Genomic DNA, 56718 nt, shown 5'->3' on the forward strand with positions numbered 1-56718 from the left:
TCTCGGCATGACGTTCCAGAGCTATGCGCTCTTTCCACACATGACCGTCGCCGGAAATGTCGCTTATCCCTTGAAACTGCGGAAACTTCCGAAGGCGGAAATCGCGGAGAGGGTGGAACGGGCTCTCGACACGGTACAGCTCGGCGGCTATGGCGACCGGGGCATCGATCAGTTGTCCGGCGGTCAGAAGCAGCGTGTTGCGCTGGCCCGCTCCATTGTGTTCGAGCCGCGCATTCTCCTGATGGACGAGCCGCTTTCCGCGCTCGACAAGAAACTGCGCGACCAGATGCAGATCGAACTGCGCCACCTGCACGAGAAACTCGGCATGACGACGGTCTACGTGACCCATGACCAGCGCGAGGCGCTGACCATGTCCGACAGGATCGCGGTGGTGAACAAGGGCCGTATCATGCAACTCGCCACGCCGCGCGAGCTTTACGAACGTCCGGCCAACCGCTTCGTCGCGGATTTCATCGGCGATTCCACGTTTCTTCCCGTCGAGAAAACCGGCGTGGGAATCTCCTATAACGGCATGGCATTGACGTTCAGCGAGGCTCCGCCGGATACGGAAAAGCTGATCCTGATGATCCGGCCAGAGCGTATCGTCCTGTCTCCCGAAGGTCCGCGCGAGGGCGTCAATAATTTTTCCGCCACGGCCGTCGAAGTTGTCTACCAGGGCGACAGCTTTCTTCTCCATGCCCGCCTGGACGATGGAACGCAGATCGCCTTGCGCGGCGGGGTGCGCGGGGCAAGCCTGTCGGCTCTCCCCAATGTGGGCGACACGGTCACACTGACCCTGGCGCCGGAAGACACGGTTCTGATCGACGGAAGCGAGGTCTGAGATGCAGGCGATCCGGGCAAACGAGACGGGACTGCGCGTAGACGAGAAACTTGAGAGGCTGAAGCTTTACGGTCTGAGTTCTCCCGCGCTTCTGCTGATCCTTGTCATTCTGGTCATTCCGGTCGGTTGGCTGTTTTACGTGTCCTTTATTGGCGGTGACGGTCAGTTTTCCCTTGAAAACTATCAGCGGATGATCAAGCGCAGTTCCTACATGCGGATCTTCCGCACGACTTTCGAAGTCAGCGTCGTCACGACGGCCCTTTGCATCGTCATCGGCTATCCGCTGGCCTACTTCCTGTCCCAGTTGCCCGCGCGGCTGGCGAACCTGTGCATGATCACGGTGCTGCTGCCGTTCTGGACGTCCCTGCTGGTGCGCACATACGCCTGGCTGGTGCTGTTGCAGAAAAAGGGTCTCGTCAACGACTGGGCGATCGCGCTCGGGCTGTGGGACGAACCCATCAAGATGGTCCACAACATGACCGGCACGCTGATCGGCATGGTCCACATCATGCTGCCGTTCCTGATCCTTCCCGTCTACGGCTCGATGAAGGCGATCGACCGGGATTACATGAAGGCGGCGTCCAATCTGGGAGCCAGTCCGAAAAGAGCCTTTTGGGATGTCTTCTTTCCCCTGACCCTGCCGGGTCTTTTCGCCGGCACGCTGATGGTCTTCATCCTGTGTCTGGGCTTTTTCGTCACGCCGGCGGTTCTGGGTGGCGGCAAGGTGATCATGGTGTCGATGAAGATCGTTTCCAACATCGAGCTCTTCGTCAGCTGGGGGGCGGCGAGTGCGCTCGGCGTGGTTCTGCTCGCCATGACGTTCGCGATCCTCTGGGTAGCATCCCGCTTCCTGAAACTGGATCAGATCGCCGGGGGAGGTCACTGATGTTCAATTGGCTGAACCAGCCCGCGACCGAAACGCAGATTACGCACGGCCAGCGCCTGTGGCTCTATATCGTGGCCGTCGTCATCATGCTGCTGCTGGTGGCGCCGACGCTGATCGTGGTGCCGATGTCGTTTTCCGACAGCCAGTATCTGGAGTTCCCGCCGAAAGTCTGGTCCCTGCGCTGGTACGAGCATTATTTCGGCTCGTCGGAATGGATGCTGGCGACCTGGACGTCGCTCAAAGCCGCCTTTCTGACCATGCTGGTCGCGACCCCGGTCGGTGTCCTGGCGGCCTATGGTCTGCATGCGTCCAACGTACGGTTCGTCCGGGTCACCTTTCTGTTCCTGATCACGCCGATGATGGTGCCGCTGGTTCTCGTCGCCATCGGCGTGTTCTATGTGTATGTCCAGCTCGGTATCCTGTACACGGTCGGCGGACTGGTTCTGGCGCATTCGATCCTGGCTCTGCCGCTGGTGGTGATCGTCATCGGCTCGGCGCTGAAAAGCTACGACATGAGCCAGGAAAACGCAGCGCGCAGCCTCGGGGCTCCACGGTGGAAGGCCTTTTTGACGATCACCCTGCCGCAGATCCGCTTCGCGGTGGTGACCGCAGCCCTGCTGGCATTTCTCACCTCCTTCGACGAGGTCGTGGTCGCCATGTTCATCTCGGGCGGCGACAATCCGACCCTGACCCGCAACATGTTCAACGCGCTGCGCGACCAGATCGATCCGACGATCGCCTCGATCTCGACGATCATGATCTGCGTCACCACGTTCATGATGATCCTTGCGCAGCTGTTCGGCCAGCAGAAGAAAGCGCAGGACTGAGTTCAAACCGACCGCCGGGCGTGCGTCGCCCGGCCTGTTTCCTTCCAGATTTTCCGCCGGAGCCATTCATGATCGATCTGCTCACCTTCGCGAACCTTGCCGCGCAGCCGCTCGGTGCCTTCGCCCCGAAGCCCACGACCCTGACCGAGGGACAGGAGGAGGCTTCAAGCCTCCTTTGGACGTCCGCCGACGGTCACACGAAAATCGGTGTCTGGGAATGCACGCCCGGCCATTTCACCGCAGACCGGACCAAGGCGGGCGAATACTGCCACATCCTGTCCGGACGCGCCTCCGTGACCAATGCCGACGGCAGCGGCACCCGCGAGATCGGACCCGGCGATCTTCTGGTGCTTCCGCAGGGCTGGACCGGCGAATGGGTGATCCACGAACACATGCGCAAGCTGTTCGTGATCGACGCCGCGCCGGAGAGTTGAGCGCGGAGGTTGCCTCATGCGAAAATTAGAGAATTTGCCGGCCCGGTTTTGCGCAGCAAAAACCGGGAAACAGTATCTCCGGTGAAGCTTTTTTGGCAGGCGCTTGCGTTTACCGGGTCCCTGTCTCCGCAGGGTCGACAAGAAACGGCAATGGACTCATCCGCATAAGTCCCGACCCTAAAACCGGTCCGGCCGATATGGCGTAAGGTTGGTGTTCGGCAGCCTGTCCGATGCCAGATCCGCGACCATCCGGCCGAGCTTGGGGCCGATGGTCAGACCGACATGCTGGCCCCCGTAGGCATGCAGGACATTCGGGGCTTTCGCGGATTCCCCGACGACCGGCAGGCTGTCCGGTGTGGTCGGCCGGCGCCCCATCCAGCTTTCCACCTTGTCGAAGTCAAGCGTGGGGTAAACCCGCCGAACGGCCTTCTCGATGAGGTTGGGCGGTGCTTTGGCAGGCGGGCCCGAGATGCCGGCGAATTCAACAACGCCCGCGCCGCGCAGCGCATCCCGCATCGGCGTGAGGACGATCTTGGCATCCGTCACCATATAGGGCTGCGGGGCTGTGAATTCCGGCTTGCCGATTGAGACATGATAGCCGCGCTCGGCTTCCAGCTTCATCTTGATGCCGAGCCTCTTCGCAATCGGGCCGGACCAGACGCCCGCCGTCAGAACGATCTTGTCCGCCTCAAGAACATCTCCACCTTCCAGAGTCACGAAGGGCGCGCTTCCGGGGGTGATGTCGGCAACACGTGCCTGACGGAAAATCCCGCCCAGGCTCAGGTGGTGGGCAAAGAGATCCGCCGCATAGTCTCCGGGAGACGACAGCCACTTGCAGTCGTCGAAGACGGTTGCGAATTGATAGGCCGGGCCAAGGTTCGGGTCCCGTTCCAGAAGCTGTTCGCGCGTCATCGGGACCGGCTCCAGCCCGTAACGCCGGCGGGTCTCGATGGTCAGCGTGTCTGACTCGTAGTCCTGTCGCTGCTTGTAGAGGGTGACGAGGTCGCCGCTTTGAATATGGCGTTCCGCCGGCGTTCCCGCCGCAAGCGCCAGATGCTGCTCATTAGTGTCGAAGGTGACTTGAGACAGTCCCTGAGAGATCTCCGCGATCCGTTCCTGCGTCAGATTGCGGATAAAGGGAACCAGCCACGGCAGAAGGCGGGGAAGGTAGGACCATCGCATGTAAAGCGGCGAGTCCGGGTCGAGAAGCATCGCCGGAGCCTTGCGGACCAGGGACGGAGCGGCGACCGGCATGACGGAGGTCCGGGCGAGCAATCCGGCGTTGCCGTAGGAGGACTGCTCCGGCGAGCCGGGATGAACCGGATCGATCAGGGTCGTGGCCCAGCCTTCCCGGCGCAACCACTCGGCCGCTGCAAGCCCGGTGATGCCCGCGCCGACAATCAAGACTGACTTTTGCATATTCGAAGCGCCCTGGTTCCTGAATCGTCTAAGTCATTAAAGGCCATAGCGTCCCGGCGACGGCAGGTCCATTCTGCCGGAACAATAAATGCCAAAGCCGGAAACGATGTGCTCGGGGCAGGTGTAATGGTATGAGAACGATTTGAAAATGGATATGCAGACCAGACCAATCTTTGCCTAGCTTGGCCGAGACCCAGGATCGCGAACGCTGAACCTCGGTACGATGCCCGCTCGATATCCAGGATGCCCCATGTCGGAATTTGACTTTATTGTCGTCGGTGCCGGATCGGCCGGTTGCGCGGTGGCCAACCGGTTGACGGAAAACGGAAAATACAGCGTGCTTCTGCTCGAAGCGGGTGGCAGCGACCGCAATTTCTGGATCTGGATGCCGATCGGTTACGGCAAGACCTTCTTCCGGAAAAGCGTCAACTGGATGTATTCCACCGAGCCGGTCACGGCCTTGAACAACCGCACCTCCTACTGGCCGCGCGGCAAGGTGCTGGGCGGGTCCAGTTCCATCAACGCCATGGTCTATGTCCGGGGACAAAGAGAAGACTTCGACGGTTGGGAACAGATGGGCAATCCCGGCTGGGGCTGGGAGAAAGTGCTGCCCTATTTCAAGAAAATGGAAACGAACGACCGCGGCGCGGATGCCTTTCGCGGTGGCGATGGCCCGGTTCATGTGAAGACGACCGACGGTGACCGTCACCCGCTCTGCGAGACGTTTTTCGAGGCGGGCGGGCAGTTGCAGTTTCCCTATAACGCGGACTTCAACGGAGCGAGCCAGGAAGGCGTCGGCGCCTACCAGATGACGGTCAAGGACGGGTTGCGCATGTCGGCGGCGCGGGCCTATCTCGCTCCGGCACGGGGGCGTATGAACCTGAAGATCGAAAGCCATGCTCATGCGACGGCGATCCTGTTCGACGGCAAGCGTGCGACGGGCGTGGCGTACCGTCAGGGCGGTGTCGACAGGAAGGCGGTTGCGCGCAGGGAAGTCATTTTGTGCGCCGGGGCGATCAATTCGCCGCAACTGCTTCAGCTCTCGGGTGTCGGGCCCGGCGGCCTGTTGCGCGGCAAGGGAATAGAGACCGTTCATGATCTGGACGGAGTCGGGCGCAACCTCCAGGACCATCTCTGCGTCGACTATCTGTACCGTTCGAAAGCGTCGACCTTGAACGAGCAGCTCAATCCCTGGTACGGCAAGCTTTGGCAGGGGATGAAGTATCTCGCCACACGGCGCGGGCCACTGTCGCTCGGTCTCAACCAGGCCGGCGGTTTCGTAAAATCCCGGCCCGATCTGAAGAGCCCGAACATCCAGCTGTTCTTCTCGCCGGTGAGCTACACCAAGGCTCCCGAAGGCGAACGGCCCTTGATGAATCCGGACCCGTTTCCCGGGTTTCTGCTTTCCGGGCAGCCGACGAAACCGTCGAGCCGGGGGCATCTTCAGATCCGCTCGTCCGACCCCTTCGAGGCGCCCGAGATCCATCCGAATTATCTTGCCACCGACCACGATATCCAGGAACTGCTCGAGGCGGCGAAGATCTTGCGTCAGCTCGCGCAGGCTCCGGCGCTTGCCGATATTATCGAAGCTGAGATCGAACCCGGCCTCCACATTCAGACCGACGAAGAGTTCATCGCCGATCTCCGGGAACGGGCCATCACCGTGTTTCATCCGGCGGGTACCTGCCGCATGGGGCCGGACGCGCAAACCGATGTGGTCGATGCCCGGCTGCGGGTTCACGGTATCGAAGGGCTTCGGGTCGCCGACGTCTCCATCTTCCCGACGCTGACCTCCGGCAACACCAACGCACCCGCCATCATGGTGGGCGAAAAGGCGGCCGATCTCGTTCTCGAGGATCTTGCCGACTGAAAACCCTTTGGGGTTCCCCAATCGTCGCCTGGTGTTGCGTGTCACTTTAAAATGGCTCAAAAACGCCCAGGTTCGAAGGAAATCCGCGGATTGTTCCGGAGGATGGGAATTGGGAAATCGTCATGACTTTTCTTATCGGTTTTGTTGTTTTTGCCACTGTCTTGCGGCTGGGGTCGCTTGCCGTTTCGATCCGTAACGAAAAACGCCTGCGCCGTGAGGGGGCGGTCGAATATGGCGCCGGGACGTCCCGGGTTCTTGCCTCGACCCATGTCGGCTTTTATCTCGCCGCTATCGCGGAAAGCGTCTGGCGCGCTGCTCCTTTTTCCTGGGTCAATGCGACGGGGCTGGTTGTCTACACCCTGTCCATGGTCATGCTTTTCTGGGTTATCCTGACGCTCGGTCGGTTCTGGACGGTCAAGATCTTTATTGCCGGCGATCATCGGTTGAACAGCAATTGGGTCTTCCGGACGGTGCGGCACCCGAACTACTTTCTCAACATCATCCCGGAACTGGTCGGCTTCGCCCTGGCGCTTCAGGCCTATATGACCCTGATCGTCGGTCTTCCCATCTACGCGGTCATTCTCCACCGCCGCATTCAGGAGGAAGAGCAGGCCATGCGGGATCGATTCCCGGAGTATTGAGCTGTCACCGCCCCCTGGACGGGGGCGAGGCCGGATCCGCAGCCGGTTTCATGTTCGGATCGCTCACAGGCCTTTTTCTTCCAGAAACCGGTTTACCGTATCCAGACAGACCTTCAGGGCGGGTTCATAGTCGACCAGGATGTGGTTGCGGCTTTCAAGCGGAACGAATTGCGCGTCGGGAATGCCGGCCGCCAGCGCGCGGCCCAGTTCGAGGGGGATGCGCTGGTCATATTTGGCATGAAGAACGATCGTCGGTGCCTTGACCTTTGCCAGCCGGTCACGCACGTCGATATAGCCGAAAGCATCCTGGAAGCGCGCCGCGTTGCGCGGCGAGGTGGTCTGGCGCTGGAACTCGTCGAACCATTCAAGATCCTCGGCGCTCGCGTCCGGAAGGAAGGTCTGCGAGAAAATATGACGGTAGGCCGGGTTGTCGGTGCCCCAGCCGAGTTCGGTCAGGGTCAGGACCGCCTCGCGTCGGGCCTGCTCTTCCGGCGTAGCGAGATGACGCCATCCGGCTGCATAGCCGCTGATCAGAACGAGCGCGCTCACTCTCTCTGGGTGGCGGACGGCATATTCGATCGAGACGGCGCAGCCTTGCGAAATGCCAAGAAGCGGGAAACGCTCGAGCTTGAGCTTGTCGGCGACGGCCTCGAGATCCTCGACGAAGGCGTCGAAGCTCAGGTCGGAAACGTCCCAGTCGGACAGGCCGCAGCCGCGTTCGTCGTAGCGGATGAATGTGCGGTTACGCGCCATGGTGGCGAAGCTCTGACCCCATATCGGGCTCGCCCAGTCGAACTCAAGGTGATTGAGCCAGTTGGCCGCCTTCAGGAGCGGCGGTCCGGAACCGATGGTCGCATAGGCGATCTTGGTGCCGTCGGCGACTTCGCAAAAGCCGATTTTCTGCGCGCGCAACGCGTCGGCGGAAACGAGGCCCGCGGTTTCGACACGGCGGCCCTGTTTCGCTCCGCTCTTGCCGGAAGACCGTTGAGCGGGGAATCCTTTTTGAGAATGAAGAGCGGTCTGTGACGATTTCTGCTCCGGTTCCCTGTCCTGATACTCGGCCGCTCCCTCCGGATCGGCATGGGACCACAGGGCCAACCACTTCCTTGCCGACATGGGATCCATGTCCTTGTGGGTGGCGAGCCGTCTGAGGACCTCGACATGAGCCCGTTCCGCATCGACGCGTTCGGCGATCAGCCAGGTGGCGAAGGCGTCGTCTCCCGCGTTGTCGAGCCCGCCGAGCAATTGGCCGTCGAGTTTCCCGGCCATGGCTTCAAGCTCCGGGATGCTCAATCGGTCGGCTCCCTCCCGCAGGCTGGTATGGATGTCGCGAATGTCGACACAGGCGTTTTGAATGTTGAAATGGACGCGTTCGCGGTCCGCGATAATCCGTGTGTTGTCCGGTGCGTCTACAACCCGCCGCAGCTTGCTCAGAGCCCAGCGTAACGCGGCCTTCGGGTCGTCGGGAACGTTCCAGAACAGTTCGCACAACCGCTCGCGCCTGTGCGGGCGGCCGGTCGCCACGAGGAATGCAAGAAGAGCACGGGCTTTTTTCGAAGCGGGTAAAGACCTTTCCTGTCCCTGTGTCACGACGCGAAGCTCGCCCAACAGGAATACCTCAAGCTCTTCGCCCATCAACGGCCCTCTCTGTCAAAAAAACAACGATAGGAATTACGATTATCATTGCTTTTACAACGGTGACAACAACGGTCGTGTGGCCAAGGCGCGTGCCGGTAGGCGAGTGGTTCGAAACGGACGTTGCGGTAGGTCCGGTTGCCGATCGTTTGACCGGACAGGAAATCAAGCACTGTTCCGTGGCAGGCGGTGTTCCGCTTGTCCTGTGCTGCGCTCCTGGAGAGGGGGTGCCTTGAGATTTGGCTCAGGTTCAGAGCCAGCAGGCAGAAACGGCAGTTTACTCCGATTCCGCGATGTCTTCGAGCTTTTCGCGGTCACGGATAATGAGCCAGCCGTCCTTCAGGTCGACGACCTCGGCGCGTTGCCATTTGCGCAGGCATCGGTTGACGTTCTCACGAGTGACCCCGATCAGGCTGGCGATTTCCGACTGCGACATGGACAATTTGCCGAGCGGTTTCTCGGGGCTTCCGGGCGCGGTGGTCGTAACGCGGAGAAGCGCCTTGGCGAGGCGGGAGGGCAGATCGTAAAACGCGATTTCCATCATCCGTTCGTCAGACCGGCGTACCCTCTTGCAGAGCAACTCGATGAGACGGATCGAGAGGCTCGGGTCGCGGTGCAGGACCTCAAGCAGGGATCGTCGCTCGAGCACGACCATGGTGCAGTTCGTCAGGGCCTTGACGTTCGCGGATCTTTCTCCGCCGTCCAGCAGCGCGATCTCGCCGAAAACATCTCCGGCGCTCAGTTCGGATAGGGTGACGTCGCGCGCGGAAGGGGTTTGCATGCTCACGCGCACGGTGCCTTCCGCGATGGCCATCATGCTGAGGCCGGGGCTTCCCATGTCAAAGACGGTCTGGCCCGCCTTGTACCGTTTGATGTGGGCGAAGGACGCCAGATCGACCTTGCTTTTTTCGTCCAGTGCTTCGAAAATCATGCTCCGGCTCAGGAGCTTTTCCTTGGCGATGCTGTCTTGATCATCCATTGTTCGCACTTTCAACTATCAAACCCCTGTCATTACCACGGTGGTAACAACGATTGAGATTTAAGCGTCACATCATAGACCATTTGGTCAGAAAACGATTTCCAGAAAGTCTGCCGAGGAAGTAATGCCCCAACGAATATCCGTAATCTTCGCCATACTGTCCTGCTTAGCCGTGATGGCCCCGTTGTCAAGTCCCGCTCAGCAAGCCGGCGGCTGTGTCAGGACGGAAGCGTCGGATCCGGCGCGGGTCATCTTCAAATGCGCAAACGGACTGGTACTCGAGGCCGAGGCAGCGGCGGTCCTGCAAATCCAGGACGTGGACGGGCAGACCCGGCCGGACAGCGTGGACCTGACGGGACGCGCGCTCCTGATCGAAGTGGCGCCGGGGAGCGGCCCGTTCCAGATCCTCACACCGCACGCGATCGCCGCGGTTCGCGGAACCGTTTTCATCGTCGATGTGGGCAAGGAGGTCACCTCGGTCTTCGTTGAACGTGGGGAGGTCGAGGTCACCAGACGTGGCGGTTCGTCGGGAGTAACCCTGACGGCCGGCGAGGGGGTCGACGTTTCGGAGAATACGCCGATGGTCACCACGCAGTGGGGCCAGCAGAGGGTTGACGAGCTGTTGGCACGATTCGGACGATGAAACCCCACTTGCCTGTCTGGATGTTCGTTGGAGCATTCGTGATTGGCGGTATCTGGGCCGGCTGGCTCGGACAGCGTCATTTGGCAGGCACGGGGAGCTGGTTCGATCGGGTCGAGACCGTTCTGCTCGATTGGCGCATTCATGTCACCGGCACGCGCGCGTCGCCGGATAACGTCGTTGTGATCGCGATTGACGATGCAACGATTTCCGCGTCCGGGACACAGCCCATCGGGCGCAGGCGACTTGCGCTCTTGATCGAAAGGATCAAGGCTGCCGGTGCGCGCGGACTGGCTGTCGACATCCTGCTGGTCAGCGCATCCGATCCCGAGGCCGATGCGGTTCTGGCCGAGGCGCTCGGTTCGCTTCCGACGGTCATCGCCGGAGCGGCGCAATTCGCGCAGGCGACACATTCAGACGCCTTGATCCCGGTGGCCGACGGGCAGCTCATGCCATTGGACGTCTTTTCGAAAGCTGCCTCCGTCGGTCTTGTGAACGTGGCGACCGACAATGGGGGCACGCCGCGTCACATTCCACTTCTGTTTCAGGTGCAAGGCAGCCTGGCACCGTCTTTCGCGCTCAGTGCCGCAGGCGTTTATCTCGGAGCCATGCCTTCTCTGACCGCCGAGGGAATACGGCTCGGGGAGCGCGTGCAACCGCTCGATCTCGGATGGCATATGCCGCTGAATTATTACGGTCCGCGCGGAACGGTCAGAACCATCAGTGCCCAGGACCTTTTCGACGGTGTCGCGGATCCGGCCGAGATCAATGGCCGGCTGGCCGTTCTCGGGGTGACCGCGACCGGAGTCGGCGACCGGTTCGCGACCCCCTTCGACCAGATTCTGCCTGGCGTTGAGGTTCAGGCGACGGCAATGGCTAATCTTCTGGACGGGTCTTGCCTGATTCGGAATTCCGCCGTCAGGTCGATAGATGCTGTCGCAGCTCTTTTGATCACCTGTCTCGGCGTTCTGGCGGTGGTGGTGTTGCCGCTGGCCGCCGCCTCCCTGACCTTCATCGGCCTTCTGACAGGATGGCTCGCGGCGATCACCGTTCTGTTCGGAAACGGCTACTGGTTCAATGGCGCGTTGCCGATCGTGGCCAGCGTTCCTCCCGTCGTGGCGCTGGTGATCTTGAGACAGGTGGCGGATCGCTACCGGACCCGGCGCCTGACGGTGGCGCAGGAAGCGCTCAGCCGGTTCCAGGCACCGGCGATCGCCAGACGCATCGCGGAGGACCCGTCCTTCCTGCTCGCGCCGAAGGAGCAGGACGTGGCCATACTGTTTATCGACCTGTCGGGTTACACCGGCCTGAGCGAGCGGCTCGGGCCCGCCCGCACCCGGGACGTGCTCAAGGCTTTCCATACGCTGGTGGTCAACGAGACCGGCAAGAACAACGGTCTCGTTCTGGATTTCATGGGCGACGGCGCAATGCTCGGTTTCGGTATTCCGGATGCCGGCTCAACGGACGCGGCCGATGCCTGTCAATGTGCTTTCGACCTTGCGCGCAGTGTCGGAGCCTGGATTTCCGACAGCGGCCTGGAGGGCGAAATCAGCGGCGTGCGGGTCGGGGGGCACTACGGGCAGGTTGTCCTGTCCAGGCTGGGGCACGAGAACCAGCAGCAGATCGCCGCGACAGGCGACTGCGTAAACGTGGCCAGCCGTCTTCAGGATGTTGCGAAGGGCCTGGAAGCATCGGTTGCCCTGTCGACCGATCTTACGGATGCCGCCAACGCCTCCGCGGACGAGCCATTTTCCGCGCACCGTGTGGAAACAGCGGCCATCCGCGGCCGCCAGAAGCATCTGAGGGTCGGATTGTGGACCCGGCAGGAAATCTTGAAGCCAATGCGGGTGGATGATCTGCCGGAACCGGCCGATCGACCGTCAGACTGAGCGCGGGCTCCGGTCCGCTTTCAGAGTATCTTGTAGAGCGTGGCGTCGCGCCGGATCATGTGATGAAACAGAACGGCTGCGATATGCACGGCGAACAGGGCGAACAGAATCCAGGCGCTCCATTCATGAATGGCCGATAGAGTTCCCGCGATTTCAGGCGATTTTCCGATCGGGCTCCAAACCGTGACGGCGCCGAACCACTTCAGCGGGAAACCGTGCGCGTTGGTGGCCAGAAACCCGCTGACGGGCATCACGATGAGAAACAGATAAAGAAGACCGTGAACGGATTCCGCCGCGATTTTTTCCATCGCGCTTCCTTCCGCCGGCGGCTTGCGGGCGATCAGCTTGTTGCCGACACGGACAAGCATCAGCCATAGGACCAGGAAACCGAAGCCCTCGTGCAGCATGTAGAAGTCCATCTTGGCATCGTTGTTGACGTAGTGGATGAGGAAACCGAGCGGCCAGGTTGCCAGGACCAGAACCGCCACGAGCCAATGCAGCAGACGGGTCGTCACGGCGTAGCGTTCGGACGGGGCCAGGGGGGTGCCTGCCGCCGAAGTTTGTGTCTGCAGGGTTTCCGACATTTCTCTCTCCGTAAGGTCTTGTACAAGGCGTCGGGGTCAAACACCGCAACGTCCGCCCGCCTCCCGCGCGCGCCTCGGCAGGATGGCTGGACCATGCCAGAAAACCTACGTCAAAGACACGATCTCCGCTACCGTTTGAAGCATGCGCAAACCAGTCTTGTGGTCGCTGCCGCCCCGTTTTGTCTAAGGCGGAAAGACGCGCTGGACCTGTGACGGACGGCACTGCGTCGATGGCAGACCCACATTTGGGGAAAGGCGTCAGGCGACCTGCTGGCCCCGGGGTTCGAGCCGTCCGCTCAGGATCCGGTCGGTGATCGCAGCGGACAACCAGATGCCGGTCAGTGTGATCCAGGCGGTGAGTGCGAAAATGGAAGCGCCTGTCACGCCTGCCCCTACCGCGCAGCCGCCGGCGAGCATGCCGCCGAACCCCATCAGCGTCGCGCCGGTCAGGTAGCGGGCCATGGATTTGCCCCCTTCGAAGCCCTGCAGTTCGAGCTGGCGTGTCAGGAATGCCGCCAGAAAGGAACCGAGAAAAACCCCCGGAACCAGGCCGATGTCGAAATCCAGGACATCGCCGGGAGGAGAGAGAACCAGCATGAGCGTGTCGGCGGAGGGGCCGGTGAAGGTCACGCCTTCGATCTGGACCGGATCAAAGGCCTGAAGGGCCATGGCTGACGTGAACCACCAGGCGAGGGGAATGGCAAGCCCGGCTCCGGCTGCCGCGATCAATTGCCAGGCAGGCACCTTTACCCGCCAGGCAATGACCAGACCGGCGATGAGCCAGAGACAGCCGAAGGCGATCGTCATCCCGGACGTCAGCCCCAGATGCGCCGTGATGTCGTTTCCACCCACGTCGCCGGTTGTCCAGAGCGCGGCGATCCATTCGCGGAACGGTTTCAGGATCCCGCGCAAACTTGCTTGCGCGACCACGGCGAACACAAGCCCGGACAAGAGGGCCCGCAGATTTCCGGTGGCGGAGAGGACGAGGAGCCGGCTGGCGCACCCGCGCGCGAGCACCATGCCGGTGCCGAACATCAGGCCGCCGAGAAGGGCGCCCGAAAGACTTTGCGGAGACGCGAGCTGGCGGGCCTCGTTGGCCTGAACCTCACCGATAGAGATCAGGACCTGGGTCCCGATCAAGGCGGCGGAAAACGACAGCAGCCAGACCGGCAGGCGATCGCCGGGCGTTCCCCGGGAGAACTCGATGCTCGCGGCGCGCAGACAAAAGCGGCTTTGCTGAGCGAAGGCGCCGAACAGGGCTCCAACCAGAAGCCCGCCCAGGGCCAGCAACCAGGGTTCGGAAATCCGGTCCAGCAAATAGGTCAAGTCCATGGCGCTTCCTCTCCCACCGCGCAAACTTCCGCCAATCCGCGGATGGTCCGGGTGTATTTCGAATTGCGCATTGACCAATCTCAAGGAAACATAGATAAATTCAAAACTATGCATGTGTGGAGGAGAGCATGTCTCAATCAAACTCGTTCAATCTGACAAGACGGCAGGTTTTATCGGCCGGCGTCGCGTTGACAGCCACAGGCCTGGCCGGTGTGCCAGGCCGAGCCGTCGCGGAGGCCAGCCTGGCGGTTGGTGATCATGAGTTGACCGTCTTTTCCGACGGCCACTTGTCCTTGCCGATGAACTTTGTCCTGCCGAACCAGAGCGAGCAGGAAATTTCGGAGCTTCTGACGCCCCATGGTCTGGCTACCGACGCCTTGCGACCGGACTGCAATGTCACGCTCCTGAGAAGCGGTGACCGCCTCGTCCTGTTCGATGTCGGTGCCGGGGCGAATTTTCAACCGACCGCGGGAGAGCTGCCGGGCAAGCTAGACGAAGCGGGGATCGACCCGTCGGACATCACCGACGTCGTCCTGACCCATGGTCACCCGGACCACCTTTGGGGAATCCTGGACGATTTCGACGATCCATTTTATCCGGAAGCCACCATTTGGGTGCCTCAGGCGGAATGGGATTTCTGGCGTGCGGACGACACCCTGGCGAAAACGCCGGAAGCGCGCAAGAGCTTCGTCGTGGGGGCGCAGGCCCGGTTCGAGGCCATTGAGGATCAGGTGTCGATGATCAAACCGGACCAGGAAATTTTTCCGGGTGTCGAGGCGGTCGATACGTCCGGCCATACGCCGGGCCACATGTCCTACGCGATCCACGGGGGAGCCGAGAGTGTTTTCATCATCGGCGACGCCATCACCAACTCAATTATCTCATTCGAGAAACCGGAGTGGATTTCCGGCACGGATACAGACGGTGAGAAGGGCGTCAAGACGCGCCTGCGTCTCCTTGACAGACTGGCGCAGGACAAGTCACGGGTGATCGGGTTTCACTTTCCCAATCCGGGCGAGGGCCGCGTCGAGAAAACCGGAGACGGTTACACATATGTTGCCGGTTGATCGAGGGAAACTTTTTTAAGGTACTGTCCCGGCCCTGAGCCGGGACGAAAGTTTCCCGACAAACACTTTCCCAGACCACAGTTTACTGAATAACTCTTTATTCGGCCGCGGAGGGATGCTGGTTGCGGCGGAAGGCGGCCAGTGCCGAGCCTTCGACCAGCCAGGCGAGGCCAACCCTGGCGCCCAGGGCCATGGAAATCATCACGACGGGGGCGGAAATGGCCAGGGTCGAGAAGGCCGTGATCCCCTGACCCACCGTGCAGCCCATGGAAATGACGCCGCCAATTCCCATCAACGTGCCGCCGAGAATGTGGCGTCCGAGTTCGCGGGCGTCGTCGCAGGCTTCCCAGCGTATGTCGCGTTTCCAGACGGCGGCGGCGACCGCGCCGAACAGGGTTCCGACGATCAGTCCGACACCGTAATCGGGCCATGTGCCGGTGTAGGTGATGAGCTGCATGATGGTGTCGCCCACAGGCACGACGAAGGAACCGGCCTCGATCTGGACCGGGTGGAATGACCGCGCGGCCATGAAGCTCGTCGCCCACCAGCCGAAAGGGATCACGCTGCCGATGACCATGGCCGCGCCGATCCTGGCATATTGCCGGCGGAAGGCCGGGGACTTGAACACCCAGAAGAGACCGGCCAGAAGGATCAGGATCGCGACGGCTCCCTGAAGTCTCATGCCGAAGATCGTGGAGACGATATCGCCCATGGACTGGCTGCCGCTGCCGGCGAAGGACACCGCCAGGTCGTCGACGAGCGGAACGCGAAGGATACCGACAATGCCGCGTTGCGTGGCGAGGGCGGACAGGCCGATGACGGTGAGAACCACCAGCGCCCGCAGACTGCCGCCACCCAGGCGCAGAACGGCGCCAAAGCCGCATGTTCCCACAAACGCCATGCCGATGCCGAACATGAACCCGCCCGCGATGGCGCCTGTCCAGGCGAAATCGGGCGACAGGTAGAAAGATGCCTTCAGATCGGCAAGACCGAGGCCGGACAGAAGCTGGCTGCCGGCAAGCGCGACGAGTGAGGCAAGAACCCAGAGTCTCAGGGTTCGGCTGTCTCCGGCATACCAATGGCGCTCCAGCGCCGACAGCGTGCAAAAATGGGTTGAGCGGGCAACGAAGCCCAGAACGCTTCCCGCCAAAATGCCGAGCAGCGGTGTCAGAAGCACCGGGTCAAGGACGATCATATGCGTTTACCGTTTCCCCCCAACACCCCGATGGTCTCCCCAAGATCCTCCCGAAGACCTTTATGAGGGCATCCTGAGCGTTTCCTCACGACTGTTTCAGGCCGCGGACCCGCGGATCAGAGCGCGAAAGACCTGAAACTGCGAATGTCCGCAGGGCCGGATTCCGGTTCTGCAAAACCTTCAGCGTGTTTCGGAAACCGTAGCAGGCCGCGCACAAAGCGGCAATCAAAGACGATGCTGCAGCGCACGCTTGCAGGCGGCCCGCTCAGCCTTCGTCAGGTTGTGGCCGGCCGGACGTCCTTGCAGAACAGCGTGTACAGGCTCTCGATGATCGAGCTGATTTCGTCGTCCAGGAGGCTGTAGTAGATCATGCGCCCGTCCCGGCGCGACTGGACCAGGCCTTCAAGGCGAAGCCGCGCCAGTTGCTGCGAGACGGCGGCCTGCGGCATGGTCAGGATGTCTTCCAGTTCGGAAACGGACTTTTCGCCTTCGGACAGCAGACACAGGATGACAAGGCGCACTTCATGAGACAGCGCCTTGAGCAGATCGCTGGCCTTTCTCGCCTGATCCATGAGCAGGTCGAGTTCCTCCGCATCCATATTTTTATCGAAGGCCGGCAGAATCATTTGAAACGCGCTTTCCTTGCTGGCGGTGCTGCTGCGATGCACAATCGAAGACTACACAGATACTTGCCTTAAGTCATTACAGATATCAACAGCGAGCTTAGTTGGTGTTTTCCGGCAGTTTCTGAAGCATTCCCGTAAGTAGTGGCCAGAAAAAATGCTCGCCGGGATAACCTCGCAGCCGGTCGATTTCCTGGCCCTCGGAAACGAGAACGAACGTCGGTGTCATTCGTTCCCTGGCAATGCCGTTGAGATCGGCGGGCCACGGCTCGGTGATGTCCACCCGCCGCAAGGGTGCCAGCCGGCCTTCTTCGGTCTTCGGATACGCGACGCCGATTTCCTCGTTCCAGCGCTTGCACCAGACACAGCCGGGTTGCTCCAGCATGAGCAGCTCAGCAGCCTTCGGAGCCTCGGTCCAAAAGAGGCCCGGAACGACGGTCATTGCGACCAGGAAGAAGCGGTAGGGTTTGACCATTTTGAAATCCATGCATTTCTGTGATTGCAATATATAGGATTATTTGAATATTTTAAAGCTGTCTCAATCGGGTGTCCCTGGGAGGAGTTGAATGCTCGATGTATCGCTCTGGGCGGCGTTTCTGGCCGGCCTGCTGTCATTCGTGTCGCCGTGTGTGTTGCCCATCGTACCGCCTTACCTGTGCTATCTCGCGGGTGTCAGTTTCGACGAGCTGAAAGGGGAGACCGCGACGGCGGCGACGGAACGGCGGGTCATCTTCGCGGCAATCGCCTTTGTTCTCGGCTTCTCCGCCGTGTTTGTCGCGCTCGGCGCGACCGCCAGCGTGATCGGCCAGTCGGTTGCTCGCTATTACGACATTCTTTCCTATGTGGCCGGAGCGATCATCATCGTCATGGGGCTGCATTTTCTCGGGCTGTTCCGGATCGGGCTTCTATTCCGGGAAGCCCGGGTTCATGTGGAAAGCAAACCCGCGGGATTGCTCGGCGCCTTTCTCATGGGGCTTGCCTTCGCCTTCGGCTGGACCCCATGCGTCGGGCCGGTGCTCGCGGCGATCCTGTTTGTCGCCGGATCCTCCGACACGACCTGGCAAGGCGCCGGTCTGCTTGCGGTCTATGCGCTCGGCATCGGCATTCCGTTCATTCTGGCGGCCGCCTTTGCCAGCCGGTTCCTAAAGTTTGCCGGGCGCTTCCGCAAACATATGGGCGCGGTGGAAAAGGTCATGGGAGGTTTGCTCGTTCTGACAGGCGTTCTTTTCATCACCGGCCAGATGTCCGCGATCGCCTTTTGGCTGTTGGAAACGTTCCCCGTGTTCTCGCAAATCGGCTGAAACGCCCGGGGAAAATAGAGGGAGGATATCGGAATGCGACTCTGGAAACGACTGGCTTTCGCTCTTTGCCTTGTCATGCTTCCGCATGCACAGGCTCTCGCGGCCACGGTGGGCGACGACGGTCTGCACAAGCAGCCCTGGTTCACGGTGACCTTCAAGGATATCGCCGAAGACATCGAGACGGCGGCGGCCGAAGGCAAGCGGCTGGCGATCGTCTTCGAACAGCGCGGCTGTATCTACTGCCGGCAGATGCATGAAAAAATTCTCTCCGATCCGGAGGTCACGGATTACATCAAGGAGAATTTCATGGTCGTTCAGTACAACATGTTCGGCGACGAGGAGGTCATCGATCTGGACGGCGAGGAGCTGAGCGAAAAGACGGCGGCGCGCAAATGGGGATTTGTCTTCACCCCCACGATCGTCTTTCTGCCGGAGGAGGTGCCGGAGAGCGGAACGGTCTCGGAAACGGCCGTCGCGATCATGCCGGGGGCTTTCGGAAAATGGACTTTCCTGAATATGTTTCGCTGGGTTCACGAAAAAGGTTATGATGGCGACGAACATTTTCAGAAGTATCATGCCCGTATAATCAATGAGTTACGGGAACAGGGACGGCTCGGTGCCGAGTAGCCGAGCGGCTTTGCACGATAAAATGCAAGATCGGCAAAAAGGCCTATTGCATAACATATGCAAAAAATCATATCTTTTAATGTGAGGAGGACAGGCGGAGGCGGTTTCGCATCCGTCGCGAAACGGACATTCGACGAAAGCGAGCCGTTTCACACTGAGGAGGAAAGCCGACATCATGAGTAAGGGCGCGACTAGAAAAGGCTTGCCGGCACTGCTGGCCGGCGCGGCGGTGATGGCCGCATCCGTGGCGAGTGCGGGCACCGTTGCCCCGGACAGTGTGCCGATCGTCGATATGGAGCTGCCCCAGTCCCTGACCGGGGTCGCGGGTGATCCCGTCGCCGGCCGCGAGACCTTCGCCGACCGGAAAAAGGGCAATTGCCTGGCTTGCCATGCCAATGCCGACCTGAACGACCAGCTGTTTCACGGGGAGGTCGGTCCGGTTCTCGACGGCGCGGCAGACCGCTGGGAGGAGGCCCAACTCAGGGCGATCATTGTCAATTCCAAGGACGTCTTCGGCGAACAGACCATCATGCCCGGATTCTACACCATGAAAGTCGGGATCAACGTTGCCGAGGATCATGCCGGAAAAACCATCCTGAGCGCACAGGAGGTGGAAGACATCGTCGCCTACCTCATGACGCTCAAAGAAGATTGATCTCGCGACTCAAGGAGCAAGAGATGACCATCACCAGACGCCAATTGTTCGGCCTGACGGCAGGCGCCGCCACCGTTCTGGCATTCAACCCGAAAATGTCCTTCGCGGCGGCCGATGAAACAGACGCTGCGATCAAGGCCTTCACCGGCGGCGCGGAGCCTGCCGCAGGCACCGTTTCCCTGGATACCCCGGAAATCGCCGAGAACGGCAACACGGTTCCGGTGGGTGTCTCGGTCGACAGTCCGATGACCGCCGACAGCTTTGTCGAGTCCGTGCTCATCCTGGCGGACGGCAATCCGAGCCCGGCCGTCGCGACGTTTCATTTCACCGCCATGAGCGGTGTGGCGGAAGCCAAGACCCGCATTCGCCTCGCCAAGACCCAGAATGTGATCGCGGTCGCGAAAATGAATGACGGTTCCACCTATATCGACCGCAAGGAAGTCAAGGTCACCATCGGTGGCTGCGGCGGCTAAGCGAGGAAAGGATCAACAGATATGGCATCTCCAAAACCACGCGTGAAAGTGCCGAAAAAGGCATCTCAAGGCGAAGTGATCACCATCAAGACGCTGATCAGCCATCCGATGGAGTCCGGGCAGCGCAAGGACAAGAAGTCCGGCGAACTCATTCCGCGGCAGATCATCAACAAGTTCACCTGCGAGTTCAACGGGCAGGTGGTCTTCAGCTGCGACATGGATCCCGCCGTTTCGGCGAACCCCTACGTCGAGTTCAGCGCCAAGGTGAATGAGCCCGGTACGTTCAAGTTCACCTGGGTGGACGACGATGGCAGCGTCTACGAGACGGAGAAAAAGATCGCTGTTGAATAGGCCGCGGTGTCAAGCCGCACAAATCGGGAGGAGACGATTTGGCTAAGACGGAAAGTAAGCTCGCCACCCTGCTAGCAGTGGCGGTGGTGAGTGCAAGCACTGCGGCACTTGCTGGGGGACCGGCGGACGACAAGCTTGTGATCGACGACGAAATCGAGATCAAGACTCGTGTGGCGGCTCCGGAGGGGCATCCGCTCGATGAACTGATTTCAGGCTGGCACTATCGCACGGACGAAACCCGTGCGCTGGAGGCCGACAGTTTCCAGAATCCCGGTATGCTTTATGTGGAGCGCGGAGAAGAAATCTGGAACACGGTCGATGGAGCGGCGGGCAAGTCCTGTGCGTCCTGTCACGAGGACAGCGAGAGTTTCCTGAAAGGACTTGGCGCAAGCTATCCTAAATGGGACGCGGATGCCGAACGGCCGATCAACATTGAGCTTCAGATCAACAAGTGCCGCGAAGAGAACATGGAGGCAAAGCCCTACAAGTTCGACGCGGCGGATCAGAAAGCCCTGACGACCTACATCAAGCACCAGTCGCTCGGAATGCCGGTCGAAGTCGATCTGACCCAGGGCGACATGGAGTCCTGGTGGGACAAGGGGGAGGAGCTCTACTATACGCGGACCGGCCAGTTGAACCTGTCCTGCGCTACCTGCCACGAAGACTATAACGGCAACTACATTCGTGCGGACCACCTGAGCCAAGGCAATGTCAACGGATTTCCAACCTACCGGCTGAAGCAGTCGGCGATGGTGTCTCTGCACAATCGCTTCCGCGGCTGCATCCGCGATACACGGGCGGCTTTCCCGCCCGCATTCTCGGACGACCTTATGGCGCTGGAAGTCTATGTGACCTGGCGCGGGTCCGGCCTGGGCGTCGAAACCCCGGCGGTTCGCCAATAGGCTGACTGCTTAACTTCCGGCGCGGTGGCAGCCGCCGCGCCGGACCTTTGCCGCACGGGCGGCGCGACTGAAATTCAACACCGCCTCCGGGAGGGTGCGGGTGCGCGAGGTGTCTTGCGCGCCAACGGGATCGATTTGCTAACGGCCGGCCGGTTTCAGGCCCTGCGGCCAGGATTTGGAGTGACGAGGGAATGTTCTCAAGACGCGAGTTCCTGATGGCGGCAACGGCGACCAGCGCCTTGCTCGGGTCCGGCATGGCCGGCTCCTGGTCCCGGCTGATGGCGCAGCAGGCGCTCAGCGAGGACCAATTGCTGGAGATGGCACCCAAGGGTCAGCTCACTCTGGTCCATATCACCGACATTCACGCCCAGCTGAAGCCGATCTATTTCCGGGAGCCGTCGATCAACCTGGGCATCGGCGACGTGAAAGGCAAGCCACCGCATGTGACCGGCGCGGTTTTCCTCAAGCTTTACAATATCGAAGCGGGTTCTCCGGACGCCTATGCCTTGACCTCCGAGGACTACGTGGCGCTTGCCAAGACCTACGGCAAGATGGGCGGCATGGACCGGGTTGCCACCATCGTCAAGCGCATCCGGGCCGACCGTGGCGCGGACAACGTCCTTCTTCTGGACGGCGGCGACACATGGCAGGGAAGTTATACCGCCAACCAGACCCTCGGGCAGGACATGGTCACGATCATGAACGCCCTCCAACCCGATGCCATGACCGGCCACTGGGAATTCACCTACGGCACCGACCGGGTTCAGGAACTCATTGAAGGCCTGCCTTTCGCGTTTCTCGGATCGAACATCTACGACAACGAATGGGATGAGCCGGCCTTCGAGAGCTGGAAGATGTTCGAGCGCGGCGGCGCCAAGGTGGCCGTGATCGGTCAGGCCTTTCCCTATACACCGATCGCCAACCCGCGCTGGATGATCCCCGGCTGGTCCTTCGGTATCCGCGAGGAGGATATCGCAGCCCATGTCGAGGAAGCGCGAAGCGAGGGCGCGGAGCTGGTCGTGCTCCTGTCCCACAACGGGTTCGACGTGGACCGCAAACTTGCTTCGCGCGTCGACGGAATCGACGTCATCCTGACCGGCCATACCCACGACGCGCTGCCTGAACCGGTGATCGTCAACGACACGCTGGTGATCGCTTCCGGCTCGAACGGCAAGTTCGTGTCGCGCCTCGACCTCGATATTCAGGACGGGAAGCTGGCGGGTTACAGTTATCGTCTCATCCCGGTGTTCTCGGACGTGATCACGCCGGACGCCGAGATGGCTGCCCTGATCGACGACGTTCGGGCGCCTTACGAAAGCGATCTGTCCCGCGTTCTCGGCAAGACCGAGGATCTCCTCTACCGGCGCGGGAACTTCAACGGCACGTTCGACGATCTGATCTGTCAGGCGCTGATCGAAGAGCGCGATGCCCAGATCGCGTTGTCGCCGGGGTTCAGGTGGGGCACGACGCTGCTGCCTGGACAGGAGATCACCTTCGAGGACCTGCACAATGCCTGCGCGATGACCTATCCGGCGGCCTACCGCTCGACGATGAGCGGGAAGATGCTCAAGGATATCATGGAAGATGTCGGCGACAACCTGTTCAACAAGGATCCCTACTACCAGCAGGGCGGCGACATGGTTCGCGTCGGCGGCATGGGCTACACCATCGATCCGAACAAGGAGATCGGCGAACGTATCTCCGATATGACGCTTCTGGCGACCGGCGAGACCATCGATCCCGCCAAGGACTATGTCGTCGCCGGCTGGGCTTCGGTCAACGAAGACACCGAGGGTCCGGCCATCTGGGACGTCGTTGAAAACCACATCACCAAAAACCCTGTCGTCAAGCTGCCGGACAACCAGTCCGTGAAGCTTGCCGGTTAAGTGAAATCGAGCAAGAGGACCAGTCATGAGTGACAAGACCGTTTCTCAATCGCCGAACCTGTCGCGCCGGTCGCTTCTGAAAGCCGGACTTGCCACGGGCGTGGCCGCAGGCGCGGTGGGAACAGCCCGCGCGGGCGGAGATCCGCTGATAACCGAAATCCAGGACTGGAACCGGTATCTCGGCGAAGGCGTCCAGGCGCGCCCCTATGGGATGCCTTCGGAATACGAGGCCCATGTCGTGCGCCGCGATGTGGAATGGCTCACCGCCTCCACGGAGAGTTCCATCAACTTCACGCCGCTGCACGAACTCGACGGCATCATCACGCCGAACGGCATCTGTTTCGAGCGTCATCATGGCGGCATCGCGGAAATAAATCCGGCCGACCACCGCCTGATGATCAACGGTCTCGTCGACACGCCGCTGGTCTTCACGATGGAGGACCTGAAGCGGTTTCCGCGCGAGAACCGGGTCTATTTCCTGGAATGCGCGGCGAACTCCGGCATGGAGTGGCGCGGCTCCCAGCTCAACGGCTGCCAGTATACCCACGGCATGGTTCATTGCGTCGTCTACACCGGCGTGCCCCTGAAGCTGCTCCTCGAAGAAGCCGGCATAAAGACCAACGCCAAGTGGGTGATGCCGGAAGGCGCGGATGCGTCCGCCATGACCCGCTCGATCCCGATGGAAAAGGCGCTCGACGACTGCCTTGTCGCCTTCAAGATGAACGGCGAGGCGCTGCGCCCGGAACAGGGCTATCCGTTGCGGATGGTCGTTCCCGGCTGGGAAGGCAACATGTGGGTCAAGTGGCTGCGCCGGATCGAAGTCGGCGACGAGCCGTGGCATCAGCGCGAGGAAACCTCCAAGTACACCGACCTCCTGGAGAACGGCAAGGCTCGCCGGTTCACCTGGGTCATGGACCCCAAATCGGTGATCACCAACCCGAGCCCGCAGGCGCCGATCAGCCACGGCAAGGGGCCGCTGGTGATCTCAGGCGTCGCCTGGTCCGGCAATGGCCGCATCACCCGGGTGGATGTGTCCCTCGACGGTGGGCGCAACTGGAAGACCGCCCGCATCGACGGTCCGAGCCTGCCCAAGGCCATGCACCGTTTCTATCTCGACATCGATTGGGATGGTTCGGATCTGCTGCTGCAGTCCCGCGCGATGGACGAGCACGGTTACTACCAGCCGACCAAGAACGAATTGAGGGTCTCTCGCGGCGAAAACTCGATCTACCACAACAACGGCATCCAGACCTGGCATGTCAAAGCAGACGGGACGGTGGAAAATGTCGAAGTTTCTTAAAGCTCTCAGCCTGGGCGTTTCCATCGCGGCGCTGCCGGTCGTGGCCGGTGCCGCATTCGCCGGCGATGCCGCGCAGGGCGAAAAGGTCTTCAAGAAATGCCGGGCCTGCCACGCGGTCGGCGAAGGGGCCAAGCACAAGGTCGGTCCGGAGTTGAACGACGTGTTCGGCCGAACCGCCGGCTCCATAGACGGCTTCAAATACTCCAAGGCGATGATTGCGGCCGGCAACGAGGGGCTTGTGTGGGACGAGACCACCATGGCCACCTACCTCGAAAAGCCGAAGGCGATGATCAAGGGTACGAAGATGGCTTTCGCCGGCCTGAAGAAGGACGACGATGTGGCGAATGTCATCGCCTATCTGGCGACCTTCTCCAGCGCCGCTGCGGCCAAGGAAGAAGAGCAGAGCTCCGCGGCGCCTGCCGCCGATGCGGAAACGCAAACGGCCAGCGCGGACCAGCCGGCGGCTCCCGTCTCGGCGACGCGCGACGGTGGTGTTTTCGGGCTGGGCCGGGAAGCGCTGCCTGAGGAAATCGCCGCCTGGGACATCGACATTCGTCCCGACGGGGCCGGTCTGCCGGTCGGCTCCGGCACGGTGGCCGACGGAGAGGTTCTTTACACCGACAACTGCGCGGTCTGTCACGGCGACTTCGGCGAAGGTGTCGGACGCTGGCCGGTTCTCGCGGGCGGGCACGACACGCTCGCCGACGAGCGTCCGGAAAAGACCATCGGCTCTTACTGGCCGTATCTGTCGACCGTTTACGACTACGTCCGCCGGGCGATGCCGTATGGAAATGCGCGCTCGTTGTCCGATGACGATGTCTATGCCTTGACGGCCTATCTGCTTTACCTGAACGATATCGTCGATGACGAGGATTTCGAGCTGTCGAATGAAAACTTCACCGACATTCGTCTGCCCAACGAAGAGAACTTCTTCTTCGACGACAGGGATGAGGAGCCTCACTACGCTCAGAAAGGCGAGCCCTGCATGAGCGATTGCAAGGCGGATGCGGTCAAGATCACGCAGCGGGCGCGCATCCTTGACGTGACGCCTGGATCGGTCGACGACGACCAGGCCGCGGCGGGAGGCGGCGTGGACTGACGCAACGGGTTTGGGAGGACCCGACATGACAATGGCCGAAACAATCAGGCTTGCCTTGCGGCTTCTCGAAGCCGGGGGGAAGGTCTGGCCGAAAGCGGGTCTTTCCACTCTTGCCTTTCTCTTCCTGGCCGCTTCAACTGCGGCGCAGGAAGGAGACCCCGAAAAGGGGGCGAAGCTTTTCAAAGCCTGCAAATCCTGTCACGAGATCGGTGCCGAAGCCAGGAACGGTGTCGGTCCGCATCTCGACGGTCTTTTCGGTCGGCAGGCAGGGATCCTCGACGGTTTCAAGTATTCCAGCGCGATGAAGAAACAGGGCGAGGAGGGGCTCGTCTGGAACGAGTTCACGCTCGATCAGTATCTGAAGAAACCGCGCGCCTATGTGCCGGGTACGCGCATGTCCTACCGGGGCATGTCCAGGGATGCCGAGCGCACCCATATCATCGCCTATCTCAAGACCCTTTCCAGCGAAGCGCCGGCGGAAAATCCCACGGCCGCGAAACCGCACCGTCCGGAAATGGGCGCCGCCGCGATGGACTTGACCGGCGATCCGGATTACGGCGAGTATCTGTCCAGCGAATGCGTCACCTGCCATCAGATCACGGGCCGGGCGGACGGCATTCCCTCCATTGTCGGCTGGCCCAAGGAGCCGTTCATCCGGGCCCTCTTCGAATACAAGACAAACGTGCGCAGTCATCAGGTCATGCAGAACATGACGATCAATCTCGGCAACGAGGAAATCGCAGCGCTTGCGGCTTATTTCGGATCCCTCGATCCACAATAAAGGTTTGGAGCATCTGCCGCCCGCTGCTCAACTGGGAGGAAGAAAATGCCAAGAATCTCACGCCGGACATTCGGAGGGCTGATGGGCGCGGGCGCTGCGTCGCTCGCCCTGCCTTATTACGCCCGGGCCCAGGGCAAGCCGAGGGCCGTGGTCATCGGCGGCGGGGCCGGCGGGGCGACCGCCGCGCGCTACATGGCCAAGGACGCCGGGGAGGATCTCAACGTCACCCTGATCGAGGCCAACCCGAAATACACGACCTGCTTTTTCTCCAACCTCTATCTGGGCGGTTACCGCGACTTCGAGTCCATAACGCACGGCTATGACAAGCTTGCCTCCAATTACGGCATCACCGTCGTCAACGGCCGGGCCGAGGCCGTGGACCGGGACGCCAGGGAGGTGACGCTGGCGGACGGATCGAAGGTGCCGTACGACCGGCTGATCGTCGCGCCCGGGATCGACCTTATCTACGACAGCGTGCCCGGTTACTCGGAAGAGGCATCCGAAATCATGCCGCATGCCTGGAAGGCCGGTCCGCAGACGCAGTTGCTAAAGGCCAAGCTGGACGCGATCGAAAACGGCCAGCAGATCGTCATGGTGGCGCCGCCCAATCCCTACCGCTGCCCGCCGGGACCCTACGAACGGGTTTCCATGATGGCGCATGTTCTCAAGCAGAAGGGGTTCAACGACAGCAAGATCGTGATCATCGACCCCAAGCCGAAATTCTCCAAGCAGGCCCTCTTCCAGGAAGGCTGGGACAAACACTATCCGGGCATGATCGAATGGTACGGACCGGACGTTCACGGCGGTATCGCGAGCGTCGACCCTCAGACTGGGGAGGTCGAGACCGATCTCGACACGTTCAAGGGGGCGCTCGTCAACGTGATCCCGGCTCAAAAGGCCGGCGGGATCGCGGCGCAGGCCGGGCTTGCCAACGACAGCGGTTTCTGTGCCATCGATCCGAAGTCCATGCGCTCGCAGGCGGACGACAACATCTTCGTGATCGGCGATGCCTCGATTGCGGGCGACATGCCGAAATCCGGCTTCTCGGCGAACAGTCAGGCCAAGGTGGCCGCCATGGCCATTCGGGGAGACCTGCTCGGATCGAAAGTCTTTCCGGCCAAATACTCCAATACCTGCTGGAGCCTGATCGAGACCAACGACGGTGTGAAGGTCGGCGCGCAATATGCTCCGTCCGCAGAAAAGATCGCCTCGACCTCAAGCTTCATCAGCCAGACCGGCGAGGACGACGCCGTGCGCCAGGCGACCTACGAGGAATCGGTCGGCTGGTACAAGGGGATCACAACCGACATCTTCGGAGCCTGACACCGGCTTCGTTTGGAGGTTCAGCGTTCCGGTGCCCCGGCGGCCTGTAAGGAGGGGTCGGCGGGGTGCCGGGCACCTGTGTGGCGAAATCTCTGAACACCTGACGTGAGATCAGATCCCGGCAGGGGCCAATTCGCCGTCGATGACGCAGCGGAACAGGTCCGTGCTGTCGCGGGGCGTGTAGCCGGCGATATGGCGGATGAGGTTGCGCAGCGTCTCGGCCGCGCCCTTTTTGTCGCTTGCGAGATCCTGCATGTGCCAGCGGACCACGCGCCAGAAACTGGCCGAGAATGTGTCCCGCAGGATCGGGTCCGGGATCACTTCGGCCAGCAGAGCGTGCATCCTGTTCCTGAGATCGTAATGAAGATCGCGGTCCTCGTCCTCCAGCATGGAGGCCATGCCGGCCAGCGCCAGAATGTCGGAATGCTGGGCGATGGTCAGGGGCGGCAGCTGGTGGAGCAGTACCGCCTGCAGGATGCCGCGATGGGTCACAAGATCGCGGTTGCGATTGTCTTCCGCCATGGCGACGACGACCGTGCCGACGCCGCTTTTCGTTTCCACCAGCCTTTCGTAGGCCAGGCGCTGCAGGATCTGGCGGATCGGGGTCCGCGACATGCCGTATTGCGCCGTCAGGGTCGTTTCGTGAAGGATGAGATCCTCACCGGGCGGAGCCATGCAGATGGTGCGCCGCAAGGCGTCGAGCGTTCTGGTGTGTTTGGTGTCGAATTGAGAGGCCTGGGTCATGTGTTTCTGGTACGGTTCGATTTCTTGCGGAACGGCTTTACGGAGGTGATATATACCTGTATACAGGTGTAATTCGTTGTCTCAGTATACATATCCCCGATGATTCCACCAAGTGCGCCGCCTCCCCAAACCACAAAGCTCCGCGCCTTGGATCTGGCGGTCGCGGCCGGTCTGACGGCTTTGCTCCTCCTTGCCGTGGTCAACATCTTTCTGAACATGTCCGCGGCCGGGATCGCTCCCGGATACGGCTTTCTGGTTCAGGAGGCGGGCTTCGACGTCAGCGAGTCCCTGATCCCTTACCAGCCGGACGACACTTACGGCAGGGTCATCCTGACCGGGTTGGTCAATACCATCTTTCTGGCCGGCGTCTGTCTGGTTCTGTCCACCGCAATCGGAGTTGCTGTCGGGTTGACGAGCGTCGGACCGAGCCCGCTCGGGCGCGTCCTTGCGCTCGGCTATGTCGAACTCTTCCGCAACCTGCCAAAGCTTCTGGTCCTGCTCGTGCTTTATGTGGTTGCGGTGAACGGTTTACCGCACGTCCGTCAGGCGGTTTCCCTGGGGCCGGTCTTCCTGTCGAACCGGTCGGTCAATTTCCCTGTTCCCGAGCTGGATGCGACGGCCTTGATCCCGATGGCGGTGCTCTGCGCGGGACTTTTGTTTTGCGTCTTGAGGTCCCGCAGCCGATGGCGAAAAGGTATCGTTGCGGACTGGAAAGAGCGATGCCTGCAGTTTGCCGTTGTCCTGGGGCTGCCGGTTCTTTGCATTCCGGTCTTTGCCGTTCACGTCGGGGTTTCCGTGCCGGAGCTGAAGGGCTTCGATTTCAAAGGCGGTGGACGGATTTCGCTCCAGTTCGCGATCATCGCGCTGACCCTGGGGCTTTATCACGGCGCCCAGATCGCCGAAGTGGTGCGCGGCGGTCTTCAGGCCATTCCCGCAGGGCAGACAGAGGCCGCGAGGGCGCTGGGTCTGAAACGCTGGCAGGTCATCCGTCTCGTGATCCTGCCCCAGGTGGTCCGGATCGTCATCCCGCCGATGAACAATCAATATGTCAACCTGATCAAGAACACATCCATCGCCATCGCCGTTGGCTATTCCGACCTGATGTCGGTGACGGGCACCATCATCAACCAGACGTTCAAGCCTTTCGAGATGATGCTCATCACCATGGGGCTCTACCTCGGCCTGTGTACTTTCCTGACAACCGTGCTCAACCGGTTTCACCGCCGGCTGACGGAACGCGAGACGAGGTGACAGATGACGGGTGGAGCAATGAACCGGCTCGTTCCGTTCTTCCGGGAAGCGTTCGCAACACCCCTTGCCGGAGTCCTGTCTCTCCTGGCCTGCGCCTTGACCGGAGTGCTGGCCATGGGCGCTTTCAAGTGGCTGGTTCTCACCGCCGTCTGGCCCTGGCAGGCGGCCGGGGCCTGCAAGGATCTGGCGGGGTTTTGCTGGCCCTTCCTGATTGAAAAGACCCGTTTCATCCTGTTCGGCACCTATCCTTACGCGCTTCACTATCGTCCCGCGCTCGTTTGCCTGATCCTGTGTGTCTTTGCGGTGGTCACGTGCCGCCATCTGGTGGCCGCGGCTCCGCTCCTGAGCGCAAGGCAGCTGGCGGCGAGCTGGATCGCGGTTATCGTGGCTTCCTTCGTGCTGATGGGCGGTGGGATATTCGGACTGGAGCCGGTCGATCCGGTCCGATGGAACGGCCTGCCGATCCTTCTCATCCTGTCGATCGTCGCCGTGGCGCTGGCCTTTCCGCTCGGGGTCTTTTTGTCGCTCGCCCGTGTCCAGAGCTCCTATCCCCTGCTGGCGCGCTTCGCGGCCGCCTATGTCGAAATCGCGCGCGGCGTGCCGATGCTGACGGTGTTGTTTGTCGGCATTTTCGTTCTGCCGCTGATGCTGCCTGAAGGTGTCGGTATTTCGCCCGTTCTGGCAACACTCGTGGCGCTGGTGTTCTTCCATGCGGCCTATTTCGCCGAAGATGTGCGCGGCGGGCTGCTTGGCTTGCCCAAAGGGCAGGACGAAGCAGCCAAATCCCTCGGCATGACCTACTGGCAGTCCACCCGGCTGGTGGTGTTGCCGCAGGCGTTGCGCCGCAGCCTGCCGTCGCTGGTGAACAGCATCATCGGCGCCTACAAGGATACGTCTCTTGTGGTGGTTGTCGGTATCCACGATCTGACCGCGACCGCGCGCATGTCCTTCGGCGATCCGGCCTGGCGCGACAACGCGGTGGAGGCCTATGCGCTGGTCGCGATCTGGTTCTTCGTCTCCTGCGCGTTTCTGTCCGGGATCGGGCGCACACTTCACAGAAACACCGTTTCCTGAGGTTTTCCCTGGCCGCAAGTAAAGCCGCCATGCGGGAAACGGTCCCTCCGGGTGTCGATTGAAAATTTCAGGCTGGACAAGCGTCAAGAATTTGTAACAATATACTTGTATACAGGTATTGAGGTGAGCGAAAGACACCTTTGAAGCAAAGGAAAGTTCCCAATGAAAAACCTTTTGATATCGACCGCATTCCTCGTGGGCGCATTCGCGGCCGCGCCGGCGCTTGCCGGCGACGTCCTGGACGACATCCTCTCCAAGGACCAGCTCATCTGCCTGGTCAACCCGAACTCGCCGGGTTTTTCGGTGCCGGACAGCGAAGGGATCTACCAGGGGTTCAACACGGACTTCTGCCGCATGGCTGCCGCCGCCATTCTGGGTGACGCAGGCAAGGCCGACATCCGCGGGATCGGATTTTCGGATTCCATGAAAACCCTGGTCGCCGACGGGGCGCATATGGCGTCGCGCTCGATCACCGCGACCGGCACCCGCGATGCCGATCCGGGCCTCGCCTTCGTCGCCACGACCTTTTATGACGGTCAGGGCTTCATGGTGCCGAAATCCCTCGGTGTTACCAGCGCGGCCGACCTGAACGGTGCCACGGTCTGCGCCGAAGACGGCTCGACGACACTCCTTAACATCGCGGACTGGTTCGGAGACCGGGGTATCGAGTACCGGGTCGAAAACATCGCGGACAAGACCGCGCGGCTCGAAGCATTCTTCTCCGGTAAATGTGACGTCTATGCCTCTGACGTGACCGCGCTCCTGAGTGACCGTCTCCTGTCGGAAAAGCCAGAAGCCTACACGATCCTTCCCGAAGTGATTTCGGCAGAGCCCCTGACGCTCGTCACTCAGCCGGATCAGGCACTGGAAGCGGCTGTCTTCTGGGCGTTTCAGGTGATGATCAATGCCGACCAGTTCGGGGTCACCTCGAAGAACGTCGACAGCATCGTCGCGGATCTGGAAAATCAGCCCAAGGCGGTCCGCCGCCTGTTCGCCGAAGACAGCGCCACCGCCGAAATGGCCGACAAGCTGGGCCTGCCCAAGGATTGGGCCTATCGGGTTATCGCGCAGGTCGGCAGCTACTCGGAAGTTTTCGAGCGCCATCTCGGCAAGGAAACACCGTTCGGCATCGAGTTGAAGGAAACCGCCAACGCCCTGACTCGCGACGGCGGCCAGATGTACGCCTATCCGATCCGCTAAACCGGCCTTGGCGGAGGGGAGCTCAAAGAGCTTCCCTCCGCACGGCAAATGCCTTTCCGCAAGAAAAAGATATAAAAAGCATGAGTGACCCTCTTTCGGAGAAATACCCTCCCGACCTTCGCGACCGTCTCATGGAAATCGAAACCAGCGTCAGAAGCGATATTCCCTGTCCCGGAGCGGGGCGCATTGTCACGCTCGGTTTTCCGGGGCTGGCCTTCGACGTCCGGGGCGCCACCTTTGTCGACAAGGAGCGGATGGATGCGACGCTGGCGGACCGGGCGCTTGAGCCCTGCCGCCTCCTGATCGTTCTACTGGAGGAAGAAGAAGTTCCCGAGGAGGCCTGGAGCCTCTTGAAGGAAGCCGCGAACCGGAAATCCATTCGGATCGAGCATCTGCCGATCAGGGATTATGAGGCACCTGACGATGCGTTTCAGGAGAAGTGGCAGTCTGTCGAACCCGAAATCCGCGCGCTTCTCGCGGCGGGCGGCACGGTCGCGCTGTCCTGCCACTATGGGGCGGGCCGGTCCGGTACGGTCGCCGCAGGTCTGCTGATGGATCATGGCCTCGATGCCGATGCGGCGATAAAAACCGTTCGGGCGCATTTCCCGGAGTCCATCGAAAGCGACAAGCAACTGGAGTGGCTGAAGCGGAAGGCCGGGTAAGAGACGCGGTCGACCGGGTTTCCCCGTACCTTCAGACTGCCGCGTCCACTTCTTCCAGGACGACCTTGTAGCCCCAGAGCCGTTCGACGTGTCCGATGGTCGCGTCCCGGCCGGCCGCGTCCAGGGGCACGCGATCACGGCGAACGGCCTTCAGATGCAGGCATCGGTCGCCCAGAAGATCCGCGTCGACGACCTGGATATCCGGTTCCATCGTCGAGAGATCGTGGTTCCGCGCCAGAACCTCGCGCAGCTTTCTGTAACCGCGCGCGTCGTGGATACCGGTCACGGTGCAATAGGGTTCCCGGGCCTCGTCAGACAGCGCGAACATCCGGAAACGGCGCATCACCGAGGGCGACAGGAACTGCTGGATGAAGCTTTCGTCCCGGTAATTCGCCCAGGCATGCTTCAGCACGCCGCGCCAGTCGCCACAGCCTGCGATGTCGGGGAACCACTCCCTGTCTTCTTCCTGCGGGGCCTCACAGATCCGGCGGATGTCCTGCATCATCGCGAAGCCGAGCGCGTAAGGGTTGATGCCGCCGAACCTCGGGTCGTCGAAATCCGGCTGGGTCAGCACATTCGTATGGCTATGCAGGATTTCCAGCATCGCGCCGTCGCTGATCCGCCCGTCCTCGTAGAGCTTGTTCAAAATGTAGTAATGGACGAAACAGGCGCAGCCCTCGTTCATGACCCTGGTCTGTTTCTGCGGATAGAAATACTGGGCGACGTTTCGGACGATCCTGAGGATCTCGCGCTGCCAGGACCGGAGAACCGGACTGAATTGTTCCAGGAAAAACAGCAGGTTTTCTTCCGGAAGCTGCATCCGGCGCTTGCGTTCCTGTAGCGCGGCGTCCGTCTCCTCAGTCCCCTCCCGGCGGTGGGGCAGGGTGTTCCAGAGATAGTAGACATTCTGTTCCGCAGCCGCGAGCCGTTCCAGGCGCTGGTCTTCGGCTTCCTTCAAGGACAACTGGCGCGGCCGGCGGTGGCGGAAGACGCCGACAGACATCAGGGAATGAGCGGCATCCAGAATGGCTTCGACTTCCTCCGTGCCGTGTTTTTCCTCGCAGCCGGCGATGAAATGGCGCGCGTAATCGAGATAGTCGAGAATACCGTCCGCGTCGGTCCACTGCCTGAACAGGTGGTTGGACTTGAAGAAGTGGTTGTGACCGAAGGCCGCGTGAGCCATCACCAGCGCCTGAAGCGGCATGGTGTTTTCTTCCAGGCAATAGCTGATGCAGGGGTTGGAGTTGATGACGATCTCGTAGGCGAGCCCGCGGGCCCCTTTCCGGTAGAGCCGCTCGTGGCCGAGGAAATGCTTGCCGAAGGACCAGTGATGATACATCAGCGGCATGCCGATGGAGGAATAGGCGTCAAGCATCTGTTCGGAGGAAATGATTTCGACCTGGTTGGGATAACAGTCGAGTGCCAGGTCCGTGCGGGCAACCTCCTCGATGGCGTCATAGGTCCGGTGCAGCGTGTCGAAATCCCAGTCGGTCTGGTCGAACAGGAGCGTGCCTTGGGAACGGGCGGCAGGATCAGCCATTGGTCAGTCCCTCGTGATCGCGGGCGAAAAGCTCCCGGAAAACCGGATAGATGTCGCCGGCCTTCGAGACGCGCTTGAGCGCGAAATTGGGCCAGACTTCCGCGACCTTGCGGTAGGTCTCCCAGAGTTCCATGCCGGTCGCCTCGCTGTTGATCAGCATGGCTTCGTCCTCGCCGACGATCTCCACATAGGCGAAATACTGGCACACCGGCATAAGCGCCTCGTGCAGGATCGCGGCGCATCTGGCGCTGTCGCCGTTGAAGTTCTCGCCGTCGGAGGCCTGGGCAGCATAGATGTTCCATTCCGAAGGCGGATAGCGTTCGGCGATGACTTCCTTCATCTTGACGAGCGCCGTGCTGACGACCGTGCCGCCGGTCTGGGGCGAATAGAAGAATGTCTCCTCGTCCACCTCGGAAGCGTCATGGGTATGGCGGATGAAGACGATGTCGGTCTTCTCGTAACGGCGTTCCAGAAACATGTGCAGGAGCATGAAGAAGCGCTTGGCGAGGTCCTTCTCGCGCTCTCCCATGGAGGCGGAAACGTCCATCAGGCAGAACATCACTGCATTGGCGTTCGGATCCGGCTGCTGCTGGAAATAGTTGTAGCGCACGTCCAGCGGATCGATATAGGCGATGACCTTGCGCCGCCGGGCGGCGTCCTCGTATTTCGCCCTGAGCGCGATCAATTCCCGGCGCTGGTCGTCGCTCGGGGAGGCGACCTGTTCCAGGACGAGGATCCTTTTCAGGATTTCTTGCGCTTCCTTGTCCGTGGGCCGTTTCAGCCCGATCCGCCGGCCGAGCGCGTTGCGCATGGTGCGGGCCACGTTGATATTGGCCGGCGACCCGGTCGTGGAATAGCCGGCGCGCTGCGGATGGGTCCGGGTGATCTCCTTCAGGCTTTGCTTGATGAGGTCCGGCAGTTCCAGATCCTCGAAAAAGAAGTCGAGAAACTCCTCCCGCGACAGGGCGAACAGGAAACCGTCCTCACCGTCGCCGTCGGGCGAGCCCTGCCGGCCGGCGCCTGCCGAACCGCCGCGCGGCGGTTTGCGGATCTTGTCGCCCGCGTGAAAGGCCTTGTTGCCGGTCAGAACCCGTTCCTGGCGGCCGCCTTCCGAGGCATTGCGGAAGGACGGTTCGGCGACGCCGCCGGTGGGGACGGAGACGTTCTTGGCGCGGCCGACATCGGCGATACCGCGCTCGCGCACAGCTTCCTCGACCGCCTGCTTGATCTGCGAGCGCACCCGTTTGAGGAACCGGCGTCGGTTGGACAGGCTCTTGTCTTTGGGGTTCAGCCGGCGGTCGACGAAATGGGCCATGTTTAACCGTTCTCCAACCGCGCTACCCCGCCTTGTTGACGCGCATGTACCATTCCACCAGCCTGCGGACCTGGCGTTCGGTATAGCCGTGGCCGGTCATGCGCTCGACGAACTCGTGATGCTTGGCGTCGGTCTCCTTGTCCCGCTTGGCGCCGAAACTGATCACCGGCAGCAGTTCCTCGACCTTGCCGAACATGCGCTTCTCGATCACCTGGCGCAGTTTCTCGTAGCGGCGCCAGTCCGGGTTCCGGCCGTTGTTTTCCGCCCGGGCGCGCAAAACGAATTTCACCACCTCGTTGCGGAAGTCCTTGGGGTTGGAGACGCCCGCCGGCTTCTCGATCTTTTCCAGTTCCTTCTCCAGGACGTCCCGGTCGAAGAGCTGGCCGGTATCGGGATCCTTGTAGTCCTGTTCCTCGATCCATGCGTCCGCATAGGCGATATAGCGGTCGAAGAGGTTCTGGCCGTAGTCGGTGTAGGATTCCAGATAGGCCTTCTGGATCTCGTTGCCGATGAACTCGGCATAGTGGGGCGCCAGTTCGCTCTTCAGGAAATCAAGATAGCGGAACTCGGTTTCCTTGTCGTACTGCTCACGCTTCACCGCCTGTTCCAGCACATACATGAGATGGACGGGGTCGGCGGAGACTTCCTCCGTGTCGTGGTTGAAGGTTTCCGACAGGACCTTGAAGGCGAAGCGGGTCGAAATACCGGTCATGCCCTCGTCCGCGCCGGCGGCGTCGCGATATTCCTGAAGCGACTTCGCCTTCGGGTCGGCGTCCTTCAGCATTTCGCCGTCATAGACCCGGAGCTTGGAATAGAGCGTCGAGTTCTCGTGCTCGTGCAGGCGGGTCAACACGCTGAACCGTGCCAGAAGCGGCAGGGTTTCGGGTGCGCAGGGCGCGTCCGCCAGCGCGCTCTGGCTGAGAAGCTTCTCGTAGATTTCCGTTTCCGCCGAGCAGCGAAGGCAATAGGGGACCTTGACGACGCTGATCCGGTCCAGAAAGGCCTCGTTGTTCTTGTTGGTCTTGAACTGGTGCCATTCCGACTCGTTGGAATGGGCCAGGATCAGCCCCTGGAAGGGCAGCGCGCCGATGTTTTCCGTGCCGACGTAAGACCCTTCCTGGGTGGCGGTCAGCAGCGGGTGCAGCACCTTGATCGGCGCCTTGAACATCTCGACGAATTCCATCAGCCCCTGCGTGGTGCGGTTGAGCGCGCCGGAATAGCTGTAGGCGTCCGGGTCGTTCTGGCTGAATTCCTCAAGCTTGCGGATGTCCAGCTTGCCCACGAGCGCGGAGACGTCCTGGTTGTTCTCGTCGCCCGGTTCGGTCTTGGTGACGCCGATCTGGTGGAGGCGGGAGGGGTAGAGCTTGACGATGGAGAATTTGGAAATGTCGCCGCCGAATTCCTCAAGACGCTTGGCCGCCCAGGGCGACATCAGGCCGGTCAGGAGGCGGCGGGGAACGTTGTACTTGTCCTGAAGCAGGTCGCCCATCCGGTCTGGGTCGAAAAGGCCGAGTGGGGATTCGTAAACGGGACTGATCTGTTCGCCTGCCTTGAGCACATAGATCGGTTCCTGTTCCATCAGTTTTTTCAGGATTTCGGCGATGGAGGACTTGCCGCCGCCGACGGGGCCGAGCAGATAGAGGATCTGCTTGCGTTCCTCCAGTCCCTGGCTGGCGTGGCGGAAGAAGCCGACGATGCGCTCGATCGTCGCTTCCATTCCGAACAGGTTCTTGAACGGTTCGTAGCGCTTGATCGTCCGGTTCATGAATATCCGGCCGAGACGCTGATCCTGGCTCGTGTCGATGACCTCGGGCTCTCCGATGGCGGCCATCATCCGTTCAGCCGCCGTCGCGCGCATCAACGGGTCATCCCTGCACCCGAGCAGATAGTCCTGGATCGAGAGTTCTTCGAGGTTCTTGGCTTTATAATCCTCGGCGAAGCGTGTGTAGATCTCCATGCTTTCAACTTCCATTGTTGAGCGACCCCGCGGAATCGACCCCTCAAGAGTACATGGTGTCGTCAGGCGCCATGGCAATTCAAACTTTTCGATTCCGCCTAATTTTCCTTTTTCCAGAGAAATCGGGGGCCGAAACAAAAAACGGTTCGACGCAAGTTGTTGAAACTGCCGGTGTCTTTGCAAGGCTTCGCCGTTTGTGGCAAAGCGCCCAGGGTCCGCGGCCGCTTCGGAAAAAACCGATAGCCGGCTCAATTGGGCCGACCGGACGTCGAAAAGCCAAAACCGGTTTTTGGCTTTTGTTGCGGAGGGCCCGGTTCCACGAACTGTGCTGGGAGAAGTCTCCCATCGCCGGTTCGCCGATTCAACAGGAGAATGAAAAAATCGATTTCAGGCGCTGTTTCAGGTTTGGCGCAGCTGGTCGAGAAGCGACACCTTGGCACCCAGAATATGGTCCCTGATCAGGGTGTGGGCCAGGTCCGCGTCGCCTTTTTCGCAAGCCTTGAGAATGACGGTGTGTTCCCTGTCCGCCTGTTGCTTGCCGTTCGACATGACAAGTTGAGCCCGGATCAGGCGCTCTACCCGGTCAAGGGCGTTGCCGGCAACTTCCTTGAAGTAGTTCAGGTTGCTGGCGCTGTAGAGCGTTTCGTGAAGGTCCCGATTGAGGTCGCCCCAGGTCATCGGATCGGTGGACGCTGAAAACGCCTCGCATTTTTCCCGCGCCTTATCGAGGATTTCCTCGGTCATGTTTGGCACGGCGCTGCGGATAATTTCCGGCTCGAGCAGGGCGCGCAGGTCGAAGATTTCCTCGACTTCCGCTGTCGACAGTCCCGCGACAACAGCTCCCTTGTAGCGCTGCGTCTTGATCAGGCCCTGTTCCTCCAGCCGTGACAGGGCTTCGCGCACCGGGATGCGGCTGGTGTTGAAAAGGCGCGCGATCTCGTCCTGGCGAAGCGGTTCCCCCTCTTCGATCTGACCTTCGATTATGGCCTTTCGCAACGCGTCGAACACGATCGCGGACGCCGATGCGGTCGCGGCAATGTCCATCGGTTTCAGCTTCATGACGTTCTCGCTCCTCGCCCCGCCTTTCTAGGGGAATGCTCCCATGCGGTGAAGAGGGAAATTATACGATTTATTTTATATTGAATATTGGATCCAATTTGAATATTGATGAGATAAGTGAAATCGATTGCCGGATCTTTGACGGTGATGGCAATGTCATTGTCTTGCCGGGCGACCGCCCGCGATGGACGGTCGGGCCTGGTTCTGCAGGAGTTTCTCATGTCTTCGAATGTTTTTTCCGGTTGCATGCCCGCCCTGATGACGCCATGTACGGCGGCCCGGACGCCCGATTACGATGCGCTGGTGAGGAAGGGGCAGGAGTTGATTGCGGCCGGCATGTCGGCGGTCGTCTATTGCGGTTCCATGGGGGACTGGCCGCTCCTGAGCGACGAGGAACGCATGGAAGGCGTCGAGCGCCTGGTCAAGGCGGGTGTGCCGGTGGTCGTCGGCACCGGAGCGGTCAACACCAGGTCCGCCGTCGCGCATGCGACCCATGCCGCCAAGGTCGGCGCTCACGGCCTGATGGTCATCCCGCGCGTGCTGTCGCGCGGCATCTCGGGCACCGCGCAACGCCATCACTTCAGCGCGATCCTGTCGGCGGCGCCAAGCCTGCCCGCGGTGATCTACAACAGCCCCTACTATGGCTTTTCCACCAAGGCGGACCTGTTCTTCGAGCTGCACAAGGAACATTCCAACCTGATCGGCTTCAAGGAGTTCGGCGGGCCGGACGATCTGCGCTATGCGGCGGAAAACATCACGTCGCAGGATGACGCGGTCACCCTGATGGTCGGTGTCGACACCGCCGTTTATCACGGGTTCGTCAATTGCGGTGCGACGGGCGCCATCACCGGCATCGGCAACGCTCTGCCGAGCGAAGTGCTCCATCTCGTCTCGCTGTGCAAAAAGGCGGCGGACGGCGACGTCGAAGCGCGCCTGCGGGCAAAGGAACTGGAAGAGGCACTCCAGGTTCTGTCGAGCTTCGACGAAGGCCCCGACCTGGTGCTTTACTACAAGCATCTGATGGTGCTGAACGGCGAAGAGGAATACCGTCTCCATTTCAACGAGACCGATGCCCTGACCGATGCGCAACGAAACTATGCCGAAGCTCAATACACACTCTTCAAGTCCTGGTACGCGGACTGGTCGGCTCAAGGAGGCGTGATTGCCGAATGCGCGTGATCGACAGCCATACGGCGGGTGAACCGACCCGCGTCGTGATCGAGGGCGGACCCGATCTCGGGACAGGTTCGCTTGCGGAGCGCGCCCGCCGGCTGGAAGCGGAACACATGGATTTCTGCGCCTCCGTCGTGCTCGAGCCGCGCGGTCACGAGGCGATCATCGGCGCTCTTCTGGTGCCGCCGGTCGACCCCGCCTGTGTGACCGGGGTGATCTATTTCAACAATCTGCAGAACCTCGGCATGTGCGGCCACGCGACCATCGGTCTCGCGGTGACACTGGCGCATATGGGGACCATCGAGCCAGGCCGTCACAAGTTCGAAACGCCGGTCGGAGTGGTCGAGGTCGATCTTCTCGACGCCAACACGGTGTCCGTGGTCAATATCGAGGCCTATCGGCTGCACAAGGATGTGACGGTTGAGGTCGCCGGCCACGGTCCGGTCACCGGGGATGTCGCCTGGGGCGGCAACTGGTTCTTTCTGGTGAAGGACTGTCCGCTCGATCTGGTCCCGGAAAACATCCGGCCGCTGACCGACCTGACGCTCAGGATCCGGAAGGCTCTTGAGGAGGCGGGCGTGACGGGAGTGGACAATGCCTGGATCGACCATATCGAGCTCTTCGGTCCGCCCAAGGATCCCGCTGCCCAAAGCCGGAACTTCGTGCTGTGCCCGGGTGAAGCCTATGACCGCTCGCCCTGCGGAACGGGATGTTCGGCGAAACTCGCCTGCCTTGCGGCGGATGGCGCACTTGCGCCGGGGGAGGAGTGGGTGCAGGAAAGCGTGATCGGCAGCACCTACCGGATCGGATACCGTCCGGGCGTGTCGGGTGGCGTTATTCCGACGATTACCGGACAGGCCTTTGTCACGTCCGAGGCGACCCTGATTTTCGACCCGGCCGACCCGTACCGTTTCGGCATACGCGGCTGACTGTTTTCGGGTGGACCAAAATCCTCTTCTTGGTCACTCCGGACGTAGCGCAGGCGAAGATCCGGGGCCGGGGAGCCAAATGTGTTTGTGGAAAAAGTAAATGTGGTGCAAAGCTTTGTGGCTCTCCGATCCCGGCTCGCGCTCCGCTTGGCCGGGATGACGGCAGAGAAAAATTCCTTGTCTTTCGATTGAGAACGGGTTTCTCCGGTTCTTTTTCTCCACCGCGGACCGTCTGTCCGGTTATGCAATCGAGTGTGCGTCATGGCTGAGAATCTCCACGACATTATTGTGATCGGCGGCGGTGTCGTCGGCGTCAGTGCCGCGTTGGCCCTGCAGGGCCGGGGGCACGAGGTGCTCGTTCTGGACCGGCCGGACGAGACGCTGAAGGCCTCGCAGATGAATGCCGGTGCCTTCGCCTTCTGCAATGTCGAGCCGCTGGCAACCCCCGGCATCATGCGCAAGGCGCCGAAATGGCTGGTCGATCCTCTCGGGCCTTTGTCGGTGCCGCCGGCCTATGCCCTGAATATCCTGCCCTGGATGCTGCGTTTCTGGCGCGCGAGCTGGCCGGACCGTTATCGCAACGCCGTCAACGCGCAGGCCGCGATGATGAAGCACTGCCAGGAGGCTTTGCGCCGTCAGGTGGGCGCGACATCCGGCGAACCCTTTCTGCAACCGGAAGGCCAGTTGCAGCTTTACGAAGGCGAGCGCGAATACCGCGCGAGCCTCGCGGAATGGGACTTGAGGAAAGAACTCGGCATCCCATTCGAGCTGCTGGAAAGCCCGGAGGCGATTGCCGCTTTTCAGCCGGGGCTCGATTCGCGCTTTACCCACGCCGGTTTCACGCCCGACTGGACGAACACGGTCGATCCCAAGCGCTGGCACGCGCATCTGAGCGAAACCTTTCTGGCGCGCGGCGGGCGGATCGAGCGGGCCGAAGTTACCGCGCTTACGCCGCAAGACCAGGCGGTCCGGGTCAAGACCGCCTCCGAACCCTATTCCGCCCGTAAGGTCGTCGTCAGCGCGGGCGCGTGGTCGCATCACGTGTCACGCAGTCTGGGCGAGCCGTTTCCCCTTGAAACCGAGCGCGGCTACAACACGACCCTGCCGCCGGGAGCCTTCGACCTGAAAACCCATCTGACCTTTTCCGGACATGGTTTCGTGGTCTCCAGGATCAACGACGGCATCCGTGTCGGCGGGGCTGTCGAATTGGGAGGGCTCAAGCTGGCGCCGAATTACCGACGTGCCAATGTCCTGCTTCAAAAGGCGAAGACCTTCCTGCCGGACCTGAAGACGGAGGGCGGCAGCCAGTGGATGGGCTACCGGCCGACCCTGCCGGACAGTCTTCCGGTGATCGACAGGTCGCCGAGGGACAGGCGCGTGATCTATGCGTTCGGGCACGGCCATCTGGGAATGACGCAATCGGCCGGCACCGGTGAACTTGTGGCCGCCCTTGTTCATGACGAGCAGCCGGCAATCGACCTCGGCGCCTTTTCGGCGCGTCGCTTCTGAAGGAGACCGGGATGAGGATTTCCGCAATCAATGTCTTCCAGGTGGATCTGCCGCTGAAGGAAGGACGCTACAGCTGGTCCAACGGCAATTTCGTCGAGGTGTTCGACAGCACGGTCGTCGAGATCGTCACCGACGAGGGCCTGAAGGGCTACGCGGAATGCTGTCCGCTCGGTTCCGCCTATCTGCCCTCCTACGCGCTCGGAGTTCGAAGCGGCCTTGAGGAACTGGCGCCGCATCTCATCGGCAAGGACCCACTGAACTTAAGTGAAATCAACCGGACGATGGATGCGGCCCTGCGCGGACACCCTTACGCCAAGGCGCCGGTGGACATCGCCTGCTGGGATCTTCTCGGCAAGGCGACCGGACAGCCGGTCTACACGCTTCTGGGCGGCGCGGCGCAGGACGATGTCGTGCTTTACCGGGCGATCAGTCAGGAAGCGCCGGAGATCATGGCTCGAAAGATCGAAGGTTATGCCGCGGAAGGCTACACCAAGTTCCAGCTGAAAGTGGGTGGGGATGCGAACGAGGACATCGACCGCATTCACGCCACAAGGGCCGTTTTAAAGCGCTCCGATCTCCTGGTGGCCGATGCCAATACCGGCTGGACCAAGCACGAGGCGGTGCGGGTCGCTGGCGCGGTGTCCGCGCTCGACGTCTATATCGAACAGCCCTGCATGACCTTTGAGGAATGCCTGTCGATCCGGCGCCGCACGGCGCTCCCCTTCGTGCTGGACGAGGTGATCGACGGGGCCGGAACGCTGGTGCGCGGGATCGCGGAAGACGCGATGGACTGCATCAACCTGAAGATCTCCAAGGTCGGCGGGCTGACAAAGGCGAAGCTGATGCGGGATCTTTGTATCTCCCACGGTCTTCCGATGACCATCGAGGATACCTGGGGCGGCGATATCGTGACGGCGGCGATTGCCCATCTTGCCCGCTCGACCCCGGCCGAGTTCACGTTCTCCGCGACCGACTTCAACAGCTACGGCACGGTGGATATCGCCGAAGGCGCACCGAAGCGGGTCGATGGGCGGATGACGGCGACAGACCTGCCGGGGCTCGGCATCACGCCGATTTTCGACGCGCTGGGCGAGCCTGTCGCCCGTTACGGGTGAGGCCACGCGATGCGCAGCAGCAAGACGGTTCATGTGATTTCGTGCCACGCGGAAGGTGAGGTCGGCGACGTCATCGTCGGCGGCGTGGCGCCTCCGCCGGGAGACACCTTGTGGGAGCAGCGCAGTTTCATCGCCAGGGACGAGACCTTGCGCAATTTCGTTCTGAACGAGCCGAGGGGCGGGGTGTTCAGACATGTCAATCTGCTGGTGCCGCCGAAACATCCCGAGGCCGATGCGGCTTTCATCATCATGGAGCCGGAGGACACGCCGCCCATGTCCGGTTCGAACTCCATCTGTGTCTCGACCGTGCTGCTGGACGGCGGCATTTTGCCAATGCAGGAGCCGGTCACGGAACTGACGCTGGAAGCGCCCGGCGGGCTGGTCCGGGTCCGCGCGGACTGCCGAAACGGCAAGGCGGAGCGTATCCACGTTCAAAATGTCCCGAGCTTCGCCGACAGGCTGGATGCGGCGCTCGAGGTCGAGGGCCTTGGAACGCTGAGCGTCGATACCGCTTATGGCGGCGACAGTTTCGTGGTGGTCGATGCGCAGGCGCTGGGCTTCGCCATCAAGGAGAGCGAGGCTGCGGACATCGCGCGCCTCGGCGTCCGCATCACGAATGCCGCCAACGAGCAGCTCGGTTTCTCGCATCCCGAAAACCCGGACTGGGACCATATCTCCTTCTGCGCCTTTTGCGGGCCCTTGTCGAAAACCGAAACCGGCCTTTCCGGGCGCTCGGCGGTGGCGATCCGTCCGGGCAAGGTCGACCGCTCGCCGACGGGCACGGCGGTCTCGGCGCGCATGGCCTTGATGGCCGCGCGGGGGCAGATGGCGGTGGGAGACACCTTCGAGGCGACATCGATTATCGGCTCCCGTTTTACCGGAAAAATCCTCTCTGAGGCAGGCGTCGGCTACAAGCGGGCAATCGTGCCGGAGATCAGTGGCCAGGCATGGGTCACGGGCATTCACCAGCACATGCTGGACCCGGAGGATCCGTGGCCCGGCGGATACAGGCTCAGCGACACCTGGGGTGCCTGAGGAAGTCTCCCGGGTGTCCCTTAAGAAAGAGCCGTAAGCACACCGTCGGACCGGAGTTGATCGTATGCCGACTGAACCGCGTCGCTGAAGGCCGGGGTCCGGGGCAGGTCGTCGCCAAAGATCGCTTCAAGCGACAACATCTCCCGGACAAAATCCGCCCCGTCGGCTCCTTGCGCAATTTGCGCGATTGTCCCTGAAAGCGGATCGTTCACAGGCAACGTTCCGCCCTGTTCCGAGGTTCCGCGGCAATAGAGCAGCCAGCCGGCAACCGCGAAAGCCGACAGGGGCCAATCGCGTCCCGCCTTCAGGTGCTGGCGGATCGGGGCAAGCAGTCTTTGCGGAAGCTTCTGGCTGCCGTCGGACGCGATCTGCGTGGTTTTGTGGTGCAGGGCGGTGTTGGAAAACCGTTCGATCAGGGTGTCGGCATATTTGATAGCGTCCACGCCTTCGGGCAAGTCCAGCGTCGGCGCCTGTTCGCTGAGCATCAGGTTCCTAGCCGCTTGAACAAGCACGGGTTCCTTCATGCAATCGGCAATCGTCTGAAAGCCGGCAAGTGCGCCGAGATAGGCAAGGAAGGAATGCGTTCCGTTCAAAAGGCGCAGTTTCATTTCCTCGTAGGGAGCGACATCGGCGACGAATTCGGCGCCGGCGAGATCCCAGTCGGGTCTTTCGCCGGCAAACCGGTCTTCGATCACCCACTGGCGAAACGGCTCGCACAGGATGCCGTTCGGATCGGGCCTGCCAAGGGCTTCGGTCAGCGTTTGCTGCGCGTCGTCCGTCATTGCGGGCGTGATACGGTCGACCATCGAGGAGGGAAAGCGGCAGTCCGACAGGATCCACGCTGCAACGGAGCGGTCCAGCCGTTCCGCATATTCGGCAATGGCTGTGCGGCACAGGTTGCCGTTCGACGGAAGATTGTCGCAGGAGAGGATCGTCAGGGGACCGTGACCGGCGGCCCGGCGGCGGCGCAAACCTTCGGCAATTACGCCAATGGCGGTGCCGGGCGACGCCGGGGCGCGGAGATCCCGAGAGATGTCCGCGTGATCGACATCCAGATGGCCGTTGGCGATGCAGTAGCCTTTCTCCGTGATCGTCAGCGTGATGAGCGAGAGTTCGGGATCCGCGACCCGGTCGAGCAGCGCCTCCATACCATCGCGCAGGGGATGGATCGTCTCGACGACCGCCCCGACTTCACGAAGCGAAACGTCGCCGCCCGACATTTCCCCGACGGTGTAGAGACCTCCCGTCCGGTCCAGGTTCGTCAGGTCTTCTGCGCCGGAATGAAGCCGCACCGCCACCACGCCCCAGTCGGAGTTCTGCCGCCTCAGTAGTTCGTCGTGAAAGACCATGACATGCGCCCTGGCAAAGGCGCCGAAGCCGATATGCATCATGCGCGGGCGCAAGGTGCTGCGATCGTAGTCCACTTTTATCGGTCCTCCACCGGGTTTGTGAAATCGATCGTCCGCGACGGACTGACTTGCGCGCCGTTGACCCAAAGCGGGTCGGAGCCTGCCTGCCAGAGGGTGATGCGGTCAAAAGCAGGTTGCCAGGTGCCGGACCGATGCCAATCGAGATGCAGCTCGTTTTCCTTGCGCTCGAGCGTCACCCGGGTCAGGCAATGCTTGCCGGAAAGCGCATCGACGGCCGTACCGTCGTCGTCGTAGAATTGCGTCTGCCGTTGCGCCGTTCCTTCGGGCTGCGGATAGATGCGCCAGGTGCGTTCCGTGTCGAGGGAAGGGGCAGCGCGCAGGTTGTCGCCAGCCATGGGCAGAACCGCTCCGCCGCGTACAAACAGAGGGATGGTTTCAAGGGCAACGGGGACCCGGATCGCCTGTCCGCCCGGATACCAGCGGCTGCCGTCGAAGGCCCACCAGCCTTCCTCGCTTTCCGGCAGTGTGACCAGCCGTTCCGTCGCGGCTTCCTCGACCACGGTTGCGACCAGGAGATTTCGGCCGAGAAGGAAGTCGAACTCCGCGTCGCGGCAGGCCGGGTCGTCCGGGTGGTCGAGAAACAGCGGCCGCAGGATCGGCTCGCCGGCGGTGACGGCCTCATGGAGAAGACCGTAGAGATACGGGATCAGCCTCGCCCGCAGCCTCAAGGCTTCGCGCACCAGCGGTGTGATCTCCGGGTACATCCAGGCTTCGTTCGCCGTGCCGTCGTCGTTCCAGGAATGAATGGTGAAACGCGGGTGGAATATCCCGTTCTGCACCCAACGCAGAAAGAGCTCCGGGCCGGGCCGGGGGCCAGCGAAACCGCCGACATCGTGGCCGATGTTGTAAAAGCCGGACAGGCTGAGGCCCAGGCCCATCGGGATGTTCCAGCGCAGCGTGTCCCAACTCGTGTAGTTGTCGCCGGTCCACGTCTGGGCATAGCGTTGCGTGCCCGGACAGGCGCACCTTGAAATCAGGTAGGGCCGTTTGTCCGGCTGGTCGCTGCGCTGGGCGTCGTAGGAAGCACGGGTCATGAGCTGGCTGTGGAGCGGGCGGATGAGATTGACCGGTACCGGATCGCCGAAGCCCTGGCAGATGGCTTCATCGTCCCAGACTTCATACTCGTTGTTGTCGTTCCAGGTGTTCGCGATACCCTTGTCGAAAAGCTTTGTCTTCAGGTTTTTCTGCCACCAGGCAACGGTATCCGGATTGGTGAAATCGAGGTGTGATCCGTAGCCGTCCCAGAACGGCGAGCATTCCGGTTCGCCGGTCTCGCTGTCGCGGATGAACAGCCCGTCGGCCTGTACTTGCCGGTACAAGGGGTGATCGTCGAGAAGCGCCGGCTTGATGTTTGCGATCAGGTGGATACCGGCCTCGGCGTAAGCGTCCGCCATTGCCCTGGCATCCGGAAAGCGGTCGGTGTTCCAGTGAAAGACGTAGCGCTTGCCGTGAATGGCAGTATAGCCGGATGACATCTGGAAGCTGTCGCAGGGCATATCTTCTTCGGAAAGTTTGCCGAGAAATTCCAGAAGCCGCTCCTGGGCGTTTTCGGAATCCGTATACGCCATCGTCGAGCCGGAATAGCCAAGGCCCCAGCGCGGCATGAAGGCCGTTCCGCCGGTCAGCCAGTGCTGTCTCCTGGTGACTTCGAGAACCGAGGGCGCCCAACTGAAATAGTAATCGAGGTCGCCGTCGTCGGCACGGAAGGCCCTGAACGGCGGATGGTAATTGTCCTTCTCGTTGCCGAGGTCGAACCAGCAGGGGGCCAGAGTGTCGTAAAACAGCCCGTAAGCGCCGAGCGGACCGCGGTCGGTGATTGTGAAGGGGATGTGCTTGTAGAGCGGGTCGGTCGATCGGGCGTCATATCCCATGGCATCGAGATTGCGCATTTCGTAGCGTCGGCCGGAGCGTTCCAGAGCGCCGGATTTTTCGCCGAGCCCGTAGTAGCGCTCGTCCGTGTAACGGCGCATGTGGTGCCGGTTGCGCCGGTCGCGGCGCCCGACCATATAGGCGTCCTGCGGCCGGTCCCGGGCGATTTCCGCAAACGGACTTTCCGGATCGGGCCGGCATTCCCACACCAGCGCGAGCGGTGTCAGGACGCTCAGGCGCAGGGTGTCAGTCGTCAGAACGAGCCTGGTCTCATCCGCGTCCAGCGCGAACCTTGGACAGGTGAATCCGCCAAGATCGTCGCGTGAACGGCCTTCCCAGGGTACATCCCCGTCCGGTGCGATCGACCAGGTTCGCGGCAGCCGGTAGGCGCCGTCTTTCAGAAGGCGGACACGGAAGAGGCCATGTTCAAGGATCTCGATGACCAGTTTGTGGCGGCCTTCGACGGACAGGGTGATGCCGCTTCCGGTTTGGCCGGTAAACGACCAGGTTCTTAGCGCTTTCATGAAGGTTCCTAATAGCCCAGGAGAAGACGCGGCAGGAACAGGCTGAGTGCCGGTACGAAGGTGACCACCAGAAGCAGCGCGACCAGGACCGCATAAAAGCCCAGCATGGGTTTGAGGACCTGACCGATTTTAACCCCACCGACCGAACAGCCGACAAAAAGCGCGGAGCCGACCGGGGGCGTACAGATGCCGATGCACAGATTGAAGGTCATGACGACGCCGAAATGCACCGGGTCCATGCCGAGATCCTTGACCACAGGCAGGAAGATCGGCGTGAAGATAAGGAGCGCGGGGGTCATGTCCATGAAGGTGCCGACGACCAGGAGCGCAAGGTTGATGACCAGGAGCAGGACGATGGGGTTCTCGGAAAGGCCAAGGAGCAGATCGGAGATGGAATAGGGGATGTCGGCGAAGGCCATGGCCTTCGACATGGCGATCGAGCAGCCGATCATGAGCAAGACGATGGATGTTGTGACGGCGCTCTCCAGAATGATCGCCGGCAGTTCGCGCCAGGAGATTTCCCTGTACCACACCACCGCGAGAAACAGGGTGTAGACGACCGCAACCGCCGAAGCTTCCGTCGCCGTGAACACGCCGCCGATGATGCCGCCCATAACGATGACGATGAGGCCAAGGGGCAGCATGGCGGCCAGGGCCTTTTCGACCACCTCGCGGAAACTCGGACGCTCGGCCACCGGATAGCCGCGCCGCTTCGCGATCAGGCCCGCGACCACCATCAGGCTGACGCCCATGAGAATGCCTGGAATATACCCGGCGACGAAGAGGGCCGCGACAGATGTGCCGTTGGTGATCAGGGAATAGACGATGAAGGTCGCGCTCGGCGGGATCAGCAGGCCGGTCGGGCAGGAGGCAATGTTGACCGCCGCGCTGTAGGCGGGGTCGTAGCCTTCCTTTTTCTGGAGCGGCGCCATCACACCGCCGACCGCGGCCGCGGAGGCAACCGCCGATCCGGATATCGATCCGAACATCATGTTCGCAAGGACGTTGCAATGGGCTAATGCACCGGGAAGCCTGCCGGCGAGGACCTTGGCGAACTCGATCAGGCGGAGTGCGATGCCGCCCCGGTTCATGATATTGCCCGCCAGGATGAAGAACGGGATCGCGAGCAGGGTGAAACTGTCGAGGCCGGAGGCGACCTGCTGGGCAACGATGTAAACCGACTGGTCGAAGGACATGAACAGGAGGAAGGTGGCGAAAGCCGCCAGGCCGATCGAAAAGGCTATCGGCACGCCCAGTATCATGAGCAGCGCGAAAGTCCCGAACAGGACGAGGACCGATTGAATATCCATGAGAGTTCCCGGTGTACTGGTCTGGCGTTAGTCGAGCGGTCCGCCGATGCTGGCGGCGCCGTCCTGGTCGTTCGGGCCGCGCCCTGTACGGATCAGGTCGGCCAGAAAAGTCAGGCAGTAGTAGAGGATGCAGAGCCCGGAGAACGGGATCGCGACGTAGATCAGGCCCATCGGCAGGCGGAGTGCCGGCGAGACCTGGCCGGTCTCCAGCGTCCGCCCAACAAGGTCGATGCCGCCATAGACCATGACGATGCCGGCGAAAAATGCCACGGCGGCGATGATGAGGCCGTTCACGAGAAGCCGGGCCCTACCTGTGGTGATGACCGGCAGAAGGTCGATGGCAAGGTGACGGCGCCGGCCGAACGTATAGGCTCCGCCCAGAAGCGCGACCCAGATGAACAGGAAACGGGCCATCTCGTCGGTCACGGTGCTCGGACTCTGCAGCAGATAGCGCGAGACCACCTGCCAGACGACGCAGGCGACAAGAACGGCGAAAGCTGTGGTGATGACGACGCGCAGGACCAGGTCCACGCCTCTGGTGATGACAGTCACGATGTTCCTCCCGTGCCGGCCCGGATGTTCGAAGAACCGCGGCAGCGGTATGAGCTTCGGCGCGTCTAGAAATGCGCCAGGAATGGAAACTGGTCAACCAATTTTATAAAACAGGTTGACTGATTTTGAAAATTGGACGAACAATTCGCCATCCGCGGCAATCTCGAGCCGCGAGGCAAACGGTCGACCCTGGCGTTCCGGATAGAGCGGACACCTTGCGGCGAGACTGCGATTGGGAGGAAAATATGTCCAAATTCGTGAAACTGGCGGCTGTCATGGCCGCAGGCGTGGTTGCGCTCGGCTCTGCGGCCGGCGCCAAGACATTGCGGCTCAACCACAACAATCCGGAAGACCATCCGCTGCACAAGTCCATGGAGTTCATGGCCGAGAAAGTGGACGAGTTGACAAATGGAGATCTGAAAATCCGGATCTATGCCAACGCACAGCTCGGGACGCAGCGTGAATCCATGGAGTTGATGCAGAACGGCTCGCTGGACATGGCGCGCTCCAATGCGTCCGAATTGGAAGCCTTCGAAGAATCCTACGGTGCACTGAACCTGCCCTACATCTTCGTCAGCGCCGATCACTATTACGACGTCCTGACCAGCGACATCGGTACCGACATCCTTGAAGCTTCCGCGGACAAGGGCTTTGTCGGCCTGGCGTTTTATATCGAAGGCGCGCGTTCCTTCTATGCCAACAAGGAAATCCGGTCTCCGAAGGACCTGGAAGGCATGAAGATCCGCGTGCAGCCGAGCCCGTCCGCGATCCGCATGGTCGAGCTGCTCGGCGGCAATCCGACGCCGATCGCCTGGGGTGAACTCTACAGCGCCCTTCAGCAGGGTGTCGTCGACGGCGCGGAAAACAACCCGATGGCCCTGACCTCGGCCCGCCACGGCGAAGTGTCAAAAGTCTACTCCGACGACGGTCACACCATGATCCCGTCCGTCGTGATGATTTCCACCAAGACCTGGAACGACCTTTCGGACGAGCATAAGGACGCGATCCGCAAGGCCGCGCGGGAGTCGATGGATTTTCACCGCGAGCAGTGGGATGCGATGAGCGCCGCAGCCGTCGAAACCGCCAAGAGCGAACTCGGCGTGAAGTTCATCGAGGTGGAAAAGGGGCCTTTCATCGAGGCGGTTCTGCCGATGCATGAAGAAGCCGCGCAGAAATCCCCGGTGGTGGCCGATCTGATCAAGCGGATCAAGGACGCGGCGGAATAATCCGGCCGTCCCCTCGCGAAGACCAGGTCCAAGGTTTGTAAAAGATGCTCGAACGCTCGAAACTCGCCGATAACGCGCTTCAGGCGCTGCATGACGAAGACTACGATGTGCCTTTCAACACGCAGTCCTTGAACCATGACGGCCTGATCTTCATGGGCGGGCGGGCATCGACAAGCCTTGACGGCGACTGGAACTTCTGTGTCGACCTCCTGGACACCGGCCTCCGGCAGAAATGGTTCGCCATGCTGCCGGAGACACCGGAAGAACGAACAGAGCCCTGGGACTACGATCCCTACATGGGCGAAACCGTACCGGTTCCCTCGAACTGGGCCATGCTGAAGGAGAAATGGTACTTCTTCGAAGGCAGCGCCTGGTATACACGCCCTCTGGATGCAGCGCCTGAAGACCCCGGCAAACGGCGGTTTCTGCGGTTCGGAGCGGCAGCCTATGACTGCAAGATCTTCCTGAACGGCGAGTTCCTGGGAAATCACTACGGCGCATCGACACCGTTCTGCGTTGAGGTTACGGGGAAACTCAAGCCGGGGCGCAACTGGCTCATGGCCTGCGTCAACAACACCCGTACCCGCGACCGGGTTCCGATGCGGAATACCGACTGGTTCAACTACGGCGGCCTTTATCGCGAGGTCTGCCTGTTTGAGACGCCGCAGAGCGTGATCAAGGACTTTTTTCTCTATCTCGTGCCGGACGGCACCTATTCGACGTTGCGCGCCGAAGTTACGGTAGACGGTCCGGATGCCGGTCCCGCGAGGATTTCGATCCCCGCGCTCGGAATCGATGCCGAGTTCCCCGCGACCGCGAACGGCAAGGCCGGGATGGATATCCCGGCGCGGCCGGACCTCTGGAGCCCGGAGACACCGGAGCTCTACGACGTCAGCGTGACCTGTGGCGAGGATCGCGTCAGCGACCGCGTCGGGTTCCGCCAGATCGAGCGGCGGGGGACAGAGATCCTGCTCAACGGCAAATCACTGTTCCTGCGCGGCATCTCCGTGCATGAGGACGATGCGGTTCTTGGCAAGGTCACAGGCGAAGAGGACTTGCGTCGCCGGTTCAACCACGCGCGCGAACTCGGCTGCAACTATCTGCGCCTGGCGCATTATCCGCATCACGAACGGGCCGCCCGGCTTGCAGACGAACTCGGCTTCCTGCTCTGGGAGGAGATCCCGGTTTACTGGGCGATCGAATTCGACAATCCAGCGACCCTCAGAGACGCGGAAAACCAGCTGATGGAGCTGATCAAGCGCGACCGCAACCGGGCAAGCGTGGTCATCTGGTCCGTCGGCAACGAAAATCCGGACACGGATGGACGACTCAAATTCATGAAGAGGCTGGCGGACACCTGCAAGTCTCTCGATCCAACCCGTCTGACCTCGGCCGCGTGCCTGGTGAACCATGCCCAAAACCGGATCGAGGACCGGCTCGCCGCCCACATCGACGTTATCGGTCTCAATGAATACTACGGCTGGTACGAAGAAGATTTCGAGGACCTCGCGGCCATCGGCCGGAATTCCGAACCGGACCGTCCTGTCGTGATTTCAGAGACCGGCGCCGACGGCGTCATCGGTGAAAAGGGACCGGAAAAGGGTCTCTTCAGCGAAGACTACATGGCGGAGGTTTACCGCAGGCAGATCGCCACCCTGCGCGGCCTTGACTATATCAAGGGCATGTCGCCGTGGATACTCTACGATTTCCGCGTTGAACGGCGCCAAAACATCTTTCAGAACGGCTACAATCACAAAGGGCTGATTGCCGCAGACAAGAAAACGAAGAAAAAAGCATTCCACATCCTGGCCGACTACTACCGTCAGATCGCAGCCGGCGAGGAGGATGCGAGGAAAGCCTCATGACGAGCGATGTCGCAAAGCGCCGATATCAGGAAATCGCCGAACTTCTTGCGCGGCGTATCGCCGAGGAGGGCTACAAGCCAGGCGACAAGTTTCCGACCGAGCGGCAGATCTCGCTGGAACTCGGCATCAGCAGATCCCTGGTCCGGGAAGCCTTCATCGTGCTGGAGATCGAAGGCTATCTGGACGTGCGCAAGGGCTCGGGCAGCTACGTCGCAGACGGTGAAAAGATCTCGCTGAACGTTCAGAAGGCCGATTACGGCCCGTTCGAGCTGCTGCAGGCGCGACAGCTGTTGGAAAGCAGCATTGCGGGTTTCGCCGCCCAGACCATCACCAAGAGCGATATCGTTCATTTGCGCGAAACCCTGGAACTCGAACGCCGGGCGATCGAAAACGGTGAGGAAGACTACGCTGCCGATCGCCTGTTTCACCTGCAGATCGCCGAGGCGACACAGAACAGCGTGCTGGTCGCCCAGGTCGAGGACCTCTGGACGAAACGGGAAAACAGTTCCATGTGGGCCAGGCTTCACGACCGTATCTTCGACCTGAGCTACCGGGCCAAATGGCTGGACGATCACGCGGAGATTCTGGAAGCCCTTCGGCACCGCAATTCCGACAAGGCCGGCCAGGCGATGTGGCAACACCTGGAAAACGTCCGCCGCACCCTGCTTGAGCTCTCCGATGTCGGCGACCCGGAATTCGACGGCTATCTCTATACGCCGGCGCGGGCAGCGCCATGACTGCTGGCCCCGATCGCGATAACGACAAGAAAGACATGAAGCGATGATCGAAAGCTGGCGCTGGTTCGGACCGCAGGACCCGGTTTCCCTTCAGGACATTCGACAGGCGGGCGCGACGGGGATCGTCACTGCCCTGCATGATATCCCGAATGGCACCTTTTGGCCGGAAGAAGACATTGCCGCCAGGCGGGAGATGATCGAAGCGGCCGGACTTGAATGGGTCGTTACCGAGAGCATTCCGGTTCACGAGGATATCAAGACCGGCGCACCCGGCTGGGAGCAATGGGCGCAGAACTGGGCCGGGACCGTTCGCGCGCTCGCGCATCAGGGCGTGAAAACGATCTGCTACAATTTCATGCCGGTCCTGGACTGGACCCGCACGGATCTCGATTATCGCCTGGCCGACGGCGCATCGGCGCTTCGGTTCGAATTCAGGGCCTATGCCGCCTTCGATCTCTTCATCCTGAAACGGGAGGGGGCCGAGAACGATTACAGCGAAGAGGATATCGCCGAGGCCGAGGCCTATTGGGCAGAGAGTTCGGACGCGGAACGGAACAGGCTGACGGCAAATATCATCGCGGGCCTGCCGGGCTCCGAGGAGAGCTACACGCTTGAAAGTTTCAGCGACTGTCTGGCGTCCTACCGGGAGATCGGCCGGGAAGACCTTTTTCAGAACCTGAAGAACTTCCTAGATGTGGTGGTCCCGGCGGCCGAGGAGGCGGGAGCCCTACTTGCGTTGCATCCCGACGATCCGCCCCGGTCGCTGTTCGGACTTCCGCGGATTGTGAGCAGCCTTGCCGACCTCGAACGCATTGCCGCGATGAACGGGTCGAACGCACATGGCTTCACGCTTTGCACCGGATCGCTCGGAGCGCACCCGGACAACGATCTTCCAGCTATTGTCGAAGCGCTTGGCGCGCGCATTCACTTCACGCATCTGAGGGCGACGCGCCGGGAGACTGACCCGCGCAGCTTTCACGAAGACGCGCATTTGGCGGGTGACATCGACATGGTCGCCATCGTCCGGGCCATAAGACATCTGGAGCGCAAGACGCAATCCGCTCTGCCGATGCGGCCGGATCACGGTCATCGTATCCTGAACGACCTGACGGGCACATCGACACCGGGCTATCCGGCGATCGGCCGACTGCGCGGCCTTGCGGAGTTGCGCGGAGTGAGCCGGGCGATCGACGTCCTGGACGGGTTGGAAACGATCCCGCGTTAACACGGTATGTACCGAAACCTCATGTGCGACACCAAGGCGTCGCGCTCGGGCGATTACGCCAGGCGTTGCCAGTCTTTCTGAAATCGCTGAATTGTCGAGGTTCCGGCCGGTGTCGGTGGGGCGGCTGCCGCTTCGGTGAGGGCGCGGGCCATTGCCCAATCGGACAATACAGCTTACCTAAGTTGCGCATTCAGTTGGAGGCTGATTGCGGTTCTCTCGGATTTTCAACAAAGGATCATTCAAATGGGTCTTCGCATCAACGATACGGTTCCGAATTTCACCGCGGACACCGATCAGGGTCAGATCACGTTCCATGACTGGATCGGCGACAGCTGGGCGATCCTGTTCAGTCACCCGAAGGATTTCACACCTGTCTGCACCACCGAGTTCGGTGCCGTCGCCCAACTGGCGGACGAATGGGAAAAACGCGGAACCAAGGTGATCGGCGTTTCCGTTGACAGCGCCGAAGACCATAAGAAATGGAAAGCGGATATCGAGAAGGTCGGTGGCTGCACCGCCGGATTCCCGATCATCGCCGATGAGGATCTTGGCGTGTCCAAGGCGTTCGACATGCTGCCCGCCGAAGCCTATCTGCCGGATGGACGCACGCCGGCCGACAGCGCCACCGTGCGCTCGGTCTTCATCATCGGCCCGGACAAGCAGCTCAAGCTGTCCATGACCTACCCGATGACGGTCGGCCGGAACTTCGCGGAAGTCCTGCGCGCTCTCGATGGTCTTCAGACGGCGGCCAAGGGCGTCGCGACGCCGGCCAACTGGCAGGTCGGCCAGGACGTGATCATTCCGACGAGCGTCAGCGACGAGGACGCCAAGGCGAAGTTCGGCGACTTCGAAACCGTTCTGCCTTACCTGCGCAAGGCCAAACTGCCGGCTTAAAGCAGGTGTAGAAACACCGATATCAAGGAAGGTCCCGGCGGCACGCTTGTGCCGCCGGGACGTCTTCCGGAGGAAGGTGGGGTCAACCTCCGGACGAGCAGATTTGCAGGAGCGCCGCGGCCGTGTGAGGGACCGCAAGACCCAGACAGCAGGCGTGGGCCGTGGCCAGGAAGGCCGTCAGCAATGTGCCGGTTGCCAGAGCCAGCATCAGCGACGGGTCGCTTCTGATTTCCGCGACCGCCAGCGAAACGGGTGTGCGAGTTTGCCCTGTTGTCATGTCTTTCCTCCGAATTGCCGCAGGGAATGACGTTAAGCCGAGTTCTCTGCGTTTGCCTCCAATTTACCTCTCCCTGGGGAGTGTCGGCGCTTGCGCCGCGCGTTGGATATGGCCTCTCTGTTATTTCGAGGATATTGTTCCTTCATCCCAACCCTCCCCAAAAAGGAGAGAGAGCTTATCCGTCTAAATGTAGTTGCCTTGCCCAAGACGGGAATGCGTTAGCGTTGATTTTCGTCACTTTCCCCGTTAGCCAGCCGTTTCCTCGGCCGGGGTCTGATCCTTCTTGCCGCCGAACAGGCCCCCGAGCCAGCCCTTCTTCTGTTCACCGTCCTGTGCAGCCGTTTCCTCGGCCTTTTCCGTCTCCGCCGTTTCCGGAGTGCTGGGAGCGACCTGTTCGCCAAACGCGGTGAAGAACTCGCCGGCAAGCCGCTTGGCGGTGGAATCGATCAGCCGGGATCCGAGTTGGGCAAGCTTGCCGCCGATCTTCGCCTCGACATCGTAGTGCAGGATGGTTGCGTCCGGTCCGTCTTCCTCCAGACGGACCTTTGCGCCGCCACGGGCAAAGCCTGCGACACCGCCGGACCCTTCGCCTTCGATCGTGTAGCCGTTGGGCGGGTCGAGGTCGTTCAGGGTAACCTTGCCGCCAAACGTTGCCTTGACAGGCCCGACCTTCAGCTTGACCTTGG

53 protein-coding genes (2 of these 53 only partly in view) are annotated in these 56718 nt (G+C 61.3%); 34 read left to right on the forward strand and 19 right to left on the reverse strand.

What is annotated here, in order from left to right; all coding sequences use genetic code 11:
• The 4 genes from JF539_RS19515 to JF539_RS19530 all read left to right on the forward strand — a co-directional run.
• On the forward strand, positions 1-841 hold the 3' portion of the coding sequence (locus JF539_RS19515; RefSeq protein WP_207142380.1) for an ABC transporter ATP-binding protein. 248 nt of this gene lie to the left of the window's left edge; 841 of the gene's 1089 nt are visible here — the last part of the coding sequence; its start codon lies beyond the left edge, outside the window; its stop codon occupies positions 839-841.
• A 1-nt stretch (position 842) separates the two neighbouring features.
• Positions 843-1727, forward strand: coding sequence for an ABC transporter permease (locus JF539_RS19520; RefSeq protein WP_207142381.1), 885 nt, complete (start codon positions 843-845; stop codon positions 1725-1727).
• The gene (locus tag JF539_RS19525) at positions 1727-2554 is read left to right on the forward strand and encodes an ABC transporter permease (protein WP_207142382.1); all 828 of its coding nucleotides are present in this window, start codon (positions 1727-1729) and stop codon (positions 2552-2554) included. Before JF539_RS19520 ends, JF539_RS19525 begins: the two co-directional genes overlap by 1 nt.
• 68 nt (positions 2555-2622) lie before the next feature.
• Complete coding sequence (locus JF539_RS19530; protein WP_207142383.1) at positions 2623-2988, forward strand: cupin domain-containing protein; 366 nt, start codon at positions 2623-2625, stop codon at positions 2986-2988.
• 177 nt (positions 2989-3165) lie between these two features.
• Here the strand turns inward: JF539_RS19530 and JF539_RS19535 are convergent, their stop codons facing one another.
• The gene (locus JF539_RS19535) at positions 3166-4407 is read right to left on the reverse strand and encodes an NAD(P)/FAD-dependent oxidoreductase (RefSeq protein ID WP_207142384.1); all 1242 of its coding nucleotides are present in this window, start codon (positions 4405-4407) and stop codon (positions 3166-3168) included.
• Positions 4408-4657: 250 nt separating this feature from the next.
• Here JF539_RS19535 and JF539_RS19540 point away from each other — a divergent pair, with 250 nt between their 5' ends.
• Together JF539_RS19540 and JF539_RS19545 are read left to right on the forward strand one after the other, a co-directional pair.
• On the forward strand, positions 4658-6277 hold the full coding sequence (locus JF539_RS19540) for a GMC family oxidoreductase (protein WP_207142385.1): 1620 nt from the start codon (positions 4658-4660) through the stop codon (positions 6275-6277).
• A gap of 122 nt (positions 6278-6399) precedes the next feature.
• Positions 6400-6918, forward strand: a complete 519-nt coding sequence (locus JF539_RS19545; protein WP_207142386.1) for an isoprenylcysteine carboxyl methyltransferase family protein — start codon at positions 6400-6402, stop codon at positions 6916-6918.
• A gap of 63 nt (positions 6919-6981) precedes the next feature.
• Here the strand turns inward: JF539_RS19545 and JF539_RS19550 are convergent, their stop codons facing one another.
• The gene (locus JF539_RS19550; RefSeq protein WP_207142387.1) at positions 6982-8553 is read right to left on the reverse strand and encodes an alpha/beta hydrolase; all 1572 of its coding nucleotides are present in this window, start codon (positions 8551-8553) and stop codon (positions 6982-6984) included.
• Positions 8554-8830: 277 nt separating this feature from the next.
• Positions 8831-9532 (reverse strand): Crp/Fnr family transcriptional regulator, encoded by a 702-nt coding sequence (locus tag JF539_RS19555; RefSeq protein ID WP_207142388.1) that lies wholly within the window; start codon positions 9530-9532, stop codon positions 8831-8833.
• Between the two features lie 184 nt (positions 9533-9716).
• Here JF539_RS19555 and JF539_RS19560 point away from each other — a divergent pair, with 184 nt between their 5' ends.
• Together JF539_RS19560 and JF539_RS19565 are read left to right on the forward strand one after the other, a co-directional pair.
• On the forward strand, positions 9717-10175 hold the full coding sequence (locus tag JF539_RS19560; RefSeq protein WP_207142389.1) for a FecR domain-containing protein: 459 nt from the start codon (positions 9717-9719) through the stop codon (positions 10173-10175).
• Positions 10172-12061 carry a CHASE2 domain-containing protein gene (locus tag JF539_RS19565; protein ID WP_207142390.1) on the forward strand — a complete coding sequence of 630 codons (1890 nt, stop codon included), beginning with the start codon at positions 10172-10174 and terminating at the stop codon, positions 12059-12061. Before JF539_RS19560 ends, JF539_RS19565 begins: the two co-directional genes overlap by 4 nt.
• A 20-nt stretch (positions 12062-12081) precedes the next feature.
• Here the strand turns inward: JF539_RS19565 and JF539_RS19570 are convergent, their stop codons facing one another.
• Both JF539_RS19570 and JF539_RS19575 read right to left on the reverse strand, forming a co-directional pair.
• The gene (locus JF539_RS19570) at positions 12082-12645 is read right to left on the reverse strand and encodes a cytochrome b (protein WP_207142391.1); all 564 of its coding nucleotides are present in this window, start codon (positions 12643-12645) and stop codon (positions 12082-12084) included.
• 258 nt (positions 12646-12903) lie between these two features.
• A complete protein-coding gene (locus JF539_RS19575) occupies positions 12904-13977 on the reverse strand; it encodes a YeeE/YedE family protein (RefSeq protein WP_207142392.1) in 1074 nt (357 codons plus the stop codon).
• Positions 13978-14105: 128 nt separating this feature from the next.
• Between JF539_RS19575 and JF539_RS19580 the strand changes: the two genes are divergently transcribed.
• A complete protein-coding gene (locus JF539_RS19580) occupies positions 14106-15044 on the forward strand; it encodes an MBL fold metallo-hydrolase (protein WP_207142393.1) in 939 nt (312 codons plus the stop codon).
• 97 nt (positions 15045-15141) lie between these two features.
• Here JF539_RS19580 and JF539_RS19585 read toward each other — a convergent pair whose 3' ends face one another.
• From JF539_RS19585 to JF539_RS19595, 3 genes are all read right to left on the reverse strand, one after another.
• Positions 15142-16239, reverse strand: a complete 1098-nt coding sequence (locus tag JF539_RS19585; RefSeq protein WP_207142394.1) for a YeeE/YedE family protein — start codon at positions 16237-16239, stop codon at positions 15142-15144.
• 275 nt (positions 16240-16514) lie between these two features.
• Positions 16515-16865: an ArsR/SmtB family transcription factor gene (locus JF539_RS19590; RefSeq protein WP_207142395.1), complete on the reverse strand. Its 351-nt coding sequence runs from the start codon at positions 16863-16865 to the stop codon at positions 16515-16517.
• Between the two features lie 97 nt (positions 16866-16962).
• Positions 16963-17337: a transcriptional regulator gene (locus JF539_RS19595; RefSeq protein WP_207142396.1), complete on the reverse strand. Its 375-nt coding sequence runs from the start codon at positions 17335-17337 to the stop codon at positions 16963-16965.
• 91 nt (positions 17338-17428) lie between these two features.
• Between JF539_RS19595 and JF539_RS19600 the strand changes: the two genes are divergently transcribed.
• The 11 genes from JF539_RS19600 (at position 17429) to JF539_RS19650 (ending at position 27560) form a co-directional block, all read left to right on the forward strand.
• Complete coding sequence (locus tag JF539_RS19600; protein ID WP_207142397.1) at positions 17429-18163, forward strand: cytochrome c biogenesis CcdA family protein; 735 nt, start codon at positions 17429-17431, stop codon at positions 18161-18163.
• A 33-nt stretch (positions 18164-18196) separates the two neighbouring features.
• Positions 18197-18790: a thioredoxin fold domain-containing protein gene (locus JF539_RS19605; RefSeq protein ID WP_207142398.1), complete on the forward strand. Its 594-nt coding sequence runs from the start codon at positions 18197-18199 to the stop codon at positions 18788-18790.
• Positions 18791-18965: 175 nt separating this feature from the next.
• Positions 18966-19445 (forward strand): sulfur oxidation c-type cytochrome SoxX, encoded by a 480-nt coding sequence (gene soxX / locus JF539_RS19610; RefSeq protein ID WP_207142399.1) that lies wholly within the window; start codon positions 18966-18968, stop codon positions 19443-19445.
• Between the two features lie 23 nt (positions 19446-19468).
• Positions 19469-19918: a thiosulfate oxidation carrier protein SoxY gene (soxY, locus tag JF539_RS19615; RefSeq protein WP_207142400.1), complete on the forward strand. Its 450-nt coding sequence runs from the start codon at positions 19469-19471 to the stop codon at positions 19916-19918.
• 21 nt (positions 19919-19939) lie between these two features.
• Positions 19940-20269 carry a thiosulfate oxidation carrier complex protein SoxZ gene (soxZ, locus tag JF539_RS19620; protein WP_207142401.1) on the forward strand — a complete coding sequence of 110 codons (330 nt, stop codon included), beginning with the start codon at positions 19940-19942 and terminating at the stop codon, positions 20267-20269.
• A gap of 38 nt (positions 20270-20307) precedes the next feature.
• The gene (gene soxA, locus JF539_RS19625; protein ID WP_209017430.1) at positions 20308-21171 is read left to right on the forward strand and encodes a sulfur oxidation c-type cytochrome SoxA; all 864 of its coding nucleotides are present in this window, start codon (positions 20308-20310) and stop codon (positions 21169-21171) included.
• 191 nt (positions 21172-21362) lie between these two features.
• Positions 21363-23057 (forward strand): thiosulfohydrolase SoxB, encoded by a 1695-nt coding sequence (gene soxB, locus JF539_RS19630; RefSeq protein ID WP_207142402.1) that lies wholly within the window; start codon positions 21363-21365, stop codon positions 23055-23057.
• Between the two features lie 25 nt (positions 23058-23082).
• On the forward strand, positions 23083-24357 hold the full coding sequence (gene soxC / locus JF539_RS19635) for a sulfite dehydrogenase (protein WP_207142403.1): 1275 nt from the start codon (positions 23083-23085) through the stop codon (positions 24355-24357).
• Positions 24341-25456 (forward strand): c-type cytochrome, encoded by a 1116-nt coding sequence (locus JF539_RS19640; protein WP_207142404.1) that lies wholly within the window; start codon positions 24341-24343, stop codon positions 25454-25456. Before soxC ends, JF539_RS19640 begins: the two co-directional genes overlap by 17 nt.
• Before the next feature lie 25 nt (positions 25457-25481).
• Positions 25482-26237, forward strand: coding sequence for a c-type cytochrome (locus JF539_RS19645; protein WP_236042560.1), 756 nt, complete (start codon positions 25482-25484; stop codon positions 26235-26237).
• Between the two features lie 45 nt (positions 26238-26282).
• Entirely contained in the window at positions 26283-27560 is a 1278-nt protein-coding gene (locus JF539_RS19650; protein ID WP_207142405.1) for an NAD(P)/FAD-dependent oxidoreductase, read from the forward strand.
• Between the two features lie 111 nt (positions 27561-27671).
• On the opposite strand, the gene JF539_RS19655 is transcribed toward JF539_RS19650, so the two are convergent.
• The gene (locus JF539_RS19655; protein WP_209017431.1) at positions 27672-28304 is read right to left on the reverse strand and encodes a GntR family transcriptional regulator; all 633 of its coding nucleotides are present in this window, start codon (positions 28302-28304) and stop codon (positions 27672-27674) included.
• A 147-nt stretch (positions 28305-28451) separates the two neighbouring features.
• Between JF539_RS19655 and JF539_RS19660 the strand changes: the two genes are divergently transcribed.
• From JF539_RS19660 to JF539_RS19675, 4 genes are all read left to right on the forward strand, one after another.
• The gene (locus JF539_RS19660; RefSeq protein WP_207142406.1) at positions 28452-29555 is read left to right on the forward strand and encodes an ABC transporter permease subunit; all 1104 of its coding nucleotides are present in this window, start codon (positions 28452-28454) and stop codon (positions 29553-29555) included.
• Between the two features lie 3 nt (positions 29556-29558).
• Entirely contained in the window at positions 29559-30629 is a 1071-nt protein-coding gene (locus tag JF539_RS19665; RefSeq protein ID WP_207142407.1) for an amino acid ABC transporter permease, read from the forward strand.
• 162 nt (positions 30630-30791) lie between these two features.
• Positions 30792-31829, forward strand: a complete 1038-nt coding sequence (locus tag JF539_RS19670) for a transporter substrate-binding domain-containing protein (protein WP_207142408.1) — start codon at positions 30792-30794, stop codon at positions 31827-31829.
• An 80-nt stretch (positions 31830-31909) separates the two neighbouring features.
• A complete protein-coding gene (locus tag JF539_RS19675) occupies positions 31910-32491 on the forward strand; it encodes a protein-tyrosine phosphatase family protein (protein ID WP_207142409.1) in 582 nt (193 codons plus the stop codon).
• Positions 32492-32522: 31 nt separating this feature from the next.
• Here JF539_RS19675 and JF539_RS19680 read toward each other — a convergent pair whose 3' ends face one another.
• The 4 genes from JF539_RS19680 to JF539_RS19695 all read right to left on the reverse strand — a co-directional run bounded on the left by JF539_RS19680 (position 32523) and on the right by JF539_RS19695 (position 38362).
• Positions 32523-34031, reverse strand: coding sequence for a SpoVR family protein (locus JF539_RS19680; protein WP_207142410.1), 1509 nt, complete (start codon positions 34029-34031; stop codon positions 32523-32525).
• Positions 34024-35346: a YeaH/YhbH family protein gene (locus JF539_RS19685; RefSeq protein WP_207142411.1), complete on the reverse strand. Its 1323-nt coding sequence runs from the start codon at positions 35344-35346 to the stop codon at positions 34024-34026. The genes JF539_RS19680 and JF539_RS19685 overlap by 8 nt, the downstream gene beginning before the upstream one ends.
• 22 nt (positions 35347-35368) lie before the next feature.
• Positions 35369-37303, reverse strand: a complete 1935-nt coding sequence (locus JF539_RS19690; RefSeq protein ID WP_207142412.1) for a PrkA family serine protein kinase — start codon at positions 37301-37303, stop codon at positions 35369-35371.
• Positions 37304-37702: 399 nt separating this feature from the next.
• Complete coding sequence (locus tag JF539_RS19695; protein WP_207142413.1) at positions 37703-38362, reverse strand: GntR family transcriptional regulator; 660 nt, start codon at positions 38360-38362, stop codon at positions 37703-37705.
• 219 nt (positions 38363-38581) lie between these two features.
• On the opposite strand from JF539_RS19695, the gene JF539_RS19700 reads away from it, so the two are divergent.
• From JF539_RS19700 to JF539_RS19720, 5 genes are all read left to right on the forward strand, one after another.
• Positions 38582-39541: a dihydrodipicolinate synthase family protein gene (locus JF539_RS19700; protein WP_207142414.1), complete on the forward strand. Its 960-nt coding sequence runs from the start codon at positions 38582-38584 to the stop codon at positions 39539-39541.
• Positions 39532-40464, forward strand: coding sequence for a proline racemase family protein (locus tag JF539_RS19705; protein WP_207142415.1), 933 nt, complete (start codon positions 39532-39534; stop codon positions 40462-40464). The genes JF539_RS19700 and JF539_RS19705 overlap by 10 nt, the downstream gene beginning before the upstream one ends.
• Positions 40465-40725: 261 nt before the next feature.
• Entirely contained in the window at positions 40726-41973 is a 1248-nt protein-coding gene (locus JF539_RS19710; protein ID WP_207142416.1) for an NAD(P)/FAD-dependent oxidoreductase, read from the forward strand.
• Positions 41974-41984: 11 nt separating this feature from the next.
• On the forward strand, positions 41985-43088 hold the full coding sequence (locus tag JF539_RS19715; RefSeq protein WP_207142417.1) for a cis-3-hydroxy-L-proline dehydratase: 1104 nt from the start codon (positions 41985-41987) through the stop codon (positions 43086-43088).
• A gap of 9 nt (positions 43089-43097) precedes the next feature.
• Entirely contained in the window at positions 43098-44123 is a 1026-nt protein-coding gene (locus JF539_RS19720; protein WP_207142418.1) for a trans-3-hydroxy-L-proline dehydratase, read from the forward strand.
• A gap of 20 nt (positions 44124-44143) precedes the next feature.
• Here JF539_RS19720 and JF539_RS19725 read toward each other — a convergent pair whose 3' ends face one another.
• From JF539_RS19725 to JF539_RS19740, 4 genes are read right to left on the reverse strand one after another with little or no spacing between them, the layout of a single operon-like run.
• Complete coding sequence (locus JF539_RS19725) at positions 44144-45547, reverse strand: mannitol dehydrogenase family protein (RefSeq protein WP_328809273.1); 1404 nt, start codon at positions 45545-45547, stop codon at positions 44144-44146.
• A 2-nt stretch (positions 45548-45549) separates the two neighbouring features.
• Positions 45550-47946 carry a TIM-barrel domain-containing protein gene (locus JF539_RS19730; RefSeq protein WP_207142419.1) on the reverse strand — a complete coding sequence of 799 codons (2397 nt, stop codon included), beginning with the start codon at positions 47944-47946 and terminating at the stop codon, positions 45550-45552.
• Between the two features lie 8 nt (positions 47947-47954).
• Positions 47955-49256: a TRAP transporter large permease gene (locus JF539_RS19735; protein ID WP_207142420.1), complete on the reverse strand. Its 1302-nt coding sequence runs from the start codon at positions 49254-49256 to the stop codon at positions 47955-47957.
• Positions 49257-49283: 27 nt separating this feature from the next.
• On the reverse strand, positions 49284-49808 hold the full coding sequence (locus tag JF539_RS19740; protein WP_209017432.1) for a TRAP transporter small permease: 525 nt from the start codon (positions 49806-49808) through the stop codon (positions 49284-49286).
• A 245-nt stretch (positions 49809-50053) separates the two neighbouring features.
• Between JF539_RS19740 and JF539_RS19745 the strand changes: the two genes are divergently transcribed.
• The 5 genes from JF539_RS19745 (at position 50054) to JF539_RS19765 (ending at position 55755) form a co-directional block, all read left to right on the forward strand.
• A complete protein-coding gene (locus JF539_RS19745) occupies positions 50054-51034 on the forward strand; it encodes a TRAP transporter substrate-binding protein (RefSeq protein WP_207142421.1) in 981 nt (326 codons plus the stop codon).
• A 44-nt stretch (positions 51035-51078) separates the two neighbouring features.
• The gene (locus tag JF539_RS19750) at positions 51079-52899 is read left to right on the forward strand and encodes a glycoside hydrolase family 2 protein (RefSeq protein WP_207142422.1); all 1821 of its coding nucleotides are present in this window, start codon (positions 51079-51081) and stop codon (positions 52897-52899) included.
• Positions 52896-53636, forward strand: coding sequence for an FCD domain-containing protein (locus tag JF539_RS19755; RefSeq protein WP_207142423.1), 741 nt, complete (start codon positions 52896-52898; stop codon positions 53634-53636). Before JF539_RS19750 ends, JF539_RS19755 begins: the two co-directional genes overlap by 4 nt.
• Before the next feature lie 43 nt (positions 53637-53679).
• On the forward strand, positions 53680-54861 hold the full coding sequence (gene uxuA, locus JF539_RS19760) for a mannonate dehydratase (RefSeq protein WP_207142424.1): 1182 nt from the start codon (positions 53680-53682) through the stop codon (positions 54859-54861).
• Between the two features lie 243 nt (positions 54862-55104).
• Positions 55105-55755 (forward strand): peroxiredoxin, encoded by a 651-nt coding sequence (locus JF539_RS19765; RefSeq protein ID WP_207142425.1) that lies wholly within the window; start codon positions 55105-55107, stop codon positions 55753-55755.
• A gap of 82 nt (positions 55756-55837) precedes the next feature.
• Here JF539_RS19765 and JF539_RS19770 read toward each other — a convergent pair whose 3' ends face one another.
• Both JF539_RS19770 and JF539_RS19775 read right to left on the reverse strand, forming a co-directional pair.
• Positions 55838-56032 (reverse strand): hypothetical protein, encoded by a 195-nt coding sequence (locus JF539_RS19770; RefSeq protein WP_207142426.1) that lies wholly within the window; start codon positions 56030-56032, stop codon positions 55838-55840.
• 246 nt (positions 56033-56278) lie between these two features.
• Positions 56279-56718, reverse strand: the 3' portion of a protein-coding gene (locus JF539_RS19775; RefSeq protein ID WP_207142427.1) for an SRPBCC family protein. It continues 136 nt past the right edge of the window; only the last 440 of its 576 coding nucleotides appear in the window; the start codon falls outside the window, past its right edge; its stop codon occupies positions 56279-56281.

This window comes from Roseibium aggregatum (assembly GCF_017309185.1).
GTDB classification, from domain to species: Bacteria; Pseudomonadota; Alphaproteobacteria; order Rhizobiales; family Stappiaceae; genus Roseibium; species Roseibium aggregatum_B.

What these genes read in the sequence shown, in the direction of transcription:
- JF539_RS19520 (WP_207142381.1), top strand. Translation starts at nt 843, where the DNA reads ATGCAGGCGATCCGGGCAAACGAGACGGGACTGCGCGTAGACGAGAAA.
- JF539_RS19525 (WP_207142382.1), top strand. Translation starts at nt 1,727, where the DNA reads ATGTTCAATTGGCTGAACCAGCCCGCGACCGAAACGCAGATTACGCAC.
- JF539_RS19530 (WP_207142383.1), top strand. Translation starts at nt 2,623, where the DNA reads ATGATCGATCTGCTCACCTTCGCGAACCTTGCCGCGCAGCCGCTCGGT.
- JF539_RS19535 (WP_207142384.1), bottom strand. Translation starts at nt 4,407, where the DNA reads ATGCAAAAGTCAGTCTTGATTGTCGGCGCGGGCATCACCGGGCTTGCA.
- JF539_RS19540 (WP_207142385.1), top strand. Translation starts at nt 4,658, where the DNA reads ATGTCGGAATTTGACTTTATTGTCGTCGGTGCCGGATCGGCCGGTTGC.
- JF539_RS19545 (WP_207142386.1), top strand. Translation starts at nt 6,400, where the DNA reads ATGACTTTTCTTATCGGTTTTGTTGTTTTTGCCACTGTCTTGCGGCTG.
- JF539_RS19550 (WP_207142387.1), bottom strand. Translation starts at nt 8,553, where the DNA reads ATGGGCGAAGAGCTTGAGGTATTCCTGTTGGGCGAGCTTCGCGTCGTG.
- JF539_RS19555 (WP_207142388.1), bottom strand. Translation starts at nt 9,532, where the DNA reads ATGGATGATCAAGACAGCATCGCCAAGGAAAAGCTCCTGAGCCGGAGC.
- JF539_RS19565 (WP_207142390.1), top strand. Translation starts at nt 10,172, where the DNA reads ATGAAACCCCACTTGCCTGTCTGGATGTTCGTTGGAGCATTCGTGATT.
- JF539_RS19570 (WP_207142391.1), bottom strand. Translation starts at nt 12,645, where the DNA reads ATGTCGGAAACCCTGCAGACACAAACTTCGGCGGCAGGCACCCCCCTG.
- JF539_RS19575 (WP_207142392.1), bottom strand. Translation starts at nt 13,977, where the DNA reads ATGGACTTGACCTATTTGCTGGACCGGATTTCCGAACCCTGGTTGCTG.
- JF539_RS19580 (WP_207142393.1), top strand. Translation starts at nt 14,106, where the DNA reads ATGTCTCAATCAAACTCGTTCAATCTGACAAGACGGCAGGTTTTATCG.
- JF539_RS19585 (WP_207142394.1), bottom strand. Translation starts at nt 16,239, where the DNA reads ATGATCGTCCTTGACCCGGTGCTTCTGACACCGCTGCTCGGCATTTTG.
- JF539_RS19590 (WP_207142395.1), bottom strand. Translation starts at nt 16,865, where the DNA reads ATGATTCTGCCGGCCTTCGATAAAAATATGGATGCGGAGGAACTCGAC.
- JF539_RS19595 (WP_207142396.1), bottom strand. Translation starts at nt 17,337, where the DNA reads ATGGTCAAACCCTACCGCTTCTTCCTGGTCGCAATGACCGTCGTTCCG.
- JF539_RS19600 (WP_207142397.1), top strand. Translation starts at nt 17,429, where the DNA reads ATGCTCGATGTATCGCTCTGGGCGGCGTTTCTGGCCGGCCTGCTGTCA.
- JF539_RS19605 (WP_207142398.1), top strand. Translation starts at nt 18,197, where the DNA reads ATGCGACTCTGGAAACGACTGGCTTTCGCTCTTTGCCTTGTCATGCTT.
- soxX (WP_207142399.1), top strand. Translation starts at nt 18,966, where the DNA reads ATGAGTAAGGGCGCGACTAGAAAAGGCTTGCCGGCACTGCTGGCCGGC.
- soxY (WP_207142400.1), top strand. Translation starts at nt 19,469, where the DNA reads ATGACCATCACCAGACGCCAATTGTTCGGCCTGACGGCAGGCGCCGCC.
- soxZ (WP_207142401.1), top strand. Translation starts at nt 19,940, where the DNA reads ATGGCATCTCCAAAACCACGCGTGAAAGTGCCGAAAAAGGCATCTCAA.
- soxB (WP_207142402.1), top strand. Translation starts at nt 21,363, where the DNA reads ATGTTCTCAAGACGCGAGTTCCTGATGGCGGCAACGGCGACCAGCGCC.
- soxC (WP_207142403.1), top strand. Translation starts at nt 23,083, where the DNA reads ATGAGTGACAAGACCGTTTCTCAATCGCCGAACCTGTCGCGCCGGTCG.
- JF539_RS19640 (WP_207142404.1), top strand. Translation starts at nt 24,341, where the DNA reads ATGTCGAAGTTTCTTAAAGCTCTCAGCCTGGGCGTTTCCATCGCGGCG.
- JF539_RS19645 (WP_236042560.1), top strand. Translation starts at nt 25,482, where the DNA reads ATGACAATGGCCGAAACAATCAGGCTTGCCTTGCGGCTTCTCGAAGCC.
- JF539_RS19650 (WP_207142405.1), top strand. Translation starts at nt 26,283, where the DNA reads ATGCCAAGAATCTCACGCCGGACATTCGGAGGGCTGATGGGCGCGGGC.
- JF539_RS19655 (WP_209017431.1), bottom strand. Translation starts at nt 28,304, where the DNA reads ATGACCCAGGCCTCTCAATTCGACACCAAACACACCAGAACGCTCGAC.
- JF539_RS19665 (WP_207142407.1), top strand. Translation starts at nt 29,559, where the DNA reads ATGACGGGTGGAGCAATGAACCGGCTCGTTCCGTTCTTCCGGGAAGCG.
- JF539_RS19670 (WP_207142408.1), top strand. Translation starts at nt 30,792, where the DNA reads ATGAAAAACCTTTTGATATCGACCGCATTCCTCGTGGGCGCATTCGCG.
- JF539_RS19675 (WP_207142409.1), top strand. Translation starts at nt 31,910, where the DNA reads ATGAGTGACCCTCTTTCGGAGAAATACCCTCCCGACCTTCGCGACCGT.
- JF539_RS19680 (WP_207142410.1), bottom strand. Translation starts at nt 34,031, where the DNA reads ATGGCTGATCCTGCCGCCCGTTCCCAAGGCACGCTCCTGTTCGACCAG.
- JF539_RS19685 (WP_207142411.1), bottom strand. Translation starts at nt 35,346, where the DNA reads ATGGCCCATTTCGTCGACCGCCGGCTGAACCCCAAAGACAAGAGCCTG.
- JF539_RS19690 (WP_207142412.1), bottom strand. Translation starts at nt 37,303, where the DNA reads ATGGAGATCTACACACGCTTCGCCGAGGATTATAAAGCCAAGAACCTC.
- JF539_RS19695 (WP_207142413.1), bottom strand. Translation starts at nt 38,362, where the DNA reads ATGAAGCTGAAACCGATGGACATTGCCGCGACCGCATCGGCGTCCGCG.
- JF539_RS19700 (WP_207142414.1), top strand. Translation starts at nt 38,582, where the DNA reads ATGTCTTCGAATGTTTTTTCCGGTTGCATGCCCGCCCTGATGACGCCA.
- JF539_RS19705 (WP_207142415.1), top strand. Translation starts at nt 39,532, where the DNA reads ATGCGCGTGATCGACAGCCATACGGCGGGTGAACCGACCCGCGTCGTG.
- JF539_RS19710 (WP_207142416.1), top strand. Translation starts at nt 40,726, where the DNA reads ATGGCTGAGAATCTCCACGACATTATTGTGATCGGCGGCGGTGTCGTC.
- JF539_RS19715 (WP_207142417.1), top strand. Translation starts at nt 41,985, where the DNA reads ATGAGGATTTCCGCAATCAATGTCTTCCAGGTGGATCTGCCGCTGAAG.
- JF539_RS19720 (WP_207142418.1), top strand. Translation starts at nt 43,098, where the DNA reads ATGCGCAGCAGCAAGACGGTTCATGTGATTTCGTGCCACGCGGAAGGT.
- JF539_RS19730 (WP_207142419.1), bottom strand. Translation starts at nt 47,946, where the DNA reads ATGAAAGCGCTAAGAACCTGGTCGTTTACCGGCCAAACCGGAAGCGGC.
- JF539_RS19735 (WP_207142420.1), bottom strand. Translation starts at nt 49,256, where the DNA reads ATGGATATTCAATCGGTCCTCGTCCTGTTCGGGACTTTCGCGCTGCTC.
- JF539_RS19745 (WP_207142421.1), top strand. Translation starts at nt 50,054, where the DNA reads ATGTCCAAATTCGTGAAACTGGCGGCTGTCATGGCCGCAGGCGTGGTT.
- JF539_RS19750 (WP_207142422.1), top strand. Translation starts at nt 51,079, where the DNA reads ATGCTCGAACGCTCGAAACTCGCCGATAACGCGCTTCAGGCGCTGCAT.
- JF539_RS19755 (WP_207142423.1), top strand. Translation starts at nt 52,896, where the DNA reads ATGACGAGCGATGTCGCAAAGCGCCGATATCAGGAAATCGCCGAACTT.
- uxuA (WP_207142424.1), top strand. Translation starts at nt 53,680, where the DNA reads ATGATCGAAAGCTGGCGCTGGTTCGGACCGCAGGACCCGGTTTCCCTT.
- JF539_RS19765 (WP_207142425.1), top strand. Translation starts at nt 55,105, where the DNA reads ATGGGTCTTCGCATCAACGATACGGTTCCGAATTTCACCGCGGACACC.
- JF539_RS19770 (WP_207142426.1), bottom strand. Translation starts at nt 56,032, where the DNA reads ATGACAACAGGGCAAACTCGCACACCCGTTTCGCTGGCGGTCGCGGAA.